The 56,365-nt window shown below is 74.3% G+C and carries 47 protein-coding genes and 3 pseudogenes (2 of these 50 only partly in view); 14 read left to right on the top strand and 36 right to left on the bottom strand.

Features of this window, described 5'->3' with window-relative positions:
* From ACH495_RS26605 to ACH495_RS26585, 5 genes are all read right to left on the bottom strand, one after another.
* Positions 1 to 560: the 5' portion of a winged helix-turn-helix domain-containing protein gene (locus ACH495_RS26605; RefSeq protein WP_396860432.1), read on the bottom strand. It extends 46 nt beyond the left edge of the window; only the first 560 of its 606 coding nucleotides appear in the window; the start codon lies at positions 558 to 560; its stop codon lies off the left edge, out of view.
* A gap of 290 nt (positions 561 to 850) precedes the next feature.
* The gene (locus tag ACH495_RS26600) at positions 851 to 1,354 is read right to left on the bottom strand and encodes a winged helix-turn-helix domain-containing protein (RefSeq protein WP_396860488.1); all 504 of its coding nucleotides are present in this window, start codon (positions 1,352 to 1,354) and stop codon (positions 851 to 853) included.
* 139 nt (positions 1,355 to 1,493) lie between these two features.
* Positions 1,494 to 1,985: a rhodanese-like domain-containing protein gene (locus ACH495_RS26595; protein ID WP_396860431.1), complete on the bottom strand. Its 492-nt coding sequence runs from the start codon at positions 1,983 to 1,985 to the stop codon at positions 1,494 to 1,496.
* A 50-nt stretch (positions 1,986 to 2,035) separates the two neighbouring features.
* Positions 2,036 to 2,488 (bottom strand): cysteine dioxygenase, encoded by a 453-nt coding sequence (locus ACH495_RS26590; RefSeq protein WP_396860430.1) that lies wholly within the window; start codon positions 2,486 to 2,488, stop codon positions 2,036 to 2,038.
* 98 nt (positions 2,489 to 2,586) lie between these two features.
* Positions 2,587 to 2,964 (bottom strand): signal peptidase I, encoded by a 378-nt coding sequence (locus ACH495_RS26585; RefSeq protein ID WP_396860429.1) that lies wholly within the window; start codon positions 2,962 to 2,964, stop codon positions 2,587 to 2,589.
* A 66-nt stretch (positions 2,965 to 3,030) separates the two neighbouring features.
* On the opposite strand from ACH495_RS26585, the gene ACH495_RS26580 reads away from it, so the two are divergent.
* Both ACH495_RS26580 and ACH495_RS26575 read left to right on the top strand, forming a co-directional pair.
* Entirely contained in the window at positions 3,031 to 3,423 is a 393-nt protein-coding gene (locus ACH495_RS26580) for an ankyrin repeat domain-containing protein (protein ID WP_396860428.1), read from the top strand.
* A 37-nt stretch (positions 3,424 to 3,460) separates the two neighbouring features.
* The gene (locus ACH495_RS26575; protein WP_396860427.1) at positions 3,461 to 4,435 is read left to right on the top strand and encodes a DUF3500 domain-containing protein; all 975 of its coding nucleotides are present in this window, start codon (positions 3,461 to 3,463) and stop codon (positions 4,433 to 4,435) included.
* Here the strand turns inward: ACH495_RS26575 and ACH495_RS26570 are convergent.
* From ACH495_RS26570 to ACH495_RS26540, 7 genes and pseudogenes are all read right to left on the bottom strand, one after another.
* Positions 4,413 to 4,857: pseudogene (locus ACH495_RS26570) on the bottom strand (hypothetical protein). The gene ACH495_RS26575 and the pseudogene ACH495_RS26570 overlap by 23 nt on opposite strands.
* 241 nt (positions 4,858 to 5,098) lie before the next feature.
* A complete protein-coding gene (locus ACH495_RS26565; protein WP_396860426.1) occupies positions 5,099 to 5,605 on the bottom strand; it encodes a DUF2231 domain-containing protein in 507 nt (168 codons plus the stop codon).
* Positions 5,606 to 5,681: 76 nt separating this feature from the next.
* Positions 5,682 to 6,422, bottom strand: a complete 741-nt coding sequence (locus tag ACH495_RS26560) for a GAF and ANTAR domain-containing protein (RefSeq protein WP_396860425.1) — start codon at positions 6,420 to 6,422, stop codon at positions 5,682 to 5,684.
* A gap of 183 nt (positions 6,423 to 6,605) precedes the next feature.
* Positions 6,606 to 8,900 carry an accessory Sec system translocase SecA2 gene (secA2, locus tag ACH495_RS26555; RefSeq protein ID WP_396860424.1) on the bottom strand — a complete coding sequence of 765 codons (2,295 nt, stop codon included), beginning with the start codon at positions 8,898 to 8,900 and terminating at the stop codon, positions 6,606 to 6,608.
* Between the two features lie 61 nt (positions 8,901 to 8,961).
* A complete protein-coding gene (locus tag ACH495_RS26550) occupies positions 8,962 to 10,707 on the bottom strand; it encodes an ABC transporter ATP-binding protein (protein ID WP_396860423.1) in 1,746 nt (581 codons plus the stop codon).
* Between the two features lie 52 nt (positions 10,708 to 10,759).
* Positions 10,760 to 11,848, bottom strand: coding sequence for a zinc-binding dehydrogenase (locus tag ACH495_RS26545; protein WP_396860422.1), 1,089 nt, complete (start codon positions 11,846 to 11,848; stop codon positions 10,760 to 10,762).
* A complete protein-coding gene (locus tag ACH495_RS26540) occupies positions 11,841 to 12,854 on the bottom strand; it encodes a Gfo/Idh/MocA family protein (protein WP_396860421.1) in 1,014 nt (337 codons plus the stop codon). The genes ACH495_RS26545 and ACH495_RS26540 overlap by 8 nt, the downstream gene beginning before the upstream one ends.
* Before the next feature lie 220 nt (positions 12,855 to 13,074).
* On the opposite strand from ACH495_RS26540, the gene ACH495_RS26535 reads away from it, so the two are divergent.
* The 5 genes from ACH495_RS26535 to ctaD all read left to right on the top strand — a co-directional run bounded on the left by ACH495_RS26535 (position 13,075) and on the right by ctaD (position 19,047).
* The gene (locus ACH495_RS26535; protein WP_396860487.1) at positions 13,075 to 14,055 is read left to right on the top strand and encodes a glucosyl-3-phosphoglycerate synthase; all 981 of its coding nucleotides are present in this window, start codon (positions 13,075 to 13,077) and stop codon (positions 14,053 to 14,055) included.
* Positions 14,056 to 14,083: 28 nt separating this feature from the next.
* Complete coding sequence (locus ACH495_RS26530; RefSeq protein WP_396860420.1) at positions 14,084 to 15,238, top strand: glycosyltransferase; 1,155 nt, start codon at positions 14,084 to 14,086, stop codon at positions 15,236 to 15,238.
* 271 nt (positions 15,239 to 15,509) lie between these two features.
* On the top strand, positions 15,510 to 15,962 hold the full coding sequence (locus tag ACH495_RS26525) for a DUF4383 domain-containing protein (RefSeq protein WP_396860486.1): 453 nt from the start codon (positions 15,510 to 15,512) through the stop codon (positions 15,960 to 15,962).
* A gap of 261 nt (positions 15,963 to 16,223) precedes the next feature.
* A complete protein-coding gene (locus ACH495_RS26520) occupies positions 16,224 to 16,955 on the top strand; it encodes an ATP-binding protein (protein WP_396860419.1) in 732 nt (243 codons plus the stop codon).
* A gap of 88 nt (positions 16,956 to 17,043) precedes the next feature.
* Positions 17,044 to 19,047, top strand: a complete 2,004-nt coding sequence (ctaD, locus tag ACH495_RS26515; RefSeq protein ID WP_396860418.1) for a cytochrome c oxidase subunit I — start codon at positions 17,044 to 17,046, stop codon at positions 19,045 to 19,047.
* An 80-nt stretch (positions 19,048 to 19,127) separates the two neighbouring features.
* Here the strand turns inward: ctaD and ACH495_RS26510 are convergent, their stop codons facing one another.
* From ACH495_RS26510 to ACH495_RS26490, 5 genes and pseudogenes are all read right to left on the bottom strand, one after another.
* Positions 19,128 to 20,261 carry a SigB/SigF/SigG family RNA polymerase sigma factor gene (locus tag ACH495_RS26510; protein ID WP_396860417.1) on the bottom strand — a complete coding sequence of 378 codons (1,134 nt, stop codon included), beginning with the start codon at positions 20,259 to 20,261 and terminating at the stop codon, positions 19,128 to 19,130.
* 257 nt (positions 20,262 to 20,518) lie between these two features.
* Positions 20,519 to 21,934 (bottom strand): hypothetical protein, encoded by a 1,416-nt coding sequence (locus ACH495_RS26505; RefSeq protein WP_396860416.1) that lies wholly within the window; start codon positions 21,932 to 21,934, stop codon positions 20,519 to 20,521.
* A gap of 252 nt (positions 21,935 to 22,186) precedes the next feature.
* Positions 22,187 to 22,602, bottom strand: a pseudogene (locus ACH495_RS26500) (iron-containing redox enzyme family protein); the annotation flags it as partial.
* Between the two features lie 7 nt (positions 22,603 to 22,609).
* Complete coding sequence (locus ACH495_RS26495; protein ID WP_396860415.1) at positions 22,610 to 24,358, bottom strand: thiamine pyrophosphate-binding protein; 1,749 nt, start codon at positions 24,356 to 24,358, stop codon at positions 22,610 to 22,612.
* A complete protein-coding gene (locus ACH495_RS26490; RefSeq protein WP_396860414.1) occupies positions 24,351 to 25,475 on the bottom strand; it encodes a Vms1/Ankzf1 family peptidyl-tRNA hydrolase in 1,125 nt (374 codons plus the stop codon). Before ACH495_RS26490 ends, ACH495_RS26495 begins: the two co-directional genes overlap by 8 nt.
* A 143-nt stretch (positions 25,476 to 25,618) precedes the next feature.
* Between ACH495_RS26490 and ACH495_RS26485 the strand changes: the two genes are divergently transcribed.
* On the top strand, positions 25,619 to 26,167 hold the full coding sequence (locus ACH495_RS26485) for a hypothetical protein (RefSeq protein WP_396860413.1): 549 nt from the start codon (positions 25,619 to 25,621) through the stop codon (positions 26,165 to 26,167).
* A 47-nt stretch (positions 26,168 to 26,214) separates the two neighbouring features.
* On the opposite strand, the gene ACH495_RS26480 is transcribed toward ACH495_RS26485, so the two are convergent.
* Complete coding sequence (locus ACH495_RS26480; RefSeq protein ID WP_396860412.1) at positions 26,215 to 26,586, bottom strand: DUF3817 domain-containing protein; 372 nt, start codon at positions 26,584 to 26,586, stop codon at positions 26,215 to 26,217.
* A 192-nt stretch (positions 26,587 to 26,778) separates the two neighbouring features.
* Between ACH495_RS26480 and ACH495_RS26475 the strand changes: the two genes are divergently transcribed.
* Entirely contained in the window at positions 26,779 to 28,257 is a 1,479-nt protein-coding gene (locus ACH495_RS26475; protein WP_396860411.1) for a glutamate--cysteine ligase, read from the top strand.
* A gap of 21 nt (positions 28,258 to 28,278) precedes the next feature.
* On the opposite strand, the gene ACH495_RS26470 is transcribed toward ACH495_RS26475, so the two are convergent.
* The 5 genes and pseudogenes from ACH495_RS26470 to ACH495_RS26450 all read right to left on the bottom strand — a co-directional run bounded on the left by ACH495_RS26470 (position 28,279) and on the right by ACH495_RS26450 (position 33,038).
* Positions 28,279 to 28,887 carry a DUF6518 family protein gene (locus tag ACH495_RS26470; RefSeq protein WP_396860410.1) on the bottom strand — a complete coding sequence of 203 codons (609 nt, stop codon included), beginning with the start codon at positions 28,885 to 28,887 and terminating at the stop codon, positions 28,279 to 28,281.
* 25 nt (positions 28,888 to 28,912) lie between these two features.
* Positions 28,913 to 29,458, bottom strand: a pseudogene (locus ACH495_RS26465) (serine hydrolase); the annotation flags it as partial.
* A gap of 22 nt (positions 29,459 to 29,480) precedes the next feature.
* A complete protein-coding gene (locus tag ACH495_RS26460; RefSeq protein ID WP_396860409.1) occupies positions 29,481 to 30,128 on the bottom strand; it encodes a maleylpyruvate isomerase family mycothiol-dependent enzyme in 648 nt (215 codons plus the stop codon).
* Positions 30,129 to 30,283: 155 nt separating this feature from the next.
* Entirely contained in the window at positions 30,284 to 31,402 is a 1,119-nt protein-coding gene (locus tag ACH495_RS26455) for a helix-turn-helix domain-containing protein (RefSeq protein ID WP_396860408.1), read from the bottom strand.
* A 316-nt stretch (positions 31,403 to 31,718) separates the two neighbouring features.
* Positions 31,719 to 33,038, bottom strand: coding sequence for a helix-turn-helix domain-containing protein (locus tag ACH495_RS26450; RefSeq protein ID WP_396860407.1), 1,320 nt, complete (start codon positions 33,036 to 33,038; stop codon positions 31,719 to 31,721).
* A gap of 271 nt (positions 33,039 to 33,309) precedes the next feature.
* Here ACH495_RS26450 and ACH495_RS26445 point away from each other — a divergent pair, with 271 nt between their 5' ends.
* Positions 33,310 to 33,840 (top strand): NUDIX domain-containing protein, encoded by a 531-nt coding sequence (locus ACH495_RS26445; protein ID WP_396860406.1) that lies wholly within the window; start codon positions 33,310 to 33,312, stop codon positions 33,838 to 33,840.
* Between the two features lie 220 nt (positions 33,841 to 34,060).
* On the opposite strand, the gene treZ is transcribed toward ACH495_RS26445, so the two are convergent.
* The 3 genes from treZ to glgX are packed head-to-tail and all read right to left on the bottom strand — an operon-like array spanning position 34,061 to position 40,214.
* Positions 34,061 to 35,794 (bottom strand): malto-oligosyltrehalose trehalohydrolase, encoded by a 1,734-nt coding sequence (gene treZ / locus ACH495_RS26440; RefSeq protein ID WP_396860405.1) that lies wholly within the window; start codon positions 35,792 to 35,794, stop codon positions 34,061 to 34,063.
* Positions 35,791 to 38,091 carry a malto-oligosyltrehalose synthase gene (treY, locus tag ACH495_RS26435; RefSeq protein WP_396860404.1) on the bottom strand — a complete coding sequence of 767 codons (2,301 nt, stop codon included), beginning with the start codon at positions 38,089 to 38,091 and terminating at the stop codon, positions 35,791 to 35,793. Before treY ends, treZ begins: the two co-directional genes overlap by 4 nt.
* Before the next feature lie 2 nt (positions 38,092 to 38,093).
* The gene (glgX, locus tag ACH495_RS26430; RefSeq protein ID WP_396860485.1) at positions 38,094 to 40,214 is read right to left on the bottom strand and encodes a glycogen debranching protein GlgX; all 2,121 of its coding nucleotides are present in this window, start codon (positions 40,212 to 40,214) and stop codon (positions 38,094 to 38,096) included.
* 292 nt (positions 40,215 to 40,506) lie between these two features.
* On the opposite strand from glgX, the gene ACH495_RS26425 reads away from it, so the two are divergent.
* Complete coding sequence (locus ACH495_RS26425; protein ID WP_396860403.1) at positions 40,507 to 41,904, top strand: glycosyltransferase family 4 protein; 1,398 nt, start codon at positions 40,507 to 40,509, stop codon at positions 41,902 to 41,904.
* A 174-nt stretch (positions 41,905 to 42,078) separates the two neighbouring features.
* On the opposite strand, the gene ACH495_RS26420 is transcribed toward ACH495_RS26425, so the two are convergent.
* The 4 genes from ACH495_RS26420 to ACH495_RS26405 all read right to left on the bottom strand — a co-directional run bounded on the left by ACH495_RS26420 (position 42,079) and on the right by ACH495_RS26405 (position 47,119).
* Positions 42,079 to 43,362 carry a citrate synthase gene (locus tag ACH495_RS26420; protein ID WP_396860402.1) on the bottom strand — a complete coding sequence of 428 codons (1,284 nt, stop codon included), beginning with the start codon at positions 43,360 to 43,362 and terminating at the stop codon, positions 42,079 to 42,081.
* A gap of 152 nt (positions 43,363 to 43,514) precedes the next feature.
* Positions 43,515 to 45,557: a sulfatase-like hydrolase/transferase gene (locus ACH495_RS26415; protein ID WP_396860401.1), complete on the bottom strand. Its 2,043-nt coding sequence runs from the start codon at positions 45,555 to 45,557 to the stop codon at positions 43,515 to 43,517.
* Positions 45,550 to 46,965, bottom strand: coding sequence for a methyltransferase domain-containing protein (locus tag ACH495_RS26410; protein WP_396860400.1), 1,416 nt, complete (start codon positions 46,963 to 46,965; stop codon positions 45,550 to 45,552). Before ACH495_RS26410 ends, ACH495_RS26415 begins: the two co-directional genes overlap by 8 nt.
* 4 nt (positions 46,966 to 46,969) lie before the next feature.
* Positions 46,970 to 47,119, bottom strand: coding sequence for a hypothetical protein (locus ACH495_RS26405; RefSeq protein ID WP_343441732.1), 150 nt, complete (start codon positions 47,117 to 47,119; stop codon positions 46,970 to 46,972).
* Positions 47,120 to 47,302: 183 nt separating this feature from the next.
* On the opposite strand from ACH495_RS26405, the gene ACH495_RS26400 reads away from it, so the two are divergent.
* Positions 47,303 to 47,701, top strand: coding sequence for a VOC family protein (locus tag ACH495_RS26400; RefSeq protein WP_396860399.1), 399 nt, complete (start codon positions 47,303 to 47,305; stop codon positions 47,699 to 47,701).
* Between the two features lie 55 nt (positions 47,702 to 47,756).
* Here ACH495_RS26400 and ACH495_RS26395 read toward each other — a convergent pair whose 3' ends face one another.
* The 5 genes from ACH495_RS26395 to ACH495_RS26375 form a co-directional block, all read right to left on the bottom strand.
* Positions 47,757 to 48,482 carry a helix-turn-helix domain-containing protein gene (locus ACH495_RS26395; protein WP_396860398.1) on the bottom strand — a complete coding sequence of 242 codons (726 nt, stop codon included), beginning with the start codon at positions 48,480 to 48,482 and terminating at the stop codon, positions 47,757 to 47,759.
* Positions 48,483 to 48,544: 62 nt separating this feature from the next.
* Complete coding sequence (locus tag ACH495_RS26390; RefSeq protein ID WP_396860397.1) at positions 48,545 to 49,765, bottom strand: glycosyltransferase; 1,221 nt, start codon at positions 49,763 to 49,765, stop codon at positions 48,545 to 48,547.
* 3 nt (positions 49,766 to 49,768) lie between these two features.
* On the bottom strand, positions 49,769 to 52,168 hold the full coding sequence (locus ACH495_RS26385) for an ArnT family glycosyltransferase (protein WP_396860396.1): 2,400 nt from the start codon (positions 52,166 to 52,168) through the stop codon (positions 49,769 to 49,771).
* Positions 52,169 to 52,213: 45 nt separating this feature from the next.
* Positions 52,214 to 53,707: an ATP-binding protein gene (locus ACH495_RS26380; protein ID WP_396860395.1), complete on the bottom strand. Its 1,494-nt coding sequence runs from the start codon at positions 53,705 to 53,707 to the stop codon at positions 52,214 to 52,216.
* Positions 53,685 to 54,425 (bottom strand): response regulator transcription factor, encoded by a 741-nt coding sequence (locus ACH495_RS26375; RefSeq protein ID WP_396860484.1) that lies wholly within the window; start codon positions 54,423 to 54,425, stop codon positions 53,685 to 53,687. Before ACH495_RS26375 ends, ACH495_RS26380 begins: the two co-directional genes overlap by 23 nt.
* Before the next feature lie 189 nt (positions 54,426 to 54,614).
* On the opposite strand from ACH495_RS26375, the gene ACH495_RS26370 reads away from it, so the two are divergent.
* Positions 54,615 to 55,427: an alpha/beta fold hydrolase gene (locus tag ACH495_RS26370; protein ID WP_396860394.1), complete on the top strand. Its 813-nt coding sequence runs from the start codon at positions 54,615 to 54,617 to the stop codon at positions 55,425 to 55,427.
* 42 nt (positions 55,428 to 55,469) lie between these two features.
* Here ACH495_RS26370 and ACH495_RS26365 read toward each other — a convergent pair whose 3' ends face one another.
* Positions 55,470 to 55,694, bottom strand: a complete 225-nt coding sequence (locus ACH495_RS26365) for a hypothetical protein (protein ID WP_396860393.1) — start codon at positions 55,692 to 55,694, stop codon at positions 55,470 to 55,472.
* A 134-nt stretch (positions 55,695 to 55,828) separates the two neighbouring features.
* Between ACH495_RS26365 and ACH495_RS26360 the strand changes: the two genes are divergently transcribed.
* On the top strand, positions 55,829 to 56,365 hold the 5' portion of the coding sequence (locus ACH495_RS26360) for a serine/threonine-protein kinase (protein ID WP_396860392.1). The gene runs 411 nt beyond the window's last position; only the first 537 of its 948 coding nucleotides appear in the window; the start codon lies at positions 55,829 to 55,831; the stop codon falls past the right edge of the window.

The raw sequence follows: 56,365 nt of genomic DNA, 5'->3' as shown, positions 1-56,365 counted from the left end.
TAGCCGACGCCGTAGACGGTGGTGACCAGTGGGACGTCCACCCCGACCTTGCCGCGCAACCGGCGGACGTGCACGTCGACGGTGCGGACGCCGGCGTGCTCGTACCCCCAGACCGCGTTGAGCAGTTGCAGCCGGGTGAAGACCCGACGCGGGTGGGCGACCAGGTGCAGCAGCAGGTCGAACTCCAGGCGGGTCAGCGGCAACGGCTCGCCGTCGCGCAGCACCGAGCGGGAGGACGCCAGGATGTGCAGGGTCGGGATGGTCGGCGCCAGCGGGCGCGGCGGGGTGCGCCCGGCCGGCACGTCGGGTCGGCGGTCCGCGGCGACGGTGCCGGTGCTGATCACCGCGTCGCCGCGTTCGAGCAGCTCGCGGGCCGCGTCGAGGAGCCGGCGGGCGGCCGGGGTGAGCGACTCCTCGCAGGACAGCGGGATGTTCAGGGTGACGGTGAGCACGGGGGTGGCGGTGTTGGCGGGGCGACGTTGGCCGCCGGGCGGACGGCCGGGGACCGCGGGTTGGGACGTATGCCATCCGGCGCGCGACGAGGCGGGGCTGACCGACATGGTCCTCCTTGGCTGGTCCGGGTATCTCCCCACGGCCCGGGACGCCGCTTCATCGATGCTTCCCGGCGCTTGTGCGAGGGTCAAGGGGCCACTGCGTTGCATGAATGTGACAATTGGCGAACACATCGGAGCCGAGTGCTCGCTCTGCGTACGAGGTCCGTTGATTACAGCAGAGCGACGACACGCCCCGGTACGGGGGGTCCCCGGCCGGTTCACAATGGCGGATGCCATGGCGACGTGAACGCGGCGCACCCGGCATCCGGGTGCGCCGCGGGTCCACCGGGACCGGCTCAGGCGTCGCGGTCCACCTCGATCGGGGCGTCGTCGGCGAGCCGGTACCCGACGCCGTACACGGTGGTCACCAGCGGTGTGTCGGGCCCGAACTTGGCCCGCAGGCGCCGGACGTGGACGTCCACGGTGCGGGCCACCGCGTGCTCGTAGCCCCAGACGTTGCTGAGCAGTTGCAGTCGGGTGAACACCCGGCGGGGATGCTCGGCGAGGAAGAGCAGCAGGTCGTACTCGATGCGGGTCAGGCCGACCTCGACGCCGTCGTGCCGGACCCGCCGGGTGCCGGTGAGGATGCGCAACCCGCCCGCACCGGCGGCCGACGTGGCCGGCGCCGGCCCGGCCGGCGGCGCGGGGAGGCGGCGCAGGTCGAGCACGGACCGGGCGGCCCGGTGCTCGTCCGGCCGGACCAGTCCCTCGCCGGAGGCGGCCAACTCGTCCAGCAGGTCGGCCAGCCGGGCCAGGCCGGGCGTGAGCGGGCCGGCGCTCAGGTCCAGCGTGATGGTCAGGGTCGGTGCGGTACGCGGCCGGGGCGCCGGCGCCCGGTCGGGGCGGCCGGAGCGGGCCGGACGGGTGTTGAGGGCGACGACGGACATGGGAGCCTCCTGTGCGGGCGGTCGCCCCGCCCCGCCGGGTGCGGCGGGACGGTCAGCGGAGCGCCCGGCCGGCGGTGACCGGGGGCGCGGTGGACGAGGGTCGGGGCGGCGGGGTGGGGCCGAGGGTGGGCAGGCCGGCGATGCGCCAGGCCGCGAAGCCACCGGCCACGTCGGTGGCGCGGTGCAGGCCGAGGTCCTGGAGGGCGGCGGCGGCCAGCGACGAGGTGTAGCCCTCCTGGCAGAGGACCACCACCGGCACGTCGTAGCCGACCGCCTGCGGCAGGCGGGCCGCGCACCGCGGGTCGAAGCGCCACTCCAGGACGTTGCGCTCGACGGTGAGCGCGCCGGGCACGGTGCCGTGCGCGGCCCGCTGGCCGGCCGGACGGATGTCGACCAGCAGCGCGCCGCCGCGGTGGGCGAGGTGCGCCTGCTCGGGGTCGAGGCGGCGCAGCCGGGCGCGGGCGGCGGCGAGGATCTCGTCGATGCCGCGCGAGCCGGGCGGGGGGACCGGACAGCTCTCGACGGGGGTGCGGGTCTGCGCCATGGTGGCGTCCTTCCGTTCGGCGGGGTTCGGTGGCGGGGTCGCCGGGCGGTTCACCAGGCGACGCCGGCCTCGGCCACCTCGGCGACCCGCAGGCGCCCGGCGTCGAGGTGGTAGCGGGTCATCCGGCGCAGCGCGGGGCGGTAGACGTGCACGCTGACCGCGGGTTGGTCGCCGCGGTTGGTGACCTGGTGCACGTGCCGGGCGCCGAAGCGCCGGCCGGCGCCGGCGGCGAGCCGGTGCGGGCGCAGCCGGCCACCGCTGACCGTCTCCTCGGTGAGCAGGCCGGCGACGACCAGGAAGGCGCCGGACGAGCCGCCGTGGTCGTGCAGGTCGGTGCCCTGCCCGGGCAACCAGCTCAGCGCCCACACCTCGTACGTGGCGTCGGCGTGCAGGCGCGCGTACCACCGTTCGGACCGGTCGAAGCGCAACGACACCGGCCAGCCGGTCGGGTCGGCCCACCGGGCGGCGACGGTGAGCAGGTCGGTGCGGTCGGAGCTGGTCATCGGCGGGTCGTCCTCACGGTGCGGAGCGGAGCGTGCCTCCACACTTTAGACGGCAAACCCTATAGGTTTAGTAGGTAATACCACATGGCGGGACGCGGTCAGCGGAGCACCGGCGGCTCCACCCGGTAGCCGGGCACCGAGGGCCAGCGCACGGTGAGCACGGTGGACGCGCGCTCGGCGTACCAGGAGTGGTCCACGCCCCGGCCCCAGACCACGTAGTCCCCCGGCGCGCGCAGCACCACGGTACGGTCCGGCAGCTCGACCCGGAACGCGCCGCTGATCAGCACCAGCAGCGCGGTACGCCGCTCGCCGGTGGCCCACCGGGACCGGGTCTCCCCCGCCGGGTGCACGCCCCACTTCACCTCGACCTCGGCGCTGTGCCGGACGTCGCCGGCCGGCTTGAAGTGGCCCAGCAGCCAACCCGCGTCGGTCGCCCCGTCCACCGTCGCGTTGCCCACGTACACCCGATCGTCCATCTCGCCTCCCGTGCCGGCTGCGCAAGCTACCAGGCGGCGCCGGCCGCGACGCCCTAACCTGGGCGGGTGCCCGACGACCTGGACGCCGAGACCATCGCCTTCGCCCACCGGATGTTCGACCTGGCCCGCGCCGGCGAGACGGCGGGCCTGGCGGGCAACGTGGACGCGGGACTGCCGGTCAACCTGACCAACGCCAAGGGCGACACGCTGCTGATCCTGGCCGCCTACCATGCCCACCCGGAGACCGTGGCCGCGTTGCTCGCCCGCGGCGCCGACCCGGACCGGGTCAACGACCGGGGGCAGACCGCGCTGGCCGCGGCCGTGTTCCGGCAGAACGTGGCAGCGGTCCGGGCGCTGCTCGACGCCGGCGCCGACCCGGACCGCGGCGCCCCCTCGGCGGTGGAGACCGCCCGGTTCTTCACGCTGCCCGAGATGCTGACGCTGCTCGGGCGCGACTGAGCACACCGGCCCGCCCGGCGAGGCGTATACAGGTGCGGTGGAGGATCCCGTACCCGAGCAGATGCGCACCGCGGCCACGACGCTGCTGGCGGCGCTGGACGAGCCGGCCCGGCGACGCGCCCGGCACGAGTTCGACGACGAGCCCGCCCGCCGGTGGCTGGAGTACCGGCCCCGGCCCCGCCCCGGCGTCCCGGTCGCCGACCTCGACGTCACCGCCCGCAAGGCCGCCCACCGGCTGCTCGCCACCGCGCTCAGCCCGGCCGCGTACGCGCAGGCGATGGCCGTGGTGGCGCTCGAGGAGGTGCTGGACCGGGCGGAGGGCTGGCGACGCGGGCGGCACAGCGGCGACTACTGGGTGGCGATCTTCGGCGACCCGGCCCGCGACGACCGCTGGGCGTGGCGGTTCGAGGGGCACCACCTGTCGGTCAGCATGACCGTCGCCGACGACCAGGTCTCCCCCGCCCCGATCTTCCTCGGCGCGAACCCGGCCACCGTGCGGCACGCCGGCCGCCCGGTGTCCCGGCCGCTGGGCCCGGAGGAGGACCTGGCCCGCGAACTGCTCGACGCGCTCGGCCCGGGTGGACGGGCCGCCGCGGTGATCGCCGAGGAGGCGCCGGCCGACATCATCAGCGCCACCCGGGCCACCGCGCCCGGCCGGCTCGACCCGCTCGGTGTGCCCCGGGGCCGGCTCGGGCCCACCGGCCGCGCGCTGCTCGACCGGTTGGTCGCGCTCTACCTCGACCGGCTCCCGGCCGAGCTGGCCGCCCGGGAGGCCACCCGGCTCGACGGCGGCGAGCTGCACTTCGCCTGGGCCGGGCCGGTGCAACCGGGCCGGCGGCACTACTACCGGGTGCAGGGCGAGGACCTGCTGATCGAGTACGACAACACCGCCGACGACGGCAACCACGCGCACACCGTGCTGCGCCGCCCGGCCGGTGACTTCGGCGCCGACGTGCTGGCCGCGCACCACGCCGCCGCGCACCGCCCGGTCACCGGCGACGCGCCTCGATGAGGAACCGACGGGCGTGGGCCACGAACGGACCCTCGGCCCGGATCCGCTCGTCGAGCCGGCGCAGCTCGGGCCGGTAGCGGTCGACAGTGAAGCCGGGCACGGTCCACACCACCTTGCGCAGGAACCAGACCACCGCGCCGATGTCGTGGAAGACGGTCCGCAGCGTGGCCGTGCGCAGGTCCACCACGGTCAGCCCGGCGTGCTCGGCGGCGGCGACCGCGTGCTCCGGGTGGCGGTGCTCCGGTGGTGGCAGCGGCCCGAGCATCGCCTCGCTCAGCTCCCGGACCGCGGTCGCCGACCAGGCGGGCGTAGCCCCAGGGCGGACGCTCCTCGGTGGCGCGGCCGGCCAGCCAGGAGAAGCCCCATCCCTCGACCGACGCGCTCGCCGCCTCGGCGACCAGCTCGTCGAACCCCCGCTCGATGACCATGGCCCGAGCCTGCCGCCGGGCGGCGGCGGCCGGCAACGCGTTTTCCGCGCCCGGCTCGGCGCTCCAGCTCGATCACGCAGCGTCATGACCCGGGGCAACACACCGCCTGACGGCGACATACCTCCTGGTCATAAATATGACCAGGAGGTATATCGGTTCCACCTCGTCCACCCGGCCCGAGCCGACACGCCCGACGCCCTCGCCGGGCGTGCTCGGCGGTGGTCGGAACGGCCGCTCAGAACGGCCGGGGGCGGGCGATCTCCACGGTGGCGCCGGGGATCTCGGCGAGTGTCTCCAGCCCGGTCGGCTCCGCGGTGCGGTCCCGGTCGGACTGCTGCATCAGCCGGGCCCCGAGCCCCACCCCGACCGCGCCCACCGCCAGCGCGACCAGCTCGGTGGCGAGCTGGCCGCCGGTGGCGCCCCGCTGCGGCGCGTGCGCCCGGATCAGGCAGGTGAGCAGGAACATCGCCGCCATGACGGCGTTGACCAGGTGGAACGTGATGGCGGTCCGGTTGGCGCGGCCGATCCGCACGTCCCACAGGTCGACCAGCCCGGCGACCGTGGCGAGCGCGGCGGCGACCAGCGCGGCGACCGCCGTCCAGTAGCCCACCTCACCCAGGAAGGCCGGCCCGCCGGCGACGTCGGCCAGGTCGAACACGGCGGCGCTGACGAAGAGCCCGAACGGGAACGTCACCAGCATCGGTTGGATCGGGTGCCCCTGCACCCGAAGTCGGCTCTCCATCGCGTCCTCCCCACGTCGGCGCAGATCACCAGTCCAGGGTGCTACCCGACCCCCGGTGGGACGAAACGACTGTCGGTCAGTTGTCCCGGGGCCGGGAGACCGTGAGCACCAGCCGCTCCGCCACCTCGCGCAGCGGGATGTCCAACGAGGAGGCGGCGCTGCGGAGCACGTCGAGCGCCTCCACGGCGGGACACCCCCGCTGCGTCATGATCACGCCGACCGCCTGCCCGACCACGCCCTCGGCCAGCAACGCGCCGTCGAGCTGGCCGGCCCGGGCGGTCGCCCGCTCCCGGTCGCGGACCGCGGCGAGCAGCAGACCGGCGTGCTCCGCCAGCAGCATCGCGGTGAGCTGGTGGCTCGGCGTGAGCGCGCCGGGCGACGACGCGTACAGGTTGATCGCGCCGATGACCTGCTCGTCCACGTCGACCGGCGCGGAGATCACGCCGTGCACGCCGAGCGCGCGGGCGCGCGTGCTCCAGGTGGGCCAGCGCGACTCCTCCGCCAGCCCGCCCGCGATGATCATCTCGCGGCGGCGGATGGCGGTCAGGGCCGGCGTGTCCGGGCCGTGCCGCAGGTCGTCCAGCTCGGCGCGGTCCGGGTCGGAGGCGGCCACCCCGGCCGGCTCGCCGGCACGCAGCGCGGTGAAGCCGCAGCAGTCCACGCCGGGCACCGCGTCGCGGGCGATCCGGACCAGGCGGTCCAGCGCCTCGTCGAAGTCGGCGACGGCGATCAGGCCGGCGGTCAGCTCGCGCAGCAGCGCGGCGGTCTCCAGCACGCCCAGGTCGTCGATCATCGGTTGGCGGGTGTCGAGGTTCACCGGGCCACGGCCCCCACCGCCCCCGCGTCCGTTCGCGCGGTGTCCCGATCCGGCGCCGTTGCCTGTCCCATGGTCGTCCTCTCTCTGACCGAGCCTCGGCCTACTACCCGCACCGGCCGGCGTCGAAACCGCGCAAAAGGGCCCCTTCCGGCCGTAGCGACCGGAGGGGCCCTGCGATCCGGGTCAGCGGGACCCGGAGATGAGCCGCCGGCCCACCGAGGCGATCAGCCGGTCCAGCTCCGAGCCGAACGGGTTGTCGTGCACGAGGTACGTCCAGGTGGCGCTCGGCCGCACCAGCTTCGACGCGTCCGGCTCCCACCCCTCGTCGAACTCGGTCTCCTCGAAGGTGGCGATGGTGCGCGTCTCGATCTCGGGCATCAGCGCGTTGAACGCCGGCACCGCGCTGCGGTGGAACTCGTCCAGCGGGTCGAGCCGGCCCAGCGCCCGCAGGTGCACGCCCTCGCGCACCTCGGACAACTCGGCCAGGTGCTCGGCCCAGAGCCGGTCCAGGTGGTAGAGCGCGATCGAGCGGGAGACGTCGGCGAGCAGGTCCTCGTCCATCTCGGCGGCCTTCTCCGGCACCCGCTCCAGCAGCATCAGCGCGGCGATGTCGGTGGTCAGCAGCCGCTCCCGCCGCTCGGCGAGCGCCTTGCGCTGCTGCTCGATGACGTGGCTGTAGCGCCAGGTGTTGCGGTGGATCTCGTGGTTGACGCCCTCGGCGACCCGCTGGGCGTGCTCCACCGCGTAGTCCACCTGCGGATCGGTGACCAGGCCGTCGGCGTTCATCCGGGGCGACGCCGGCACGGTGTCGCCGGCGTGCCGGACGACCAGGTCGTCCTCCAGGCTGACGAAGAAGACCGACCCGCCCGGGTCGCCCTGCCGGCCGGCCCGACCACGCAGCTGGTCGTCCACCCGGCGGCTGTCGTGCCGCCCGCTGCCGATCACGTAGAGGCCGCCCAGCTCGGCGACCCGCTCCCGGTCCGACTGGTCGCTGCCACCGAGCCGGATGTCGACGCCCCGGCCGGCCATCTGGGTGGAGACCGTCACCGCGCCGTACGCGCCGGCCTCGGCGATGATGCCGGCCTCCTCGTCGTCGTTCTTGGCGTTGAGCACCACGCACGACACGCCCGCGGCGTGCAGCGCGGCGGCCAGCCCCTCGGACTCCTTCACGTCGAGCGTGCCGACCAGCACCGGACGCCCCGCCTGGTGGCAGCGCGTGATCTCGTCGACCAGCGCCTCCTCCTTCTCGGCGCGGGTGGCGTAGATCCGGTCCGGCTCGTCCTCCCGGACGCACGGGGTGTTCGGCGGGATCACCGCCACCTCGAGGCCGAAGAACTCCCGGAGCTGGTCGCCGACGAGCACCGCGGTCGCGGTCATCCCGCAGACCGTCGGGTAGAGCGCGATGTACGCCTGCACGGTGACCGTGCCCAGCACCTCGCCCTCGGCGCTGGCGTCCAGGCCCTCCTTCGCCTCGACCGCGGCCTGGAGCCCGTCCGGCCAGCGGCGGCGCTGCGCGACCCGGCCGCGCATCTCGTCGATCAGCTCGACCGAGTCGTCCCGCACGATGTAGTCGACGTCGCGGTGCAGCAGCGCGTGCGCGTGCAGCGCCACGTTCACCGCGGAGAGCTGCCCGACGTGCTCCTCGTCGTACAGGTCGATGCCGCCGAGCTTCGCCTCGACCGTGGCCAGGCCGACCGAGGTGAAGGCGACACTGCGCCCGTCCTCGGCGACCGTGTAGTGCTTGCCCTTGCGCAGGCCCCGCACCAGCGCGGCGGCGGCGTGCACCGGGTCCTGCTCGCCGGGGACCGCGCCGGCGAGCACCATCGGCACCCGCGCCTCGTCGATGAGGATCGAGTCGGCCTCGTCCACGATCGCGGTCTTCAGCGGCGGCTGCACCCGGTCGGCCACGTCGGTGACGAGCTGGTCGCGCAGGTAGTCGAAGCCGGCCTCGCTGACCGAGACGTAGGTGACGTCGCAGCGGTAGGCGGCGCGGCGCTCCTCGGGGGTGGACGCCTCGTTGACCCACCCGACGGTGAGCCCGAGCAGCGTGTAGACCGGCTGCATCCACTCGGCGTCCCGGCGGGCCAGGTAGTCGTTGACGGTGAGCACGTGCACCGGGCCGTTGCCGAGCCGGACGTGCCCGTACGCGGCGACGGTCGCGGTGAGCGTCTTGCCCTCACCGGTGGCCATCTCGGCGACCTTGCCGGAGAGCAGCGCCATGGCGCCGAGCAGCTGCACGTCGTAGGGGCGCTGGTCGAGCCCGCGGCGGGCCGCCTCGCGACCGATCGCGCAGATCTCCTCGTACTTCTCGGCCCGGCCGGCGGCCTCGGTCAGCTCGGCGTCGGTGAGCTGCTCCAGCTCGGCCTCGCGGGACTCGATCGCCGGCAGCAGCTTCTCCAGCGGAGCCAGGTCGACAGTCGTCCCCGGGCGCTGGAGGAACCGACGGAACCTGGTCTTGAACCGTTGCGACACACCCATGAGCCGCAACGGTACGCGAACCGCAGCCGATTGTGACCCCCGCCCGCCGCGTCCGGGCGAATCAGGCCACGAGCAGTTGGTGGGCGGCCAGCTCCCGGTAGAGCGGACTGGTGGTGGTCAGCTCGTCGTGGGTGCCGACCGCCACCACCCGACCGCCGTCGAGCACCACGATCTGGTCGGCGTCCACCACCGTGGAGAGCCGGTGCGCCACGATCAGCAGGGTGCGGCGCACCGCCACCGCGTCGATCGCCCGCCGCAACGCCGCCTCGTTGCGGGCGTCGAGGTTGCTGGTCGGCTCGTCGAGCAGCAGCACCGGCGGCCCGGCCAGCAGCGCCCGGGCGATGGCCAGCCGCTGTCGCTCCCCGCCGGAGAGCAGCACACCACCCTCCCCCACCTGCACGTCCAGCCCGTCGGCGGTCCGGTCGGCCAGGTGCCCCAGGTTGACCTCGTCGAGCACCGCCCGCAGCCGGTCGTCGGTGGCCTCGGGCGCGGTGATCAGCAGGTTGTCCCGCAGCGTGCCGGCGAGCACCGGCGCCTCCTGCTCGACGTAGCCGAGCCGGCCGCGCAGCGCGTCCCGGGGCAGCTCCCGCACGTCCACGCCGTCCAGGCGCACCGCGCCCTCGCCCGCCTCGTAGAAGCGTTCGACGAGCGCCAGCAGGGTGGACTTGCCGGCGCCGGACGGACCCACCAGGGCGGTCCGGGTGCCGGCCGGCACCGTGAAGCTCACCTCGTGCAGCACCGGCGGGCCACCGGGATAGCCGAAGCCGACCCGGTCGAACTCCACCCGTGCCGGGGCGCCGGCGGGCGGCGCGGCCACCGGGCCGGGACGGTCACCGGCGCCCTCGTCCGGCACGGTGAGGACCTCCTCGATCCGGGCCAGCGCGCCCAGCCCGCTCTGCAACTGGGTGTACGCGTGCACCGCCTGGCCCAGCGGCAGCACCAGGAAGAACAGGAACATCACGAACGCGACCAGGTCGCCGACGCTGATCGCCCCGGCCGCCACCCGCGCCCCGCCCACGGCCAGCACCAGCAGGAACGCGCCCTGCACGGTGACCGTGCTGGCCGGCCCCACCACCGCCTGGGCGCGGGCCACCCGCAGCCCGGCGTCGTACGCCGCGGTCGCGCTCGCCACCACGGTGCCGGTCTCCCGCTCCTCGGCGCGGCTGGCCCGGATGGTCCGGGCCGCGGAGATGGCCCGCTCGACGGCGGAGGTCATCTCGCCGACCCGTTCCTGGGCGCGGCGGGCCAGCCCGCGTACCCGGCGGGCGACGGTGACGGCGAAGCCCACGCCGACCGCGACCGACGCCAGCGTCACCCCGAACAGCAGCGGGTCCAGCAGCAGCATGGCGGTGCCGGCCCCGACCACCATCACCGCCCCCGTGACGGTCTCGAAGAGGCCGGACGTGACCACCGCCCGCAGCAACGTGGTGTCGGCGCCCACCCGGGACAGCAGGTCGCCGGTGCGGCGCCGGTCGTACTCGACGATCGGCAGGCGCAGCAGGTGGCCGGCGAGCCGCCGCCGGACGCCCAGCACGAGCCCTTCGGCGGTGCGTTGCAGCAGGTAGTCGCGGAGCCCGCCGAGCAGCGCGCCGGCCACCACCAGCGCGACCAGCGTCACCACCAGCGTGGTGGCCGGGCGGTCGGCGGTGATCCGGTCCAGCACGGAACGGGTGAGCAGCGGTTGGGCGAGCGCGGCGGCGGCCCCGGTGAGCGACAACGCGCCCACCGCGGCCAGGGTGCCGCGGTGGGCGCGCAGGTAGGGCAGCAGAGCGGCGAGCCCCGGCGTCGGGCCGGCTTCGGCGGTCATGACCGAACGGTAGCCGGGTGCCGCACCGGGTCGGCCGGGCGGCGTCCCCCGGTCAGCCGGTCAGCACCACCTGCAACTCCGAGCGGCGACGCTCGGCCAGGTCGGTGAGCAGCGCCGGCGCCTCGTCCAGCGGCACCACGGCGGAGACGAGGTGCTTGCGGATCTGGTCGCCGTACTGGCGCAGCAGCTCGATCGTCTCCGCGGAGAGCCGCTCCCGGTCCCAGGTCGGGGCCAGCCCGCGCGGCACCCGACCGATCTGCGCGCAGCGCAGCGACAGCCCGTTGTGGTGGAACTCCTCGCCGAGCCGGACCGCGTCCGCACCGCCCTGGTAGAAAGCCAGGTCGATGACCGTGCCCTGGGGCCGCAGCAGCCGCAGCGCGAGCTGCAACGCCCAGTCCTGGCCGCGGCACTGGAAGACCACGTCCGCGCCGCGGTCCCCGGCGGCGTGGTTCCAGCGGGTCTTGAGCACCGTGGCCGGGTCGTCCGCCTCCGGGTCGAGCGTCTCCAGGCCGAGCGCCTCGGCCACCTGCCGGCGGGCCGGGGTGGGGTCCACCACGACCACCGAGGCGGCGCCGTGGCGGCGGGCGAACAGCGCAGTGAGCAGCGCGACCACGCCGCTGCCGACCACCGCCACCCGGCGGCCGCGGACCCCGTCGCCGAGCGTCCGGACGTCGGTGCCGCACAGGTCGGCGGCGGCGTGCAGCAGCCCGTTGGCGCAGATCGGTCCCATGTGCGCCACGTAGACGCCGAGCAGCGGGTCGAGGTCGTCGGGCAGCGGCACGAACCGCTCGGCGACCGGGTCGGCCACCCAGCCGCTGCGGTGGCCGTACGTCATCGCGCCGACCGTGCCCACCGCGATCGCCGGGGTCCGGCTCTCCACCACGCGCCCGACCTGCATGTAGCCGAGCCGGGTCACCGGGTAGGGCGTGCTCGCCTCGCCCGGCTGGAACAGCCCGAGGCCGGCGTCCCAGGTGACGTGCAGGTACGGGTTGGTGCCCTTGACGTAGCTCAGCTCGGTGCCGGCGGAGACGCCGCTGAAGAGCGTCTCCACCCGGAACGTGCCGTCGCGCAGCTCGGGCGCGTCCTGCTCGACCAGCTCGACCCGACCGGGGCCGCTGACCACCACCACCCGGTCACGCATCGACTGTCACCCCCGCGTCGGCCACCGGGGCGGCGGGCCGGGCCGCCGGGCCGGTCGGCAGCGCCACCGGCCGGCCGGTACGCGCCGACTCGGCCACCGCGAGCGCCAGCCGCTGGGTGCGCAGCGCCTCGGCGTACGGGACGCGCACGTCGTCGCCGACGCCGCGGACCGCGTCGACGAACGCCCGGTCGACGGCGACCCGCGCGTCGTCCGGGTCGGCGGGCAGGTGCCGCTCGCCGTCGGCGTCCCGGATCGTCAGGCCGTCCTCGGCCAGTGACAGGGCCAGCCCGTCGGCGAGGATCTCCAGGCCGGCCCGGTGCTTCCAGGTGAGCACGCAGGCCGCGGCGAGCGTGCCGACCGCACCGGAGTCGAACCGCAGCGTGGCCGCGGTCACCGAGTCGATGTCGGCGCCGTCGACCGGCGGCGGGGTGCCGTCGCCGTACGCGGTCACCTCGGTGACCTCGCCGACCAGCAGCCGGATCAGGTCGAGCACGTGCGCGGCCTGCTCCACCACCGGGCCGCCGGACCGGTCCCGCCGCGCCCACCAGGCCACCGGCGGCACCTTGTCCAGCCAGGCCCCGTTGACCATCCGCACCGGACGGTCGGCGAGCAGCCGCCGGGCCTCCTCGACCACGCGCAGGTAGCGCCAGTGGTGGCCGACGCCGGTGCGCAGCCCGCGCTGCTCCACCAGCGCGGCGACCCGCTCGGCCGTCTCCAGGTCGACCGCGACCGGCTTCTCCACGAACATCGGCACGCCGGCGGCGATCACCGCCTCCTCGGCCGGGCCGTGCGCGAACGGCGGCACGCAGACGTACACCGCGTCCGGGCCGGCGGCGAGCAGCTCGTCGACATCGGCGAAGACCCGCCCGCCGTACGTGCCGGCGAGCGCCTCGGCCGCCTCCGGTGCGACGTCCGTCACGCCGAGTAGTTCCACGTCCTCGAAGCCCGTGAGCACGCGGGCGTGGCGTTGCGCCACCCCGCCGGCCCCGACCAGTCCTACCCGCATCCTGCCGCCCTCTCGACGTGACTGAAAGACTGCGGACAGCACTCCCCCCGCCGGTGACGCGGCAAACGCGACCTCGCGCGCAACGTGACGTTCATCCCCGTGATCACACCGTTGGGCAGGATCGGTTAGCGCGGGTTCGGAACTGGGAAACACATACTTGCGATTCCGCAACTAATGGGGGGTGCCCGTGCGGGAATCAGATTCGATCGTCTCACCGGTGGTGGAGGCGTGGGCCACGTACCGGACCAGTGCGGCCGACGACTGGCCGGCCGACCGGCTGGTGCGGGCCAAGGGAACCAGCCGGGTCAGCGTGGTGCTGCCGGCGCGCAACGAGGAGGCCACGGTCGGCGCGATCGTGTCGACCATCCGGGAACACCTGATGGACCGCGTGCCGTTGGTCGACGAGCTGATCGTGGTGGACTCCCGGTCCACCGACCGGACCGCCCAGGTCGCCCGCGCGGCCGGCGCCGAGGTGGTCGGCCAGGACGCGATGACGCGCGGGCTGCCGCGGCTGACCGGCAAGGGGGACGCGCTGTGGGCCGGGCTGGCCGCGGCCGAGGGGGACGTGGTCGCGTTCGTCGACGCCGACCTGCGCGAGTTCCGGCCGCACTTCGTCACCGGGCTGCTCGGGCCGCTGCTCACCGACGCGAGCGTGGAGTTCGTCAAGGGCTTCTACCACCGGCCGCTGGTCGGCGCGACAGGCGTCGAGCCCGACGGCGGCGGCCGGGTGACGGAGCTGATGGCCCGGCCGCTGCTCAACCTGTTCTGGCCGGAGCTGGCCGGCTTCGTGCAGCCGTTGGCCGGCGAGTACGCGGGCCGCCGGACGGTGCTGGAGCGGGTGCCGTTCGTGACCGGGTACGGCGTCGAGACGGCGATGCTCATCGACCTGCTGGAGCTGGTCGGGCTGGACGCGCTCGCGCAGGTAGACCTGGGCGAGCGCAAGCACCGGCACCAGGACACCGCCGCGCTGGGCCGGATGTCGGCGCAGATCATGCTGACCGCCTGGTCCCGGCTGCAGCGACGCGGCTGGGCGGCGCCCGGGACGATGCCGACCCCGCTGCTGACCCAGTTCCGCCGGGGTGGCTCGGAGGCGCTGCCCAACCTCGACCGGGAGATCGTGGTCAACGACGTCTCGGTCGAGGAACGCCCGCCGCTGGCCCACCTGCGTCACCGCGTCCCGCGCCGCCGGGTCGCCGCGTGACCCCCACCACCGAGAGAAGAGGCAGCGCATGACGCTCACCGTGCTGATGAACGCCGGGCCGTGGCTGTCCGTGCCGCCGCCCGGTTACGGCGGGATCGAGAACGTGGTGGCCACGCTGGTGCCGGAGCTGCGCCGGCTCGGCGTACGGGTGGTGCTCGCCTCGGTGGAGAGCAGCACGCTGCCGGTCGACGAGCGGATCGCGGTCTTCCCGGACGGGCAGTTCCACGCGTTGCAGCGTCCCTACAACCAGGTCTGCGGCGTGTCCCAGGCGCACCTGGCGCACGTGGTGCGGGCGCTGCACGCCCGCGACGACATCGACCTGGTGCACGACCACGTGGAGGCGGTCGGGCTGGCCACCCTGGCCGCGATGGGCCCGGACGCGCCGCCAGTGCTGCACACGCTGCACTGGGACCTGGCCAAGCACCCGGAGCTGTACGGCAACCTCGACGGCGGCGACCGGGTGCGGGTCAACGGGGTGTCCGCCTCGCAGCTCGCCCGTGCTCCGCGCGCGCTGCGGGAGCACTCGGTCGGCCACGTGCACCTGTCCACCCCGCTGGCGGTCGACGCGGACCGCCGCCCGGCGGCCCCGAAGGGTGACCACGTGGTGATCCTCGGCCGGATCAACCCGGGCAAGGGGCAGGACCTGGGCGCCCGGCTGGCCCGGGAGGTCGGCTTCCCGCTGGTGCTGGCCGGCCCGGTCGGCCCGTACCACCGGCCGGAGGACCTGGCCGCGGCCGGCGACGAGGCCCGGCAGAACCCGGACGTGCGGTTCTTCCACGACCACGTCGCCCCGTACGTCGACGGCGACCTGGTGCGCTGGGTGGGCACGGTGGCCGGGCAGGAGCGCGACGGCCTGGTCGCCTCGGCGCGCGCGTCGTTGTTCCCGCTGCGCTGGGAGGAGCCGGGCGGCACGGCGGTGGTCGAGTCGTTGTCGCTGGGCACGCCGGTGGTGGCCACCGCCCGGGGCTGCCTGCCGGAGCTGATCGCGCACGGCCGCACCGGCCTGCTCACCACCGACGAGGAGGAGCTGGGCGACCTGGTGCTCGCCGCCGGCCGGTTGGACACCGACGAGTGCCGGCGCGAGGCGGCCGACCGGTTCACCCCGGCCCGGATGGCCGAGCGTTACGTCGAGCTCTACGACCGGGTCCGCCAGGGCGCCGCGCGGCCGTTGCAACCCGCCTGATCGACGGCACCAACGCCGGCCCGGCCGCCCCTCCCGCGGCCGGGCCGGCGTGCGTCACGGGTGACCCGGCGTTCGTCGCCAGCGTGGGCCGATGTTCGTCGCCGGAGGGCCGACGTGGCCCGGCGTTCGTCGCCAGCGTGGGCCGACATGGGCCGGCGTTCGTCGCGGGTGGCCCGCGTGTCGCCGACATGGGCCGGCCGGCGTTTGCCGCCGGTGGGCCGGGGAAACCGGCGGCTCCCGCGGTGGCGAGGAGGCCGGCGTGACGAACTCGATGGCGCACTCCCGGGCGCGTCGCAACCCGGCCGACGGCCGGGCGCCGGTGCGCCGGGCCGCCTCGGGTTTCGCGGTGCTCCTGCTGCTGCTCGGTGTGCTGGGCTTCGTGCCCGGGATCACCAGTTCCTTCGCCGACCTGCGGTTCGCCGGACCGGCGTCCGGCGCCCGGCTGTTCGGCGTGTTCCAGGTATCGGTGCTGCACAACGTCGTCCACCTGGCGCTCGGCGTCGCCGGCCTGCTGCTGGCCCGCACCGTGGCCGGCGCCCGCGCGTTCCTGCTCGGCGGCGGCGCGGTCTACCTGGTGCTCTGGCTGTACGGCCTGGCCGTCGACCGGCGTACCGAGGCGAACGTGCTGGCGGTGAACCGCGCCGACACCTGGCTGCACCTGCTGCTGGGCGCCGCCATGCTGGCGCTGGGTCTGCTCGCCGGCCGCCGCGACCACCGCCGCTGACCCCCGCGCCCGTCCCGGCCCCCGAGGCGAGAGATCTTGGTGCGGAACGGCCCCCCTGGAAGGGCCGGTTCGTACCAAGATCTACGCGAAGCGGGAAGGCCGCAGGTCAGCGGCCGGGCTGACGGGCCGACCCGGGGCGTTCGGCGCGGGCCGGGTCGCGCCACCACGTGACCTGCGACGGGACGCGCCGGATGGTCGGTTTCGGTGGCTCGGGGGGCGGGTAGGTCGATAGCCTCCCGACGAGTTGGAAACGAGGGCCCGATGTCGACCCGGATCAGGTGCGAGGTCCGCGACGAGTCACCGGTCACCGTCGTACGGTTGGCCGGCGCGCTCGACCTGGGCACGATGCGTGCGGTGCACGAGGTGCTGGACCGGTGCCTGGCCGCGCAGCCGGACGCCCTCGTGGTCGACCTCGAGGAGATCGACGTCACCGAGCCGCTGGCGCTCTCCGTGTTCGCCGCCGCGGCCCGGCGGGCGGCCGACTGGCCGGCGGTGCCGATGGTGCTCTCCGCCCCGCCCCGGGAGACCGCCGCCTGGCTGAGCGAGACGACCGCCTGCCGGGTGGTGCCGGTACGCCGGGACTGCGCGGAGGCGACGGCGCTGGCCGGCAGCGCGGCGTCACCCCGGCTGCGGGCCCGGCTGGAACCGGTCGCCGGGGCCTGCCGGCGGGCGCGGGAGCTGGTCACCGAGGCGTGTGGCAGGTGGAACGTGCCGGAGCTGGCCGGTCCGGCCTCGCTGGTGCTCAGTGAGCTGGTGGGCAACGTGGTCCGGCACGCCGGCACGCCCATGCACGTCACGCTGACGCTGCGTCGGCCGTACCTGCGGGTGGCGGTGATGGACGGCAGCCCGGCGGAGGCGTACGCCGCGACCGGCCGTGATCCCCGCGCGGAGGGTGGCCGGGGGCTGATGCTGGTGCGGGAGCTGACCCAGCGCTGGGGCAGCACGCCGGTCGGCGCCGGCAAGGTCGTCTGGGCCATGCTCCCGGCGAACTGACCGAATTCTCCGCTCTCGCCTGGTTACATGGGCAGAGGGGACGGGTACGCGCGCCTGTCCTGTCTGTCGTCACACGGGGTGAGATGCCATGCCCAAGCGGGTAGTCACGGATCCGGCACACGACCGGGGGCCCGCGATCCTCGCGCCGGCCCGGTTCGGAGGGTATCCCGGCCCGGTCCGGGAGGCGGTGAAGGGCAACTCGCTGTGGCGGTTGTTGCGGAGCACCGACGCCAAGCTGATCGGCCTGCTCTACCTGGCCACGTCGTTCGCGTACTTCATCATCGGCGGCTTCATGGCGATGCTGATCCGGGCCGAGCTGGCCCGGCCGGGGATGCAGTTCCTCTCCCCCGAGCAGTACAACCAGATGTTCACCATGCACGGCACGATCATGCTGCTGCTGTTCGCGACGCCGATGGTGTTCGGGTTCGGCAACTACCTGGTGCCGTTGCAGATCGGCGCGCCGGACGTGGCGTTCCCCCGGCTGAACGCGTTCGCGTACTGGCTCTACTTCTTCGGCGCGGCCATCACGGTGGGCGGGTTCTTCACGCCGCAGGGCTCGGCGGACTTCGGCTGGACCGCGTACACGCCGCTGAGCACCGCGCAGCACTCCCCCGGCGTCGGGGCGAACATGTGGGTGGTCGGGCTGGTCATCTCCGGTCTGGGCACCATCCTCGGCGCGGTCAACATGATCACGACGATCCTGACCCTGCGCGCACCCGGCATGACGCTCTTCCGGATGCCGATCTTCACCTGGAACCTGCTGCTCACCAGCGTCCTGGTGATCTTCGTGTTCCCGCTGCTGGCCGCCGCGTTGCTCGCGCTCGCCGCGGACCGGATCCTGCACTCGCACGTCTACGACCCGACCACCGGCGGCCCGATGCTGTGGCAGCACCTGTTCTGGTTCTTCGGGCATCCCGAGGTCTACATCATCGCGTTGCCGTTCTTCGGCATCATCACCGAGATCATCCCGGTCTTCGCCCGCAAGCCGATCTTCGGCTACACCGGTCTGGTGCTCGCCACGCTGGCCATCACGGTGCTGTCGATGGCGGTCTGGGCGCACCACATGTTCGCCACCGGCCAGGTGCTGCTGCCGTTCTTCAGCATCCTGAGCTACCTGATCGCGGTGCCGACCGGGGTGAAGTTCTTCAACTGGCTCGGCACCATGTGGAAGGGGCAGCTCACGTTCGAGACGCCGATGCTGTTCGCCATCGGCTTCCTGGTCACGTTCCTGCTCGGCGGCCTGACCGGCGTGCTGCTGGCCAGCCCGCCGGTCGACTTCCACGTGACCGACTCGTACTTCGTGGTGGCGCATTTCCACTACGTGCTCTTCGGCACCATCGTGTTCGCCGCGTTCGGCGGCATCTACTTCTGGTTCCCGAAGATGACCGGCCGGCTGCTCGACGAGCGGCTGGGCAAGATGCACTTCTGGACCATGTTCATCGGCTTCCACGCCACGTTCCTGGTGCAGCACTGGCTCGGTGCCGAGGGCATGCCCCGCCGGTACGCCGACTACCTGCCCAGCGACGGCTTCACCGGGCTGAACGAGATCTCCAGCATCGGGTCGTTCGTGCTCGGCGCGTCCACGCTGTTCTTCATCTACAACGTCTGGAAGTCCTGGCGGTACGGTGCGATGGTCACCGTGGACGACCCCTGGGGGTTCGGCAACTCCCTGGAGTGGGCCACCACCTGCCCGCCGCCGCTGCGCAACTTCGACCGGATGCCGCGGATCCGCTCCGAGCGGCCGGCCTTCGACGCCAAGTACGGCCCGCTCGTCTCCAACCTCGGCCGCGACCTGCCGCAGCGCACCACCAAGCCGCCGCAGAGCCTGGCCGAGGAGTTCCACCACGTGCGGTACCCGAAGGAGTCGCCGGCCGCCGAGGGCGCGCACGGCGCCCGCGAGGCCGTCGAGTACCAGCCCGCGCCGCAGTCCGGCGCCCGGCCGGTGGACGTGCCGGAACCCGAGGACGTGCGCCGACCCAGCTTCGAGGAGACCGACGAGCCGGAGGAGACGATCCTCGGCGCGCAGCGCGAGGACCAGCCGAACGACAGGTGGCGGCACCCGCGCGGCCACGGCGACACCCCGGAGAACTGAAAGGCGGGGCCCCCGCTTAACGCATTCTGCATAGGCGGGGGCCCCTTTTAACGTCTGCGTACAGCGCCGGCCGGCGTTGCTCAGTCGGCGGCGGGCAGACCGGCGGCGGTGAGCGAGCGGCGCACCGCGGGCTGCACCCGGGTCAGCCGCAGCGGCACACCGGTCCGCGCGGCGGCGTCCCGACCGGCCATCAGCGCGGCGATCCCACCGGCGTCGAAACCGCCCGCGCCCACCAGGTCGACCACCACCTCCCGGGGTTGCCCGGTGACCGCCTCCAGCATTGCCCGGCGCAACTGGTCCGCGCCGGCCCGGTCGACCTCGCCGCCGACCTCGACGACCACCCGGTCGCCGTTGTGCCGGACCGAGATCCGGGACCGGGCCGGCTCCGCCTCGGCCGTGCCGTTCTGCCAGGGCGCCGGGGCGTCGGCGAGCATCGCCTGGCGCAGCCAGGTCAGCGCCCGGGACAGCAGCCGGGACACGTGCATCTGGGAGATGCCGAACCGGGCCGCGATCTCCGCCTGGGTCTGGTTGCCGTAGAAGCGCATGGCCAGGATCCGCCGCTCCCGCCAGGGCAGCCGGTGCAGCAGGCCGCTGACCGTGACCCGGTCGTCGACCGACTCCAACGCGTTGTCGGACTCGCCCACCAGGTCACCGAACTCGGCCGAGCTCTCGCCGCCCACCGGCGCGTTGAGCGAGGCCGGGCTGTAGCCGGCGGCCGACTCCAGCGCGGCGAGGATCTCCTCCTCCGGCGTCTCCAGCCGCGCGGCCAGCTCGGCTACCGACGGGGCCCGGGACAACTCGCTGGTCAGCGTCGCGGTCGCCTGCCCCACCTCGAGGATCAGGTCACGCAGCCGGCGCGGCACGTGCACGCCCCAGGTGCGGTCACGGAAGTGCCGTTTGATCTCACCGACGATGGTGATCGCCGCGTACGCGGTGAACGAGCCGCGCTCCGGGTCGTACCGGTCGACGGCGTTGACCAGGCCGAGGCGGGCGACCTGTTCCAGGTCCTCCAACGGCTCCCCGCGACCCCGGTACCGGCGGGCCAGCCGGCCGGCGAACGGCAACGCGAAGCGGACCAGGTCGTCCCGTGCCTCCTGCCGCCGCTCGGGTGGCAGCCCCTCGATCCGGGCCGCGTACGCGAGCGCCGCCGCGTCGAGGTCCTCCAGACCCCGGTCGGTGGTCGGTGGGGTGGGTGTGGTGGTCTGTCCGAACATCCGCGCCTCCCTCGCCGAAGATCCCCCGCCCGGCCGGAACCGGTTGCGCGCGTGGTCGGGCCACGCTCCGGGTGAGGAAGTTGGTTACGTGACGGATACGTCGGAAGCGGTGGCTGCCCGCCGCGCGGCGTCGTGAGCCGGGTTGCGGCGAGCGGTCTTCCCGCTCCGTAGGTACTCAATCACGGACCGTCGGGTCGCGAGGATGTTTCGCCAGGTTGGCCGGCCGGGCCGGGCCCGCCGGCGTTGGTGCCCGCCGGTTAGCAGACCAGCAGGCCCTGGTAGGCGCCGGCGTCCCGGAGCGCGGCGAGGGCCTCCGCCATCCGCAGCGGCGGCGGCGCGGGCAGGTCGCAGGGCTGGTTGCGCAACACCTCCGTGGCACGTCGGGTCGGCACCGAGGTGACCGGGTAGCCGCGGGCCGCGCCCCGGTCCAGGGCCCGCCGCCGGCGCCCGAAGCCAGCCACCGCCAGCCACTGGGACAGGCCGGCGAGCGCCGGCGAGCGCAGTCCGGGCGGTTCCGGCAGCACGTCCACCGAGCTGAACGGCTCACTGCCGGCGAGCCACCACTCGGCGCCCTGGACGCGACGCCGGGTGGCGTTCTCGCACCAGTAGGGCACCAGGCCGGCGCGCAGCACCTGCCCCGGGTCGAGCAGCCGGCCGCACTCCACCACCAGCCGGTCCCCGGTCTTGCCGGCCCGGCGCAACCAGCGTCGGTAGAGGTCCGCGGTGGCCGCGCTCAACGCGTCCGGCTGCGGCACGACCACCCGGTGCAGCGGGTGACCGCGCGTGTCGCCCCACGTCCGGGCGCCGTGCTCGAAACCGGACTCCACGCCGTGTTCGGCGAACGCCGCCGACACCGTGGCCTCGGGGGCGCGCCAGCGCGTCTCGTCACCGCCGGCGGCGCGCAGCACGTGGCGCAGCGCCGGGGCGTCCGGGTGGAAGTCGACCGGGTCGAGGCCGCTGGCCGGGCAGCCGGCCTGGAAGCTGTGCCCGCCGCCGTCGTCCCGCACCGGCCACGTACGCGCGTCGTGCAGCAGCAGCACCGGCGCCGCCGGCTCCAGCCGGTCGGCCAGGAACCGTGCGTACGCCTCGGGCAGCGCGCGCCACCGCGCCGCGAGCGTCACCGTGGCGCCGGCCGCCACGCCCCGGCTGGCCGGGCAGTGCACCTGCCGTACGTGCAGCCGGGGGTTGCCGGCGAGCAGCCGGCCGGCCAGCGCGGCGCCGTGGTCGAGCGCGGCGTCCGGGCGGTCCACCGCGCCCCGACCCCACTGCCCGGCGAGTTCGAAGCCGGCGGGCAGCCAGGGCATGCCGAGCGCCACCGCGAGGTGGGCCGCCGCGCCGTGCGGCGAGCCGAGCACCGCCCCGGGCCAGCGCCGGTCCGGATACTGGGCGACGAACCAGCCGGCCACCCGCTCGGCGTCGACGCGGGCGACCTGGGCGGCGGTGAGCGCCGCTCGGCCGGCCGCCCGGCCGGCGGCGACGCGGCGTACCGGCTCCGGCGCCCCGGCCAGCCGGGACAGCGAGCCGGGGTGACCGAGGTCGCCGCAGTCGTCGCCGCGCAGCGCCCGGGCCGTCGCGGCGACCAGGATCCGGGCCGCGCTGCCCGCCGCGACCACCCGGTCACCGGGCAGCGCGGTCCCGGCCGCCCGTCCTCGCTCGACTCGTTCGCTCACCACGCGGCCCGGCTTCCCGTCCCTCTGGGGTCTAAACGGGGCATCTCCCCACGCGCCGGACCAACCCCCGGTCGGGTGCCGTCGCGCCGCTCCCCCGCCGCCACGGGCGCAACGGCACGCCGGGTGCGGCTTTGGGCAGCGCCGGACGGGCACTGCACCACGCATACCCGACCACCAGAGCGACCCGGCGGCGACCATCACCCCGGCCGGGCCAGGTGAGGCGTGGGTGGGGCGGGTGGGGTCAGATGGCGGCCAGGGCGGGGGCGGGGACGAGCGGCCGGCGGCCCACGCGGACAGCAGGTGGGTGGCGAAGAGACGGTCCAGCGCCGGCGCGGCGGCGGTCCCGAACAGCACGTCCCCGGCGAGCGCCGGCTCCGCACGGACCAGCCCGCCGCACAGGTCGTACGCCACGATCTGCTCGCGCACCGCGTCCGCCTCGACGTGCTCGTCGTAGCAGCGGGTGGCGACCGCGTCGAAGCCCAGCCGGCCAACCCGGTGCCGTACCGGCGGTTCGGCAACGACGACGTCATCTCGTCGGCGGCCAGGCGGCCGAGCAACGCCCCGCGCAGCGGCCGGTGCAGCCCGAACAGCGACATCAGGTGGTGGAGCGCCAGCGTCACCGCCGGCACCCGGTCCAGGTGGGCGGCGTAGCCGGTGTCCAGGCCGAGCCGGGTCCGGCTAAACGAGGTCCTCGGCCGCGATGGCCTCGGTCTGGATCACCCGGTCCCGCACCCGCCGGGCCGCGTCGCCGTCCGTCATCAGGCCGCGCAGGTCGGCCAGCGCCGGCTCGGGCACGTCCAGCGGCACGGCTGGGTCCACCACCGCCTCCAGGACGCTGGGCCGGTCCGCGGCGAGCAACTCGTCCCAGGCCGGCCCGACCAGGTCCGGCCGGTCCACCCGGACGCCGTGCAACCCGAGCAGCCGGGCCCATCCGGCGTACGGCACGTCGGGTCGCCGGTCGCCCGGCGTACGCCCGCCGCCCACGCCGGACTGGTCGCGGTTGTTCAGCACCAGCACGACCAGCCGGGGATCGGGCCACTGCGTCCAGTGGTGCGCCACGGTGATCAGCTCGGCCAGGCCGTTGAGCTGCATCGCCCCGTCGCCGAGCAGCGCCAGCACCGGCTGGTCCGGGTGGGCCAGCTTGGCGGCCACCGCGTACGGCAGCGCGCAGCCCATCGAGCCGAGCGTGCCGCAGAGCCGGGCCTGCACCCCGGGTGGCAGTTCCAGGTGCCGGGCGTACCAGTAGATGATCGAGCCGACGTCGACGGCGACCGCCGCGCGCCGCGGCAGCCGGGCGGACAGCTCGCGGAGCACGAGTTGCGGGTTCAGCGGCTCGGCCGGGGCGGCGGCGCGCTCGGCGGCGAGTGTCCGCCAGCGGTCCACCGCGCTCTCCACCACGCCCCGCCACTGCGCGTGGGGCCGTTCCGGCACCCGGGCCAGCAGCGCCCGCAGCGTCTCGGCGGCGTCACCGACCAGCGGCACGTCGACCGGGTAGCGGGCGCCGATCCGCCGGCCGTCGATGTCGATCTGGATGGTGCGCACCTGGCCGGGCAGCGGGAACCAGTCGGTCCACGGGTCGTTCGTGCCGACCAGCAGCAGCGTGTCGCAGCCGCCCATGAGCTGGGCGGCGGCGGTGGTGCCGACCTCGCCGAGCACGCCGGTGTGGAACGGCAGCCGCTCGTCCAGCACCGGCTTGCCGAGCAGCGAGGTGGCCACGCCCGCGCCGAGGCGGTCGGCGAGCGCGACGACCTCCCCGGCCGCGCCGTGTGCGCCCTGACCGACCAGCACCGCCACCCGCTGCCCGGTGCTGAGCAGCGAGGCGGCGGCGTCCAGGTCGGCATCGTGCGGGAGCACCCGGGCCAGCGGCTCGCCGGGCGTCGCGGTGATGACGCCGGCGGTCGGCGCCAGCCGGTCCGGCACGGGCATCACCTGCAACGCCCGGGGCAGCACCACGCAGGTCGGGCTGCGGGTCGCCGCCGCGGTCCGGAACGCCTGGTCCAGCAGCGCCGGCACCTGCTCCGGGGTGCGGCCGTACCGGACGAACTGGTGGCACACGTCGCCGAAGAGCCGGCTCAGCCCGATCTCCTCGTGCGCCCCGCCGAGCGGGCCGCTGACGTCCTCGCCGATGATCGCCACCACCGGCTTGCTGTCCAGCTTGGCGTCGTAGAGGCCGTTGAGCAGGTGTACCGCGCTGGGCCCCTGGGTGGCCAGGCACACCCCGATCCCGCCGGTGAACTTGGCGTGCCCGGTGGCCATGTAGGCGGCGGTCTCCTCGTGCCGCGCCGGCACGAACGCCGGGTCGCCGCCGGCGTCGTCGAGCGCGGCCACCAGCGGGGCGAGCGCCGCCCCGGGATAGCCGAAGGCCCGCGGCACCCGCCAGGCCCGCAGGCGCTCGACCACCAGATCAGCGACGGTACGGTCAGCCATCGCCCCGCCCCGGGGTGCCGGCGTCGACGTAGCGCAGCACCGCGCCGACCCCGTCGGTCAGTTCCGGCGCCTCCTCCGGCGCGAGCACGGTCAGCTCCGCGTCGGTGCCGATCAGGGCGCGCAGCAGCGCGGCGTCGGCGCGTACCTTCTGCGGGTCGGCCACCGACATGTCCGCCAGCTGCGCGGGGTCGGTGGCGATCTCGGTCGGCTCCGGGCCGACCCACAGCTCGCCGTCGGCGGACGCGTCGTCGACGATCAGCATGGTGTCGACCTGGTTGCGTTGCAGCGCCGCGACCACCGCGTCGAGCCCGGCTCCGACGTCCTCCTGCACGCCGAACCGGTCCAGCGCGGCGGCGATCCGCCGGTCGGCGACCTCCGCGACGGTCTGCACCGTGAGGTCGTCCATCAGCGTGTCCTCCGCGCCGCCGGCGCGCGAGCCGGCGTCGGTGCGGACCAGCACGTCCTGCCAGCGTTCCGGGAGCTGGGCGGCGATCATGCCGGTGGCCCGGATGTCGCCGGCCACCACGACCACGTCGGCGCCGACGCGTTCGGCCAGGTCGGCGGTGGCCGCGGCGGCGTCGCCGGCGTTGTGGTGCCACGCCTCCATGGCGGCGCGCTGGTAGCGGGACTGCGACCAGCCACCCGGCTGCACCCGGCGCAGCTGCCGGCTCTCCCGGCCCGTCACCTGGGCCCGCCGGGGCACCCCGCCGGCGCTGACCGCCATCGCGTCCGCGCCGGTGCGGTCGGCCAGCACCCGCACCCAGGCGACCTGCTCGCCGCGCTGGGCGACCAGCGGCATGGTGTGCGGCAGCGCGGCCCAGGTGGCCAGGTCGCGCAGCGGCGGCGCGGAGAGGTACTCGGTGAGGACCACCCGGCCCCGGCTGGCGAAGACCGCGATGCCGTAGTCGCCGGGCATCGGCTCGTGCCGGCGGACCACCTCCTCCACCGCCTCGACGGTGACCTGGTCGGCGCCCTGGGCCAGCAGGTCGCCCTTGAGGGCCCGCCAGCGCAGGTCGACCTGTGGACGCGAGTCGTGGGTGTCCCGGGAGGCGTCCAGGTAGACCGAGCACCAGGGCCCGGGACGGTCGTAGAGCGGGCGCAGGAAGGACAGCTGCATGCTCGACCCCTTTCCAGCTCGGCCGCACGCATACCCGCGCCCCGGCCGATGTCACCTTCCGGTCCGCCGGGCGTGACCGTTCGTTCATTCACGTCGTTCAACCTGAATGACCGATACCATCTGTGCACGGAACGGAACTCTCGGTGGTGAACATGGACACGGAGCTACACACCCGACGCGTCGTCCGCCCGACGGAACGCATCGTCACCGGGCGGCTGGTCCGGCTGATGGAGGGTTACGCCCGCGAGGTGCGGGTGGGGCAGCCGGTACTGGTCACGGTCCTGACCGCGGCGGGTGTGGTGGGGCTGCTGCTGCGGGTGGTCCGCGCGTTGCTCAGCAGCGGCGGCGGCGGTGCCAAGCGCAGCTTCAAGGACCTGAAGAAGGGTCCCGAGTTCCTGGTCACCCCGGTGCGGGTGCGCGACGCCGCCGACCGACTGGTCGAGGTCGAACTGCACGGCCACCTGCCGCAGAGCGCGCTGCACCCCGGCGACCACGTGCAGCTCACGCTGCGGCCGCAGCGCGACGCCGACCTGCCGCCCCGGATCGAGCGGATCGTCAACCTGACCACCGGGCAGCTGCTCACCCCGCGTACCGCGACGCTCTGGTCGCACCTGGGCCCGGCGCTGCTGCTCCAGGCGACGCTCGGCGTCGTCCTGGTGCTCGGCATCGCCGCCTGCTCCGCGCTGACCTGAAAGGCGGGGGCCCCGCTTAACGCCTGCGGTAGAGGCGGGGGCCCCGCTTAACCACCGACACCCGCGAGCGGACGCTCAGCGGGAGCGGGAGCGGCGAGGAGGCCGCGGCGGCGGGCCCAGCGCTCGAACAGCACGGTGGCGAACGGCGGCACGGCGCTGGCCAGCGCCAGCCCGGTCTGCACCAGCGACCAGCGGCAGCGCCGGGCCACCACGAGAGCCAGCAGCCCGTACGCGACGAAGAGCGCGCCGTGGATCGGGCCGAACACCTGCACGCCGATCTCGTTGCGCGGCGGCCCGTACTTCACCGCCATGCCGGCCAGCAGCGCCGCCCAGGAGCACGCCTCGGCGATCGCCGCCCACACGAACGCCCGGATCCACCCGTCGCGCATCAACCACTCCTTCTCCGTCGCGGCGGCCATGGTAGCCGGCCCACCTGGCGGCGAACTGTTAAGCGGGGCCCCCGCCTATGCAGAAGGCGTTAAAAGGGGGCCCGGCCTTACCTCCGCAGGATGAGCGGGGCCGGTTCGGGGTACAGAAAAGGTTCCTTAGACCTTTCCTGACCCGTCGCTCCGTGCCAGGTTGGGAAGACCAACGGTGACAAGGCGGTGACCATGGGCGAGGACGTCGGCGCGCGCACCTTCAGCCGGGAGGATCGGGCCCGCTATCGGGAGAAGGTCCGGCGCTGCCTGGACGTCTTCGCCGAGATGCTGCGCGAGTCCCGGTTCGACGTGGAGCGGCCGATGACCGGCCTGGAGATCGAGCTGAACCTGGTCGACGAGCGCTTCGACCCGGCCATGCGCAACGCCGACGTGCTGGCGGCGATCGCCGACGAGGCGTTCCAGACCGAGCTGGGCCAGTTCAACGTGGAGATCAACGTGGCGCCGCGCCGGCTCGCCGGCACCGGCACCGCCCAGTTCGAGGAGCACGTCCGGGCCAGCCTCAACGCCGCCGAGGAGAAGGCCCGCACGGTCGGGGCGCACATGGTGATGATCGGCGTCCTGCCGACGCTGCGCCCGGAGCACCTGACCGCCGACTCGCTCTCCGCCAATCCCCGGTACGCGCTGCTCAACGAGCAGATCTTCGCCGCCCGTGGGGAGGACCTGCCGATCGCGATCAGCGGGGTGGAGCGGCTGGCCACCACCGCCGACACCATCACGCCGGAGGCGGCCTGCACCAGCACGCAGTTCCACCTCCAGGTCAGCCCGGCGCAGTTCGCCGACTACTGGAACGCGGCCCAGGCGATCGCCGGCATCCAGGTGGCACTCGGCGCGAACTCCCCGCTGTTCTTCGGCCGGGAGCTGTGGCGGGAGACCCGCATCCCGCTGTTCCAGCAGGCCACCGACACCCGGGCGGAAGAGATAAAGGCCCAGGGGGTACGCCCGCGGGTGTGGTTCGGGGAGCGCTGGATCACCTCGGTGTTCGACCTGTTCGAGGAGAACGTCCGCTACTTCCCGGCACTGCTGCCGGTGTGCGACCCGGAGGATCCGGCGTCGACGCTGGCCAGCGGCGGCGTGCCGAAGCTCGCCGAGTTGCGCCTGCACAACGGCACCATCTACCGCTGGAACCGGCCGGTCTACGACGTGCTGCGCGGTCGCCCGCACCTGCGGGTGGAGAACCGGGTGCTGCCGGCCGGCCCGACCGTGCTGGACACGGTGGCCAACGGCGCGTTCTACTTCGGCCTGGTCCGGGCGCTGGCCGAGTCGGACCGTCCGCTCTGGTCGCAGATGTCGTTCAGCGCCGCCGAGGAGAACTTCAACGCCTGCGCCCGGCATGGCATCGACGCCCAGGTGTTCTGGCCCGGCCTGGGCTACCTGCCGGTGACCGAGCTGGTGCTGCGCCGACTGCTGCCGATGGCCCACCAGGGGCTCGACCGGTGGGGCCTGGATCCGGCCGAGCGGGACCGGCTGCTCGGCATCATCGAGCAGCGCTGCCTGACCGGCCGCAACGGCGCGACCTGGCAGGTGGAGACGCTGCACCGGCTGGAGTCCGCCGACCACCTGGACCGGCCGGCCGCGTTGCGCGAGGTGGTCCGCCACTACGTCGACCTGATGCACAGCAACCGCCCCGTGCACGAGTGGCCGATCCCCTAGCGGGCCGCGCGCCACGACCTGTCATCCGCCGACGACAGCGAACACGAACGTGCCGGCGACGGCCAGCGGGAGCGCCACGGCCGCGGCGAGCAGCCGTACCCGCAGCGTGCGGCCGACCAACTCCAGCAGCAGCGCGGCGAGCCCGAGGTCGATGAGCACGTTCCACCACGCGCCGGGATAGCCGGTACGGGCCCTCGCGACGAAGCGCAGCGCCTCCTCGACGAACACGGCCACCGGCAACGCGGTCGCCACCACTCGCCGCCACCCGGTCGTCCGCGCCCAGACGCCGGCGACGCCGAACACCACGCCGGCGAGCACGCCGGACGCCATCCAGAGCAGCGAGGTGGGCGCGACGATCACGGCCAGGTCGTCGCCCTGGAGCAGCGCCGCCGCCAGGTAGTAGCTGGGCACGGCGACGACCAGCAGCACGACGGCGGCCACGGCGGCCCGCAGCGCGCCCGCCCGGACCCACCAGCCGAGCGCGAACGCGGCGACCGCCCAGGTGGCGGTGGAGTTGCCGAGCTCGGCGAGCGGGTAGGGCACCCATTTGATCCAGACGAAGTCGAGGAAGCCGAGCAGGAAGCCGGCGACGGGGGCGACGAGCGCCAGGGTGCGATGTTCGGGTGGCATGGCGGCGAGCATACTCAGTATGCGGTCACCGGAGCGCCGTGCGGGTCACCTCCGCCGCGCGGGCGACCAGCACGTCGTCCGGCTTCGCGTCCCGACCGGCGCGGGTGGACAGCACGGCCAGCACGATCGGCGCGGCGCCCGGGGGCCACACCACGGCGATTCCGTTGCGGGCGCCGTACCCGCCGGTGCCGCTCTTGTCCGCGACCTGCCAGCCGGCCGGGGCGCCGACCCGGATCAGGCCCGTCCCGGTCGTGCTGCTCCGCATCCACGCGACAAGCGCCGCCCGGTCGGCCGGCGTCAGCGCGTCGCCGACGGCGTACGCCCGCAGGGAGCCGGCCAGCGCGCGAGGGCTGCTGGTGTCGCGGACGTCGCCCGGCGCGGCCTCGTTGAGGTCGGGCTCGACGCGGGCGGGCTCGGCGGTCCGGTCGCCGACGCCCCGCAGCGCCCGCTCGAAGCCGGCCGGGCCGCCCGGTTCGGCGAAGAGCAGGTTGCCGGCGGTGTTGTCGCTCTGCCGCACCGCCGCCTCGGCGACCGCCCGCAGCGTCATCCCGGACCCGACGTGCCGCGGGGTGGATGTGCGGCGTCGACCGTCGTCAGGCGGGGGCGCACCGCTGAAGCAGCGTGGGCACGCCGGGCCCGGTGAGGTCGTCGCAGTATGCCGCCCGGCCGGCCATCGCCATGGTCAGCGCCAGCGTGGTGCCGCTGACCAGTGGGCCGGCGCCGGCGGTGAACGGCCCGTCGGTGGCCGCCACCCGCAGCCCCCGGATGGCGCTGCGCCCGTTGACGGTGAAGTCCCGCCCGGCGAAGAAACGGGCGACTGGCGCGACGGCCGCGACCGGCGGCGTACGGCCGAGGCCGAGCGGACGCCGGATGTCCTGGGCGTGCACGACCACCTCACCGAGCCACGCCTCGGTCGGGCCGAACGTGGACGTGGTGCTGCGGATGATCCGACGGAACCGGTCGAGCGTCTCCCCCGGGTCGGCGCCCCGGTGCTCGGCCAGGCGACGGTCGTTGTGCTTGTCGAAGTCGAAGCGTGCGCCCAGCACGCTGGCCACCCAGCGGGCCCGACCGACGCTCGCCGCCGCGGTGAGGTGCGCGACCACCTCCTCCACCGTCCACCGGCCGCACAGCGAACGCTGCGCCCACCGCGCCGCGTCCAGCCCGGCCAGATCCTCGGCGAGCGCGCCCCGCTCGGCGTGCGCGAGCGCCCACAACTCGTCCCGGCTCAGCGTGTCGGACATGGAAAACCCCCAGTTGTCGGCCCCGTCCCCGCTCAGACCGCCCCCACGCTCCGAACTCATCGCCCCGCTCGTCGATCTTGGAGTTGTGGTGCCAGGGAAAGCGCCGGATGTCGGCTTTGCGAGCCACCACAACTCCAAGATCGGCGCGAACCCGCTCACCGGGTCAGGCCGAGCAGGGTCGCCAGGCGGGCCACGCCGGGTGGCGCCGGGTGGGCACGGGCGATCTCCGCGGCGACGGTACGCGCCACCGGCCGCAGCCGAACCTCGGCCGGCGCGATTCCGTCCGCCTCCACCAGCGCCCGGCCGGCTCCGCGAAGATTGCCCATCCCGAGGTACGCGCGCGCGGCGTCCAGCAGGTAGGCGGCCCGGAACTCGGTCGGCAGGCGTCGCCACGCTTCCCGCCGGAGCACCCGCTCATGCCGGTACACCGCTTTCCCGGCGTCACCCGACTCCACCGCCGCCACCACGCGGGCCAACTCGACGGCGACCGGCCCGAACCCGCACCGCTGTGCTTCGTCCCCGGAGGGACGTCGCCCGGCCATCTCGGCGGCCCGGTCCAGCAACTCGTCCGAGCGGCCGACCTCGCCACAGCCGGCGGCGGCGAGAGCGGCCTGAATCAGTAAGGGTCCGTGCGAGTCGCCCGCCGGTTCGGCAGAGGCCGTCACGGTGAGGGCCAGCCGGTTCCGGCCCAACGCCCGGAGCGCCTCCCCCACGGACGCGACGGCCCGGACCGACAGCGCCGGGTCGTCAGCCACCCCGGCCATCGCACGATCGGCGGCCAGCCAGCCAAGATCCGCCTCTCCCAGCTTGACCAGCACAGACGAGGCGAGCCGGTACACCTGCCCGCACAGCTCCGGCGCGGCCCGGTGCAGCCCTCGGGCGGCGTCGAGCAGCCCCGGCAGCAGACGCAGCGTCTGCGCGTAGTGGGCGTGCTGGTAGGTCAGCCAGGCGTACGTCACCTGCCGCCGCAGCTCCGCAGGCGACAGGGTGGGCGGACCGCCGTGGTAGGTGGCGAGCGCCGCGCGGACCGCGTCCACCCCGACCGGCGCACCCGTCGGCGGCGGCCCGGGCGTGCCGAGCAGAACCGACGGCTCGACCCGCAGCACGTCGGCGATCTCCTGGATCACCGAGTACCGGTCCAGCCGGCGCACACCCCGCTCGACCTTGTCCACCCAGCTCTTCGACTTGCCGAGCCGATCGGCGAGCATCTGCTGGGTCAACCGGCGGCGCACCCGCCACCGGGCGACCTGCCGGCCGATCGGCTCACCGGTCACGCCGCCACCGCCGGTCCGGCACCGCGCGCGTGGTGTCCTCCACGGGTACGCGCTCCGCCTCGGCCTGCGCCAGCAGCCGCCGCTTCGCGGCCTCCCGCTCGGCCGCCTGAATCTGCTCACCCCGGCTTGGCTGTGGCTTTCCGCCAGCACCGGACTTTCTACCGCCCATCGCCACCTCCGGAGATCGGGGTGCGGCACGGCCTTGGGAAGGCAGGATCCGCACCCGGCTCACGGCACCCGCGACCGCAGCAGGTCACAGATGCTCCTGTGACAGCGTGTGACGGTGGATCGACGTTATCCCGGCAGACAGGCCCGGTTACTGTCCGCTGGGCTGTCCGCCGGACGTGGCGGACAGGTGGGCGGACAACTCCAGGAACTCATCGACCGCCCGAGAGCCACCGGCAACCGAGACCAGTGCCTCACGCAGGTCCGTCACTCGGTCGACGGCCCGCTGCGACCGCGCCCGACGCGCGAAGCCCAGTGCCCTGCCGGCCGTGAGCGCCGCCTGCTCTGCCTCGCCGGCCTGAAGCAATGCCTTGGCCAGCCACGTCGTGTACAGCGCCGTCTCTCGCGGCGAATCGTCCCCGTAACGGACGATCACCCGTTCCAGGATCGGCACCGCCCGCAGCGGGCGGCCCAGCTCCGTCCAGACCCGACCCGCCATGATCTCGACCTCGTCCCGGGTCAGCCAGTACGCCCAGGGCTGCGCCTCCACGGGTCCGTGATCCGGATAGATCTCCTCAACCGATCCGAGTGCCCGCTCGGCGAGGCTCGCCTCCCCGACACGGGCGTACGCCCACGCGACCCGCTCCAGGAGCAGCGCCCGCCCGGTGGCCTCGGCGGCGTGCCGGCCTCCGGCATACGCCGATCGGGCCAGCGTGACAGCCGCACGCCGGTCACCGACATTGGCCTCGAGATAGGACAGGCTGCTGAGGCAGTTCGCGGCACCTGCGGTGTCACCGCCCGCGTGAGCGGCGCGCATCCCCGCCAAGTGGTAATGACGGGCCTCGGCGATGCGGCCCGAGTCCTCGGCGACGAAGCCCGCGAGTTGACACAGATCCGCGATGACGACCAGCAGGTCACAGCCCACCGACTCGGAGTGGCTTCCCTGCCGCAGCAACGCGACCGTCTCGCCCAGCTCGACGGTGACCAGCGCGTACGTCTCGGCACCGCCGAGATGATCGTCCAGGCGGCGGAGCTGACGAACCCTTTGCCGCACCCGCTCCACGGTGCTGTCACCGACGCGGCGGCCGGCGTCCAGTTCGAGGCGCTGCGGTGGGTCGGCGATCAACCATTGGTGCGCCAGCTCGATGGCGTTCTCCTCGGTGGGGGTCTCCGTCACGAGCAGGTCGGCCAACCGCTCGACGTCGGGCCGCCTCCCGTGCGCGTCGAAGGCGCCCGTCGACTGTGCACCCTTGGCGGACGTCCCGACGAGCGCGACCAAAGCGCCGCCAGCCTCCAATGCCGAATCCAGCCGTTGGGCCGCCGCCAAATTCGGCGACTTACGCCCGCAAGCGAGGTCGTGCAGGTAGCTCTTGCTGTAGTAGGTGCGCGCGGCGAGTGTGCGGTAGCTGATCCCTCGCTCGCTCAGCAGAGTCTTGAGGCGAACAGCGAAGGGCGAGGCGCTCGCGAGCATCACGACTCCCAGAGCAAACAGACTCAAGATTCCCGATACTCACAGTACATCGACGGCCACCGACTGCGCCCCTGCACTTTGTCAGCAGACTCGGGGAATGGATCGATACCAGAATGGCCACGTCGCCGGTCGTCGACAGCGGCGCTGCCGGCAACCGCCTCTTTCCCTCCAGTGCTTCTTCCCTGGACGCCGAGCGTCATGATCGTTGGCTTTTACACCGGCAAGATCGATGCGACTTCCCCGCACCACTGCATGATCTACCGTCATCGATATGACCTGGACGGACCCCGCCACCTGGTACGCCGCTCTGCCCGCCTTCCACGCCGCCGCAGCCGCCCTCATCACCGACCCGGCCGGCCGGGTCCTGCTCGTCAAGCCCACCTACCGCGACCACTGGGCGTTCCCCGGCGGATATGTGGAGGAGGGCGAGTACCCGCACGATGCGTGCGGTCGTGAGGTGCGGGAAGAGTTGGGTCTTGCCGTACCGGTGGGGAATCTCCTCGTCGTGGAGTGGGCACCTCCCAGCGGAAGCAGACCACGGGCGATCATCAGCTTCACGTTCGACGGCGGTGAGATGGCCAGCACGGACGGCATCTCGCTGCCCGGACAGGAACTGGAAGACGTCGCCTTCCTCTCGCCCGGGGAGGCCGAGCAGCGACTTCCCGCCAACGTCGCTCCGCGAGTCCGAGCGGCGGTGCGCGCCCGTGCCCTCCGTGCCGCCACATACCTCGCCAACGGCTTGCCGCAGCAGACCGCACAGACGCGAGTCGATTCTGATATCAGCTCGAAAGGCGGCGAGTGAGGAAGAGTTCCCCTCTCCGGCTGCCTGCCAACGTGATGGCGTGGACGGGTCGGGCCGGGCATGAGTCGTCCACGCCATCAACCTTGTAGGTACGGTGGTGACACCTTTGACCGGCCCGACCGCCGGGCCCGCCAGACGCCCGGCCAGGCTCACCGACACGCCTGAACCCGGCGGGCGACCGGCGCACCCGAACCGGCAAGGCAAGCGCCGCAGCGAGGCGTCAGAGCGCGACGATCGCCGCGCTCTCCGCCGGCAGCTCGATGCCGCCGCGCATCACCGTGGCGCCCTCGGAGGTGGCCAGGAGCACCCGGCGTACCGTCCCGGGCAGGTTCACCCGCTGCGGCCGCTCCGCCAGGTTGGCCACCACCAGCGTGTCGCCGCGTTGCACCACCAGGAACTGGTCGCCGTGGCGCACCTCGACCCGGTGCAGCCGCGGGTCGGACAGGTCGGGGCAGGACTTGCGCAGCGCGATCAGCCGCCGATGGAACTCGTACATCTCGCGGTGGTCGGGCTTGTCCAGCTCGGCCCAGTCCAGCCGGGACCGCAGGAACGTCTGCGGGTCCTGCGGGTCGGGCACGTCGTCGGTGGCCCATCCGTGGTCGGCGAACTCCCGCCGGCGGCCGGTGGCGACCGCGACCGCCAGCTCCGGCTCGGGGTGGCTGGTGAAGAACTGCCACGGCGTGGTCGCGGCCCACTCCTCGCCCATGAACAGCATCGGGGTGAACGGCGCGGTCATCAGCAGCGTGGCGCCGACCCGCAGCATCCCGGTCGAGAGCGTGGCGGAGATCCGGTCGCCGGTGGCCCGGTTGCCGATCTGGTCGTGGTTCTGCAGGTAGGCGACGAACCGGTGACCGGGCGTGCGCTGCCGGTCGACCGGCCGGCCGTGGCTGCGGTTGCGGAAGCTGGACCAGGTGCCGGCGTGGAAGAACGCGCCGGTCAGCACGTCGGTGAGGCACTCCAGCGAGCCGAAGTCGCCGTAGTAGCCCTGCCGCTCACCGGTGAGCAGGGTGTGCAGCGCGTGGTGGGCGTCGTCGTTCCACTGGGCGTGCAGGCCGTAGCCGCCGGCCTCGCGCGGCGTGATCAGCGTCGGGTCGTTCAGGTCGGACTCGGCGATCAGCGACAGCGGCCGGCCCAGCGCGGTCGACAGCGACTCGACCTCGGTGGCCACCTCCGCCAGCCAGTGGGTGGCGCGGCCGTCGGGCATCGCGTGCACGGCGTCCAGCCGCAGCCCGTCGACGTGGTAGTCGCGCAACCACATCCGCACGCTGTCGACGATGTAGCGGCGGACGCCGTCGGAGTGCGGGCCGTCCAGGTTGACGGTGCGACCCCAGGTGTTGCTCTGCTCGGTGAGGTACGGCGCGAAGCGCGGCGCGTAGGCCCCGGAGGGCCCGAAATGGTTGTAGACGACGTCGAGGATCACCCCCAGCCCTCGGGCGTGGGCGGCGTCCACGAAGCGTTTCAGCCCGTCCGGCCCGCCGTAGGGCTCGTGCGGCGCATACCAGCAGACGCCGTCGTAACCCCAGTTGTGCTCGCCGTTGAACGCGTTGACCGGCAGCAGCTCGACCAGGTCGACGCCGAGCTCCACCAGGTGGTCGAGCTTGGCGATGGCGCCGTCGAACGTGCCCTCCGGGGTGAACGTGCCGATGTGCAGCTCGTACAGCACGCTGCCGGGCAACTGCCGGCCGGTCCAGCCGGCGTCGGTCCAGGCGAACGCCGCGTGGTCGTACACCCGGCTGGGGCCGTGCACGCCGGCCGGCTGCCAGGCCGACCGGGGGTCCGGCAGCGCCTGCTCGTCGTCGTCGAGCAGGAACGCGTAGTCGGTGCCCGGCCCGGCGTCGGGCGCCTCGACCCGCCACCAGCCGTCCCGCCCGGGACGCAGGTCGTGGTCGGCCACCCCGGGCAGGCGCAGCCGCACCCGGGCGGCCTCGGGCGCCCACACCGTGAACTCGGTCATGCGGCGGCCTCCACTGGGTCGGTGGGTGCGAGGAGGGCGACGGGATAGGTGCTCAGCAGATCATCCAGGAGCAGCTCCCCACCACTGTAGACCCGACCGGTGAACACGTCGGTCACCTGATGAACGGGAAGTGACAACGTCGTGCCCCGCCAGCCGCCGTCGCGGGCCAGCCGCACCGGCAGCCGGGTCGCCACCGCGATCGCGCCGCCCCGGTCGAACGCCACCGCGTGCGCGCCCGCCGGCCCCCGCGTGGGCACCGGCCGGTAGCCGGTGAACAGCTCCGGGCGGTCGCGGCGCAGCCGCAACGTGTGGGAGACCACGAGCAGCTTGGCCGCGCCGTCCGCGGCCACCGTCGGCTGCCAGCCGGCGTCGAGCCGGGCCAGCACGTCCCGGCGTACGGCGAAGTCGACCGGGCGGCGGTTGTCCGGGTCGACCAGGGAGTTCTCCCACAGCTCGGTGCCCTGGTAGGTGTCCGGCACGCCGGGCATGGCGAGCTGCACCAGCTTCTGCCCGAGCGCGTTCGACCAACCGGCCGGCGTGATCTCGTCGACGAACGCGGTGAGCTGGGCGTGCAGCTCCGGGTCGTCGTACATCCGGTCGACCAGGGCGTGCATCTCGTGCTCGAAGGCGGTGTCCGGGTCGGCCCAGCTCGTGCTGACCGACGCCTCCCGGGCGGCCTTCTCGGCGTACCCGTGCAGTCGGTCCCGGTCGAGCGGCCAGGCCCCGACGGCGGTCTGCCAGAGCAGGTGGGCCAACGCCGGGTCGGCCAGCGGCGCCCGGGACATCCAGTCGGTGACCCGCTCGGCCCACCGGCCGGGCAGCTCGCTCAGCACCGCGAGCCGGGCGCGGACGTCCTCGCCGCGCTTGGTGTCGTGGGTGGAGAGCGCGGTCATGCTCGCCGGCCAGCGCACCTGGCGGGCGGTGGCGAACCGGTGCAGCTCGGCCGGCGGCACGCCGAAGTGGGCCGGGCTGCCGCCCACCTCGTTGAGCGCCACGAACCGGCTCCACCGGTAGTAGGCGGTGTCCTCCACGCCCTTGGCCATCACCGCGCCGGTCAACTGCGGGAACCGGGCGGCCAGCTCGTGACCGGGGTCCCGGAGCCGGGCGGTGACCTGGTCCAGCACGGCGGTCAGGTCGGGCCGGCGACGGCCGGCCTCGCTGCGGGCGGCGGCCAGGTGCCGGGCCCCCTCCGGCGGGTAGCCGCGGTAGACCGGGAAGCAGGCGGCCAGCTCGGCCAGCGCGTCCCGGACCTGCGCGGCGGGCAGTTCGGGCACGAGCGCGGCCAGGCGGGTCAGCTCGGCGGCGAGCAGCCGGGTGGCGGCCTCGAGCTTGGTGCCGTGGGTCAGGTCCTCCCAGGAGGTGTGCCGGCCGGTGAGCCGCCCGTCGAGCGCGGTGAAGTCCGGCTCGGCGTCCGGGTCGACGAAGAGGCCGGACACGGCGGCCAGCGCGTCGTAGCCGGTGGTGCCGTCGACCGGCCAGTCCGGCAGGTCCTCGCCGTACTCGAGGATCTTCTCCACCACGAGCCAGCGCTCGGGGGCGGCGGCGCGCAACCGGGCCAGGTAGCCGGCCGGGTCGCGCAGCCCGTCCGGGTGGTCCACCCGGATGCCGTCGACGTCCCCGGCGTCGGACCAGCGCAGGATCTCCGCGTGGGTCGCGTCGAAGACCGCCGGGTCCTCCACCCGCAGGCCGGCCAGGTCGGAGACGGCGAAGAACCGGCGGTACGTCAGCTCGGTGTCGCCGCGCCGCCAGTCGACCAGCTCGTAGTGCTGCCGGTCGTGCACCTCGCGGGGCGTGCCGTCGCCGGTGCCGTCCGCGATCGGGAAGCGGTGCTCGTGGTAGCGCAGCTCCCCGTCGACCAGCTTCAGGTCGTCGAGCGCGTCGGGGGCGTCGGCGAGCACCGGCAGCAGCAGCCGACCGCGGTCCCAGTCGATGTCGAACCAGGTCGCGTACGCCGAGTCGCGCCCGGCCCGCAGCACGTCCCACCAGGCCGGGTTGGCCGCCGGCCGGGCCACCCCGGCGTGGTTGGGCACGATGTCCACGACCAGGCCCAGCCCGGCCGCGCGCAGCGCCCGGACCAGGCGTTGCCGGCCGGCCTCGCCGCCCAGTTCCGGGTTGACCGCGCGGTGGTCGACCACGTCGTAGCCGTGCTGCGAGCCGGGGGTGGCGGTGAGCAGCGGCGCGGTGTAGAGGTGGGTGACGCCCAGCGCGGCCAGGTAGTCGGCCAGCTCCGCGGTGGCGTCCAGGTCGAAGCCGGGGCGCACCTGCACCCGGTAGGTGGAGCGGGGGGTGTCGGGCATGCTCAGGGCATCCTCTCCAGGACCAGCAGCGAGCGGTCCGGCACGCAGACCGTGCCGCCCGCCTCGACCACTGTCGTCTTCTCCGGATCCGGTTCCGCGGTGCTGATCACCAGCTCCCACCGGGGCCCGAACTCCTCCCCGGGCAGCGTGAAGTCCAACGCCGCGTCGTGCGCGTTGAACAGCAGCAGGAAGGAGCTGTCCCGGTGGCGCTGGCCGTACTGGCCGCGTTCCGGGATGCCGTCGCCGTTGACGAACAGGGCCACCGAGCGGCCGAAGTCGTTGCCCCAGTCCTCGCCGGTCATCTCCCGGCCGTCCGGGGTGTACCAGGCCAGGTCGGGCAGGCCGGAGCCGGCGGCCCGACCGCCGACCGGCAGCCCGGTGAAGAACCGCCGGCGGCGGAACACCTGGTGCCGGTTGCGGAACTCGGTGAGCCGGCGCACGAACGCGAGCAACTCGTCGTCGGCCCGCTCCCAGTCCACCCAGGCCAGCTCGCTGTCCTGGCAGTAGGCGTTGTTGTTGCCGTGCTGGGTGCGGCCCAGCTCGTCGCCGTGGCCGAGCATCGGCACGCCCTGGGACAGGATCAGCGTGGCCAGGAAGTTGCGCCGCTGCCGCTCCCGCAGCGCGCGTACGCCCGGGTCGTCGGTGTCGCCCTCGACGCCGCAGTTCCAGGAGCGGTTGTGGCTCTCCCCGTCCCGGTTGTCCTCGCCGTTGGCCTCGTTGTGCTTGTCGTTGTACGACACCAGGTCGGTGAGCGTGAAACCGTCGTGGCAGGTGACGAAGTTGATGCTGTGGAACGGGCGGCGGCCGTCGTCCTGGTAGAGGTCGGCGGAGCCGGAGATGCGGGACGCGAACTCGGCGAGCGTGGCCGGCTCGCCGCGCCAGAAGTCGCGGACCGTGTCGCGGTATTTTCCGTTCCACTCGGTCCACTGCGGCGGGAAGTTGCCCACCTGATAGCCGCCGGGGCCGATGTCCCACGGCTCGGCGATCAGCTTGACCCGGCCGACCACCGGGTCCTGCTGCACCACCTCGAAGAACGTGGAGAGGCGGTCCACCTCGTAGAACTCGCGGGCCAGCGTGGCGGCCAGGTCGAACCGGAAGCCGTCGACGTGCATCTCGGTGACCCAGTAGCGCAGCGAATCCATGATCAGTTGGAGCGAGTGCGGGCTGCGCACGTTGAGGCTGTTGCCGGTGCCGGTGTAGTCGACGAAGTAGCGCCGGTCCTCCTCCGAGAGCCGGTAGTAGCTCGGTGTGTCGATGCCCTTGAAGCTCAGCGACGGCCCGAGGTGGTTGCCCTCGGCGGTGTGGTTGTAGACCACGTCGAGGATGACCTCGATGCCGGCGGCGTGCAGCGCCTTGACCATGCCGCGGAACTCCTGCACCTGCTGGCCGAGCCGGCCCAGCGCGGAGTAGCCGTGGTGCGGGGCGAAGAAGCCGATGGTGTTGTAGCCCCAGTAGTTGCGCAGCCCCAGGTCGGACAGGCGGTGGTCGTGCACGAACTCGTGCACCGGCATCAGCTCGACAGCGGTCACCCCGAGCCGCTGGAAGTGCTCGATCATCACCGGCGAGGCGATCGCCGCGTACGTGCCGCGCAACTCCTCCGGGATGTCCGGGTGCCGCATGGTCAGCCCGCGCACGTGCGCCTCGTAGATCACCGAGTGGTGGTACGGCGTGCGCGGCGGCTTGTCGTTGCCCCAGTCGAAGTACGGGTTCACCACCACCGACTTCGGCATGTGCGGCGCCGAGTCGGCGGTGTTCATCCGGTCCGGGTCGCCGCCGACCTCGTAGTCGTAGACCGCCGGGTCCCAGGAGACCTCACCGTCGACCGCCTTCGCGTACGGGTCGAGCAGCAGCTTGTGCGGGTTGCACCGGACCCCGTTGGCCGGGTCCCACCGGCCGTGCACCCGGAAGCCGTACCGCTGGCCCGGCTCGACGCCGGGAATGTAGGCGTGCCAGACGTACGCGTCGACCTCGCGCAACTCGACCCGGCGCTCGGTGCCGATGTCCCACTCGTCGAACAGGCAGAGCTCGACCCGCTCCGCCACCTCGGAGAAGATCGCGAAGTTGGTGCCCATCCCGTCGTAGGTGGCGCCGAGGGGGTAGCTCTCGCCCGGCCAGACCTGCATGTCGCTCCTTCGGCCCATGATCGTCAGCGCGCCGGACGGGCGGCCGGCGCGCACGCCGTTCATGCCCCGCCGTACCCGCCGCCAATCCACCCGTTCGGACGGTAACCGAAAGGTTCGGGTGTCGTCCGTCACGATTGGCCGTTTCAAGGTGCGGGTTCGCGCCGGATGCACTTTCCTTGACCGCGGACACGCGCCCGCGCGTCTCCGCCCGGCCGTTCGGCCACTCCCACCACCCGCCCACCGCCGCCACCGATGCCGGCGTGTCCCACCCTGCATGGACGGAGATCGACACGTGACCACGCTGCGGGTCGGCGCGCAGACCGCCACCGCGACGGACCGGCTCCACCGGCCCACCCTCACCTCCCGCCCGACCGCGCCGCCGCAGCCCGGCGTCGCGCCCCGGAAGCGGCGCATCCTGATGCTGTCGTGGGAGTACCCGCCGGTGCTCGTCGGTGGCCTCGGCCGCCACGTGCACGCGCTCTCCGTCGCCCTGGCCGCCGCCGGGCACGAGGTCACCGTGGTCACCCGGCACGTTGAGGGCGCGCCGCTGGAGGAGTACGCCGACGGCGTGCGCGTGCTGCGCGCCGCCGAGGACCCGGTCCGTTTCCCGCTCGCCACCGGATCGCTGCTGGCCTGGACCATGGCGTTCAACCACACGCTCACCCGGGCCGCCCTGCGCGCCACCGAGTCCGGCGCGTACGACGTGATCCACGCCCACGACTGGCTGGTCGCACACACCGCCATGACGCTGCGCGAGCACCTGGACGTGCCGCTGGTGACCACCATCCACGCCACCGAGGCCGGCCGGCACCAGGGCTGGCTGCCCGAGGAGATGAACCGCACCATCCACGGCGTCGAGCAGTGGCTGGCCAGCGAGTCCGGCCGGGTGATCGTCTGCTCCGGCTACATGCGCGACGAGGTCGGCGCGCTGTTCGGCGTGGACGCGGCCCGGGTCGACGTGGTCCCCAACGGCGTCGAGCCGCACCGCTGGCGGGTGCCCGCCTCGGCGGTCGCCGCCGCCCGGGCCCGCTTCGCCGCCGACGGGCCGCTTGTCACGTTCGCCGGTCGGCTGGTCTACGAGAAGGGCGTGCAGCACCTGCTGGCCGGGCTGCCCCGGCTGCGGGACCGGCACCCCGGGCTGCGCGCGGTGATCGTCGGCGACGGGCCGTACAAGGCGGAGCTGGAGTCCGAGGTGCACCGGCTCGGCTTGGGCGACACGGTCAGCATGCCCGGGTTCCTCGGCGGCACCGACCTGCCCGCGGTGATGGCCGCCTCGGACTGCTTCGCGGTGCCCAGCATCTACGAGCCGTTCGGCATGGTCGCGCTGGAGGGCGCCGCCGCGGGCGCGCCGCTGGCGGTGTCGCGTACCGGCGGGCTGGCCGAGATCGTCGAGCCGGGCGTCACCGGGATGACGTTCGCCCCGCAGGACCCGGACGGGCTGGCCGAGGCGGTGCACGCGCTGCTCTCCGACACCGACCGGGCCCGCGCGCTGGCCCGCCGGGCCCGCGCCATGGTGCACGAGCAGTACGGCTGGGCCGCCATCGCGTCCCGCACGGCCGCCGCGTACGCCGCCGCCATCGCCGGCGACCCGGCCTTCACCGCGGCCCGCACCGAGCAGCGGATGGCCGCCGGCCGTACCCTCCCCACTCTCCCCTCCGGCAACCTCCTCGCCGCCGCCGGCCTGCGGTGAAAGGCGGGGCCCCCTATTAACGCCTGCGGTATAGGAAGGGGCCCCGCTTAACGCCCCGCACCCGATGCGCACGAAAAGGCCGCCGACCCGAGCAGGGTCGGCGGCCTTTCGTCACGTGTTAAGAAGGGGCCCCGCCTCTACCGAATGCGTTAACAGGGGGCCCCTCCTTACACCTCAGCGGTCGGCGGCGGGGAGGTACGTCCGCTCGGGGGCGCCGGTGTAGATCTGCCGCGGACGGCCGATCTTGGTCTCCGGGTCGTTGATCATCTCGCGCCACTGGGCGATCCAGCCCGGGAGCCGGCCCAGCGCGAACAGCACCGTGAACATCTTGGTCGGGAAGCCCATGGCCTTGTAGATCAGGCCGGTGTAGAAGTCCACGTTCGGGTAGAGCCGGCGGGAGACGAAGAAGTCGTCGGCGAGCGCGATCTCCTCCAACTGCACCGCGAGGTCCAGCAGCGGGTCCGGCTTGGCCATCCGGCCGAGCACGTCCTGGGCGGCCTTCTTCACGATGGCGGCGCGCGGGTCGTAGTTCTTGTAGACCCGGTGGCCGAAGCCCATCAGCTTCACGCCGTCCTGCTTGTCCTTCACCTTCTGCACGAAGGAACGGACGTCGCCGCCGTCGGCCTGGATCTTCTGGAGCATCTCCAGCACGGCCTGGTTGGCGCCGCCGTGCAGCGGGCCGAACAGCGCGTTCACGCCGGCCGAGACCGAGGCGAACAGGTTGGCGTTGCTGGAGCCGACCAGCCGTACGGTCGACGTGGAGCAGTTCTGCTCGTGGTCGGCGTGCAGGATGAACAGCATGTCCAGCACGCGGGCGACCACCGGGTCGACCTCGTACTCCTCGGCCGGCACCCCGAACGTCATCCGCAGGAAGTTCTCGACGTAGCCGAGCGAGTTGTCCGGGTACAGCAGCGGCTGGCCGATCGACTTCTTGTACGCGTACGACGCGATGGTCGGGACCTTCGCCATCAGCCGCACCATGGACATCTCGACGTGCTCGGAGTCGAACGGGTCCAGGCTGTCCTGGTAGAACGTCGAGATGGCGCTGACGGCCGAGGAGAGCACGGCCATCGGGTGCGCGTCGCGGGGGAAACCGTCGAAGAAGCGACGCATCTCCTCGTGCAGCAGCGAGTGCCGCCGGATCCGCTCGCTGAACTCGGTGAGCTCCGTCTGGGACGGCAGCTCGCCGTAGATCAGCAGGTAGGAGACCTCCAGGAAGGAGGACTTCTCGGCCAGTTGGTCGATCGGGTAGCCGCGGTACCGCAGGATGCCCGCGTCACCGTCGATGTAGGTGATCGCGGACGAGCAGGACGCGGTGTTGACGAAACCGGGGTCGTACGTGGTCATGCCGGTTTCCTTGAGCAGCTTGCTCACCCCGATCCCGGCGGGGCCCTCGACCGCGGGCTGCACCGGCATCGACAGTTGCCCACCGGGGTGGTCGAGCTTGACTTCCGTCATCTGTTCCTCGCTTCGCCGGCAAGATCTTCGTTGAATTGCCTTCGCTTCTACCGTAATCACGGCATGGGGGACAACGTTCGGCATGGTTTCGCAGGTGAGGTATGCGTCACCTGATTCCCGACTTGCCGGGGCGGAAACCGGTGGGAGCGCGCTCAGGACAGGGCGAGCCGCCGCAGCTTCCCACCGGGGTCGACCCGGTAGAGGTCGAGCCGGTTGGCGCCGGCGGCGAAGAGCCGGTCGTCGGGGAGGAACGCGGCGAACCGCCGGCCGCCGGCGTCCGGCGACACCACCGGCACCACGGCGCCGACCGTGCCGTTGACCGCCACCGCGAGCCGGGCGCCGTTCGGCACGGTGGCGGGCACGGTGCCCCAGACCAGCGCCGGCAGCCCTCGCGACGGGTCGACCGCGTCGAACGCGGCCCGGTTCGCCACCGTGGCCGTGCCGCCGGGGGGTGCATCACCGACCCGGGTGCCCACCAGCGGGTCGACGGCGGGCAACGGCACCGGGGCGGGCACCCCGCCGGCGATCGTCACCGGCTGACCGGGCCGGTCGTAGAAGCGCTTGTCGGCCCGCTGGCGCGGGGCGGCCTTCGCCGGGACGCCGTCCATCCGCCAGGGCACCCGGACGTGGGTCTCGTCGGCGATGGTGGGCAGCAGGTCGACGTGCTCCCAGTTGCGGTCGTCGACCCGGCCGGCGCGCTGTCCGGGCTCCTTGACGAACATCGGCACCCAGGCCACCTCGTTCGCGGCGTGGGTGATGGCGTCCATCCCCCGGCCCTGCCAGTCCCGGCGGAAGCTCACCCCGTGGTCCGCGGTGACCAGCACCAGCGCCTGGTCGTAGAGGCCGGTGGCGCGCAGCGTGCGCAGCGTCTCGCCGATCAGCCGGTCGGTGTAGCCGAGCTGGGCCAGGTGCCGGGCACGGGCCAGGTCCACCCAGCCGGCGCCGTCGTTGGGCAGGTCCTCCGGCGCGTCGTAGCGCGCGCCCGACGGCAGGTACGCCCACGGCGAGTGCGGCATCAGCAGGTGCAGGAAGTGCAGCGTGGGGCGGGCGGCGGGGCGCAGCCCGGCGAGGAACGAGGTGAACCGGGCCGGCTGGTTGTCGTCGAGCGTGTCCCAGCGGAACTTCGGATCGGCGGGCACCGGCTCGGCGGCGTCCAGCCCGGCCTCGGCCGCGGTCTGCTCCCGGTAGGAGTCCTCCGGGTCGACCCGGCTGTCCACCGGCGCGGTGAGCTGGCGCAGTAGCTTGCCGCTCTCCCGGGTCAGCACGCCGAGCCCCTGCTGCGGGCTGGTCGCCTGCTCGCAGCGGCTGGGCGGGCAGAGCCGGGTGATGCTCTCCTGCGCCTTGATCTGGTAGAGACCGCCGAGCGCGGTGAACAGGTTGTCCGGGTACTGCGAGTAGTGCGGCGCCAGCGCCTGCTGCGGGTAGCGGCCGGTGAGCATCGCCGGCAGCGCGTAGGGCGTCCAGCCGCTGACGCCGGTGGCGTTGCGGTACCAGGTGGAGCCGCCGGCCAGCGCGGCGAAGTTCGGGTAGCGGGCGGCGTCGATCCGCCCGTCCGGGCCGAGCAGCGACACCAGCGGCAACTCGTCCAGCACGATCATGACCACCGGCGGGTGGGCGCCGGCGCCGGCCGTGCCGGCCGCGCCGCCGTCGCCCCGGGGCAGCACCACCGCCGAGGCCGGCGACGCGAACAGGAACAACCCGACGAAGACCACCGGGCCGGCCGCGGCCACCCGCAGCACCCGGCGCAGCGCCCGCCACCGCCGGTGCGCGGCCGCCGCGAGCACCCCGGCCGCGCCGGCCACCAGCAGCAGCGGTACGCCCCGAAGCGGCGTCAGGTGGCGGCCGACCTGGACCGCGAGCGCGGCGAGCAGCAACCCGACCAGCACGGTGTGCACCGCCGCCCGGGTGACCCGACCGCCGAGCAGCGCCAGCGCGCCGAGCGCCGCGAACGGCAGCGTCGGCGCCAGCGCGATGAGGGCGACCAGGAGCAGCACGTCGGTCCGGGAGGCGCGGTGGAAGAGGAAGAAGTCGGGGCTGCGCCCGAGCACGTCCAGCAGGGGCTGGGTGACCACGAGGCCGACCAGCGCCACCACCTCGGCCAGCCGCGCCGCCTCGGCCCGCCACGGGCCCCGCCGCCGGGACGCGTCGGTGTCGGCCGGACGTACCCGCGGTGGCGCGAGGGTGTCCTCAACCACCCACCACCACCTGGTAGAGCGTGCGGGTGCCGGACGGCAGCTCGGCGCGCGCCACCACCCGGCCGCGCCGGGCCAGCAGCGCCTCGAACGCGTCCCGCCGGTAGTCGGGGAAGAGGCCGTCCGGTTTGTTGGCGAGCAGCCGGCGGGCCATCGGGTCGTCCGGGTGGACGAACTCCACCACCAGGCTGCCGCCGGGCTCGGTGAGCGCGGCGAGCTGGTCGAGCACGTCGGGCAGCGGCACGTTCCGGCCGATCGCCAGGTGGTGCACCACGGCCAGGGCGAGCACCAGGTCGGCGCGCGCCCGGTCGGCGAACGCGGCCCGCTCGACGCCGCGCCAGCCGCCGCCCGGCGACGGGTCGGCGAGGTCCATCACCAGCGGCAGGATCCGCCCCTCGCCCTCGTCGCGCAGCGCGCGGTAGAGCGCGTCGACCACGGCCGGGTCCTGCTCGACGGCGACGACGTGTGCGGCGTGCCGGGCCGCGATGCGGGCGTACCGGCCGTCGTTGGCGCCCAGGTCCAACGCGGCGTGCGGCGCGGTGGCGGCCGCCGCCCGGTCGACGAAGGTCTCCTTGGCCTGCCGGTCCGGCACGGAGTACGCGCAGGTGCGCTGGTAGTCCGACCAGTGGCTGTCGCCGGGCCGGTGGTCGAGCCGGCGGACCAGCCGGGTCAGCCCGCGTACGGTGGCCAGGGCCAGCTCGCGGGAGAACCCGGCGGCCCGGAGCTGGGCGCGGACGTCGCTGCTGCTGGCGTCCGCGTGGCGGGCCTGCATCGCGCCGTGCAGGTGCACGTGGGTGGGCACCCCGGCCCGCCAGCGGCGGGTGCCGGCGAACAGGCGGCGCATCTGGTCCGGCTCGACGCCGTCGATCCGGGCCCGCAGGAACGGCTGGAAGTCCAGCCCGAGGTGGGCCTGGATCAGCAGCGGGTAGAGCAGCGTCTGGCAGAACTGCCGGTAGCCGGCCCAGGGTTCGCCGTCGCGCAGCGCCTCGAACGAGCCGACGTCGATGAAGACCGGTCGGGCGCCGCGCCACTGCACGTTGTAGGCGGAGCCGTCCTTGGTGGTGAAGCCGGCTTCCAGGGCGGCGCGCAGCACGTCCAGGTGCAGCAGCGCCGCGTCGCGCAGCATCGCGTACGACCACTCGTAGGGGTGCGAGACGAACGGGATGCGGTCGTGCCGCAGCACCGCGGCCCAGGGCACGTCGACCGGGGTGGGCACGAGTTCCTCGGTGCCGACCAGGTGGCCGGCGGCGGTGAGGTCGCGGAAGAGGTCGGTGGCGGACAGCGCCCGCCAGTCGCGGGCGGACCGCTCGTCGAGCCCGCGCAGCACCTCCCCGCCCCGGTGGAAGACCCGGTTGCCCGGGTCGCGGAAGGAGCCGGGTTCGACGCGGACGCCGGTGTCGGGAACCGTCATGCCCTCAGCCCTGGTCGGTGGGCTGGCGACGGAACCGGGTCACCAGTCGACGCCAGTAGAGCTTGGCGGCCACGGCCACTCCGGCCACCCCGCCGACCACCGCCTGCACGATGAGACTGCCGGATCCCGCGTCCAGGTAGGCCAGGTGCGTCACGGCTGCTCTTCCTTCCCTCGCCGGTCATCGGAGCTCGGCCCGAGATGCGAGCTTTGTTGCTCAAAGGCGGACTTGTCCCCTACGGTACGCTGCCGACCGGACACGTGCGGCCACACCCGGTCACTCGTCCCCCGTCCGATCCGTTCAAGACGACCCGACCCGGAGGCACCTACCGTGGCCGCCATGACACCGCAGTTCGATCTCGTCGGGACCGTCGTCACCGACATGGCTCGCACCCTCGACTTCTACCGCCGGCTGGGGCTGCCGATCCCGGCCGGCGCCGACACGGAACCGCACGTGGAGGTCACCCTGCCGGGCGGGGTACGGCTGGCCTGGGACACCGTCGAGACCATCCGCGGCTTCCATCCCGGCTTCACGCCGCCCGCCGGCAGCCCGCGGATGAGCCTGGCCTTCCGCTGCGCCGACCCGGCCGAGGTGGACCGGTGGTACGCCGAACTGACCGCCGCCGGCCACCACGGCGAGCTGCCGCCGTGGGACGCCGTCTGGGGCCAGCGGTACGCGGTCCTGCACGACCCGGACGGCAACGGCGTGGACCTGTTCGCGCCCCTGCCGGCCGACTGACCGACGCGCGCACGCCGACACCCGGGCGACCGAGGGCCACGCGACGGGCCGCCGGTCAGTCGGTGGGCGGGGCGAGCAGCCGGGTCGGTGGGACGCCGGCCAGTTCCCGCACGTCGCGGGTGAGGTGGGCCTGGTCGGCGTACCCGGATCGCACGGCGACCTCGGCGAGCGGCACGCCGCCGCGGGCCAGGTCCAGCGCGCGACGCAGGCGCAGGATGCGGGCCAGCGTCTTCGGGCCGTACCCGAAGAGGGCCCGGCTGCGCCGGTGCAGGGCGCGCACGCCCAGGCCGACCTCGGCGGCGGTCGCGGCGACGGTGGCCCCGGCGGCCAGCCGGGCGGCCACGTGCGCGCCGAGCGGGTCGGGCCCGCCGGCCGCCCGCAGCCGCGCCCGCGCCACCTCCTCCAGGATCGTGGCGCCGGCGGCCGCCCAGCGCGACCCGGGCGGATCGGTCGCCACCCCGAAACGTTCGGCCAGCTCCACGGCGGCGCGGCCCCACAGGTCGGCGAGCGGGACGCGACGGTCCCGCAGTTCCTCGGCGGGCACCCCGAACACGGCCGGGCCGACGCCCGGGGGCAGGCGCAGCCCGATCCACCGCTCCCCCGGCGCCGACCACGACACCTGCGCCACCCGGTCCGGCCCGGCCACCAGCAGCCCGGCCCGACTGGACCAGAGCAGGTCCAGACACCCGTCCGGCAACACCCGCACCGGCCCCCCGCCGGACGTAACGCTCGCCCACCGCACCGCCGCCCGAATCCCCACCGCCGCCCGTTCCCGGTACATCCGTCCACCCTGCCACCCCCCGTCGATCATGAGGTTGGCGGCAGGCTCCGCGGCGTGTCGGGTCACGGGCGGTGGTGCAGGGCCAGCCGGAGCAGGAGGAACCGCAGCGCGGTGGCGGCCAGGTTGGCCGCCACCAGGACGGCCAGCTCGACGGCGCGCGGCGGGACCGTGACGGCGTGTAGGACGGCCAGCGAACCGCTGGTCAGGGCCAGGCCGAGCGCGAACGCGAGCAGCCCCTGGAGGTGGTGCCGGCCGACGTGGCGACGGCCGGTGACGCCGAACGTGAGCCGCCGGTTGGCCGCCGTGTTCGCCACCGCGGTCAGCAGCAGCGCCAGCAGGTTCGCCGGTTGCGCGCCGAGCGGGCCGCGGGCCGTCAGGAAGAGCAGCAGGTACGCGAGCGTGCTGGCCACCCCCACCGCGGCGAAGCGGACGAGCTGGCGGGGCAACCCGACCGGCACCGGCGTCGGCGGCGACAGCGGCGCCCGGCCGAGTTGGGCGCGCAGCCGGGCGAGCGGCAACGCGCCGGTGACCAGCGACCGGGCCAGCCGCCCGATGCCGCGCAGGTCGGCCAGGGCGGTGGCGACGATGTCGACCCGACTGTCCGGGTCGTCCACCCAGTCCACCGGCACCTCGTGGATCCGCAGCCCGGCCCGCTGGGCCAGCACCAGCAGCTCGGTGTCGAAGAACCAGCCGGTGTCCTGGACCAGCGGCAGCAGCTCCGCCGCCACGTCGGCGCGGATCGCCTTGAACCCGCACTGCGCGTCGGAGAAGCGCACCGCGAGCGTGCCGCGCAGCAGCAGGTTGTAGCCCCGGGAGATCACCTCCCGCTTGGTGCCCCGCACCACCCGGCTGGTGCGCGCCAGCCGAGTGCCGATGGCCAGGTCGGAGTGGCCGGACAGGAGCGGTGCGACCAGCGGCAGCAGCGCCGCCAGGTCGGTGGAGAGGTCCACGTCCAGGTACGCCAGCACCGGCGCCGGCGACGCCGACCAGGCGGCCCGCAGCGCGCGCCCCCGACCCTTCTCCGCCAGGTGCAGCACGCCGACCTCGGGCAACTCGGCGGCGAGCGCCTCGGCCACCGCCCGGGTGCCGTCGGAGCTGGCGTTGTCGGCCACCGTGATCCGGAACGGGTACGGGAAGTGCGTGGTCAGGTGCGCGTGCAGTCGCCGGACGCAGGGGCCGAGGTCGACCTCCTCGTTGTAGACCGGGACCACCACGTCCAGCACCGCGCCCTCGGCGGTGGGTCGGGCCCGCACGGCGGCCCGTGGCTCGGGCGTGACGATCATGGCTCAGCCCTGCTTCCCGCTGCTCAGGTCGTACACGGTCACTCCGTCGACGGTGGTGGCGGTGAAGTTCTCGGCGACCCAGGCGCTGATCTCGGCCGACGCGCTGCTGCCGCCGTTGGCCCGGAACCCGCCGCCGCCGAGGAACCAGTGGATCTCGCCGTCGGCCACGTACCGCTGGAACTGGGCGAGCGTCGGCGACGGGTCGCTGCCGTTGAAGCCGCCGATCGGCATCACCGGCTCACCGGTGGCGAGCTGGTAGCCGGAGGCGTTGTTCGAGCCGATCGTGGCGGCCACCCAGGTGTAGTCCGCCGCGTCGGCCGTCAGCAGCGCGGTCATCTCGGCGCTCGGCTCGCGGGCGTCGAGCAGCCCACCCATGCCGCCGCCGCGTTGGCCACGCCCGCCGTCGCCGTTCTGGTTGCCGGGAGTGCCGGGCGCCTGGCCGCCGCCCGGGAACCCCGGGAACGCGCCGTTCTGACCGCCCGGGAACCGACCGTTGCCGCCGCCCGGGAAGCCGGGGAACGCGCCGCCGGGAAACTCCCCGCCGCCCGGCATCCGCCCGCCGGGGAAGCCGCCCCGGCCACCCGGCCCGAAGCCACCCACCACGCCGGGGCCGGCGCTCGGGATCGAGCCGGTGTGCGGCGTCGCCGCGGTCTGCAGCGCGTACGCCGCAGGCCCGGCCACGCCCACCGCCATCCCCAGCGCCGCGACCCCCGTCACCATGCCGCGCGCCCACCACCGGCCCGCCCGGCCCGCCCGATCCGAGGTGACCAAGGAGTTCGGGTCGCCGTGCGACGCCCTGGCCGACCCGAACTCCTTGATCACCGGGAGGTCGAGGAGGGCCAGGAGGACGGCGGCGGTCAGGCCGGTCGCCAGCACCGTGGGGCGCAGCCAGGGCTGCCAGTCGGGGCTGCGACCGAGCAGGCGCCAGGACCACCAGGCGGTGACCGCCAACGTGCCGGCCAGGACCAGCGTGACGGCGGGTCCGCGCCACCGGCTCCGCGTCGGGGTCCGCTCGGCCGCGCCGGGACCGGCCGACGCGTCGCGGGACCCGACGGGGTCGGACGGGGCCGGCACCAGGCCGGGCGGCGGGGCCGGGGCGGAGGCGGTCGCCGGTGCGGTGGCCGTCGCCGGGGCGTACCGGACATCGGACCTGGTGGGCGCGGTCCGGGCCCGCCAGAGCTGGGTGACCCCGATGCCGACCAGGGCGCCGACGGCGGGCGCCAGGGCGACCGTGTAGTAGGCGTGGAAGATGCCGGACATGAAGCTGAAGATCAGCCCGGTGACCAGCAGCCAGCCGCCCCAGAGCAGCAGGCCGGCCCGCCTCCGGTCGGTGCGCGCCGCGCGCCCGGCCAGCCACAGGCCGGCCACCAGCAGGATCAGCGCGGCCGGCAGCAGCCAGGAGATCTGCCCGCCGACCTCGGTGTCGAACATCCGCAGCAGGCCGGCCTGACCGGAGAACGGCCCACCGCCCCCGCCGCCGGGCCGGCCGCCCCCGCCGACGCTGCCCACCTCGTCACCGGTGATCCGACCCAGGCCGTTGTAGCCGAGGGTCAGCTCCAGGACGCTGTTGTGCTGCGAGCCGCCGATGTACGGGCGGGCGCTCGCCGGCACCAGCTCCACGATCGCCACCCACCAGCCGGCGGAGACCACCACGGCCAGCCCGGCCAGCAGCAGTTGCCCCATCCGCCGCCGGAGACCGGTCGGCGCGGCCAGCAGGTAGACCCCGGCGAACACCGGGACCACCAGGAACGCCTGGAGCATCTTGGTGAGGAAGCCGAAGCCGACCAGCACGCCGGCCAGCGCGAGCCACCGGGTGCTCGCCGTCTCGACCGCGCGCACCGTCGCGTACGCGGCGGCCACCAGCAGCAGCACCAGCAGCGCGTCGGGGTTGTTGAAGCGGAACATGAGCGTGGCCACCGGGGTGAGCGCGAGCACCGCGCCGGCGATCAGGCCGGCGCCCGGGCCGTACCAGCGGCGGACGGTCGCGTACAGCACGCCGACCGCTGCCACGCCGAGCAGCGCCTGCGGCACCAGGACCGACCAGCTGCTCAGCCCGAAGACGCGCACCGAGAGCGCCATCAGCCAGAGCGAGGCCGGTGTCTTGTCCACGGTGATCGAGTTGGCCGCGTCCGAGGAGCCGTAGAAGAACGCCGTCCAGTTCTCCGACCCGGCCTGCACGGCGGCGGAGTAGAACGCGTTGCCCCAGCCGGACGCGCCCAGCCCCCACAGGTAGAGCAGCCCGGTGGCGACCAGCAGGCCGAGCAGGGCCGGCCGGGCCCAGCGCGGGTCGCGGCCCGGCGGGACCGCCGCGGTGCGGGTCGACTCCGGTACGGGGGCGGGGGCCGGCCCGGTGGCGGGCGGGCCACCCGTCGGCGCGGTCAGCAGGCTCTCGGTTCTGTCCATGCCGGCAAGCCTCGGAGGGCCCGCTGACCCGCCCCCGTGAACGGCCTATGCGTCCGCTGTGGATCCCGGCAGCCAGACGGTGAACGCGGTGCGGCCGGGACGGCTGGCCACCCCGACCCGGCCGTGGTGGGCCTCCACCACGGCGGCGACGATGGCCAGCCCCAGGCCGGTGCTGCCGTGGGCGCGGGAGCGGGAGCTGTCGCCGCGGGCGAACCGCTCGAACACCTCCGGTTGCAGCTCGGGCGGAATGCCCGGCCCGTCGTCGGTGACCTGGAGTTCGACGCCGTCCGGCGCGGGCGCCAGCCGGGTGGTCACGGTGGTGCCGGCCGGGGTGTGCACGCGCGCGTTGGCGAGCAGGTTCGTCAGCACCTGGTGCAGGCGGTGGGCGTCGCCGGTGACGGCGAGCGGCTCGTCCGGCAGCTCGAGCTGCCAGCGGTGCTCCGGGCCGGCCACGTGCGCGTCACTGACCGCGTTCACCGTCATGGCGGTCAGGTCGACCGGCTCGGCGCCGAGTGGGCGGCCGGAGTCCAGCCGGGCGAGCAGCAGCAGGTCGTCCACGAGGCTGGTCATCCGGGTGCTCTCCGACTCGACCCGGCGCAGCGCGTGCGCCACGTCCGGCGGCACCTCCTGCCGGCCGCGCCGGGCCACCTCGGCGTACCCCCGGATGGCGGCCAGCGGCGTACGCAGCTCGTGGCTGGCGTCGGCGACGAACTGGCGTACCCGGGTCTCGCTGGCCTGCCGGGCGGCGAGCGCGGCGGCGACGTGGCCGAGCATCCGGTTGAGCGCGCCGCCGACCTGACCGACCTCGGTGCGCGGGTCGGTGTCGGCGGCCGGCACCCGGACCGACAGGGCCACCTCGCCCCGGTCCAGCGGCAGCTCGGTGACCCGGGCGGCGGTGGCGGCGACCCGGTTCAGCGGCCGCAGCGTGCCCCGGACGATGAGCGCGCCGAGGCCGCCGGCGATGACCAGGCCGGCGCCGATCACCCCGGCCTGGGCGACGAGCATCCACATGACCGTCTCGTCGACCTCGGACAGCGGGATGGCGAAGACGAGGACGTCGCCGTCGGGCATCTGCCGGGCCGCAGCCCGGTAGTCGCCGCGCCCGGCGAGCCCGACCGTGCGCGGCGCCTCGTCGGGACGGAGCCGGGCCAGCGGCGCCACCTCGCCCACCGGCACCGCGGTCGGCTGCGTGGCCGCCTGCCGGAACGCCAGGTCGACCTTCCCGTCGACGACCCGCGCCGCCACGGACTCGGCCGGGTAGCCGGGTGGGAACCCCGGGCGGAAGGCGTTCGGCCGGTCCTGCGGCAACTCGAAGGGCGAGGGCTGCCGCACGTGCCGGCGGGATTCACCCCCGGTGAGCTGGTCGTCGATCCGCCCGATCAGGAAGTGGCGCAGCGCGACAGTGGTCAGGCCGCCGATGCCGAGGCTGACCAGTGCCAGCAGCGCCACCACGGAGAGCACCAGGCGGCGGCGCAGCGACCAGCCGGCCAGCCGGCGGCGCAGCCGCCCGCCCCGGTCACTCCGCGGGCTTGAGGACATAGCCCGCGCCACGCAGCGTGTGGATCATCGGCGCGCGGCCCGCGTCGATCTTCTTGCGCAGGTACGAGATGTACAGCTCGACCACGTTGGCCTGGCCGCCGAAGTCGTAGTTCCAGACCCGGTCGAGGATCTGCGCCTTGCTGAGCACCCGGCGCGGGTTGCGCATCAGATAGCGCAGCAGCTCGAACTCGGTGGCGGTGAGCGTGATCAGGGCGTCGCCGCGGCGTACCTCGTGGCTGTCCTCGTCGAGACTGAGGTCGCCGACGGTCAGCACCGCCTCCTCCCGGGCGGCGACCGCGAACCCGGAGCGGCGCAGCAGGGCACGCAGCCGGGCGATCACCTCTTCCAGGCTGAACGGCTTGGTGACGTAGTCGTCGCCGCCGACGGTGAGCCCGGCGACGCGCTCCTCGACCGCGTCGCGGGCGGTCAGGAACAGCACCGGCACGCTGGGCGACTGCTCGCGCAGGCGGCGCAGCACCTGGAAGCCGTCCAGGTCGGGCAGCATCACGTCGAGCACCACGGCGTCCGGCCGGAACTGGCGGGCCGTGCTGATCGCCGCCATCCCGTTGCCGGCGGTGGCGACCTGCCAGCCCTCGTAGCGCAGGGCCATCGACAGCAGGTCGGTGAGCGTCGGCTCGTCGTCCACCACCAGCACCCGCACCGGTTCGCCGTCCGGTCGACGCAGTTCGATCCGGCCCTGCGCGGCCTGCCCGTTCATGACCATGCTCCCCATCGTGGGCGCACCGGCTGTACCGGCGCTGTCCCGATCCTGTGTACCAGCTGTATCGGCCGGGCGCGGAGATCCGGCGGACCGACCGGTCCTTCCCCGGCTGGCTACCCGGTGGTAACTTGCCGGCATGTCCATCGACGGTCGTCCCGCCCGGCCGGATGCGCCGGGGACCGCGCCGTGACCACGCCGGCCTCCCGTCCCGGCGTGGAGGTGGTCTTCGAGCGGCGCGGCGCCGGGCCCGCGCTGGTGCTGCTGCACGGCATCGGTCACCACGGCGGCGCCTGGCTGCCGGTGCTGGACCGGCTCGCCGGGACGCACGACGTGATCGCGGTCGACCTGCCCGGCTTCGGCCGGTCCCCGGTGCCCGCCGCCGGCCTGCCGGCCGACATGCCCGGGCTGGTGGCCGGCATGGCCCAGCTCTTCGCCGCGCTCGGGCTGGACCGGCCGCACGTGGCCGGCAACAGCCTCGGCGGGGCGATCGCGCTGGAGCTGGCCGCCGCCGGCGCGGTCGCCTCGGCCACCGCGCTGTCGCCGGCCGGGTTCTGCACCGCACGCGAGCTGCGCTGGGCGCTCACCGTGCTCACCCTGCACCGCAACGCGGCCCGGCTGCCCGAGCCGGTGCTGCGTCACCTGTTCGCCGCGCCGGCGCTGCGGGCCCTGGCGATGGGCATGATCCTGGCCCGACCGGACCGGCTGACGCCGGACGTGGCGCTCGCGGACGCCCGCGCGCTGCGCCGGGCACGGGCGTTCCGCGCCGTCGCCCGGGCCGGCCGCGGGTACGCCTTCGCCGGGCGGCCCACCGTCCCGGTGACGGTGGCCTGGGGCACCCGGGACCGCATCCTGCCCCACCGGCAGGCCGCGCTGGCCCGCGCCCGGCTGCCCACCGCCCGCCACCTGGACCTGCCCGGCTGCGGGCACGTGCCGATGCACGACGACCCGGAGCTGGTCGCCTCGGTCATCCTCGGCACCACCGGCCTCCGGCCGGCCTGAGCCGTCCCCGCCGCGCCGGTCGACGCGCCGCCATGCCGGGCCCTACTCGGTGGCGCCGAACGGATCGGTGCGCACGTACCGCATCGTCCAGCCGTCCGGCCCGGCCCGGTCGCCCCGCTCGTAGAGGTGGTCCGCCACGTCGACGGCCGGCTGCTCGGGGTGGCGCAGGATCCACCGGCGCGGCGGTGCGCCGTCCGGTTCCGCCGGCAGGTCCCGGGCCACGTCGTCGGCCGGACCGCCGACGAACCGTACGCGCACCAGCGCCACCGCTCACCCTCCGTTCCGACGTCGACACCCCCGCTCGCGAAGCTACCCCGGCAGCCGGCCCGTCCCACGCGGTTTGCACAGCTCGGAGCCCGGGTAGCGGGTCCGGGGGGACCGGACGAGACAGGGAGTGGTCGATGAGGACGCTGGGCGGGCGGTACGAGCTCGAACAGCGCGCCGCCGTGGGTGGCATGTCGGAGGTGTGGCGGGCACACGACCGGGTGCTGGACCGGACCGTCGCGATCAAGCTGATCTCGCCGGGGCTGGACGGCGACGCCGGTTCGGTGGAACGGATCCGGGCCGAGGCCCGCTCGGCGGCGCAACTCGTGCACCCGAACGTGGCCAGCGTGCACGACTTCGGCACCGCCACGCTGCCGGACGGACGGCCGGTGCCCTACATCGTGATGGAGCTGGCCGAGGGCGAGACGCTCGCCGCGCACCTGCGCGCCGGCCCGCTGGACTGGCGCATCGCGGTGCGGGTCTGTGCCGAGGTGTGCGCCGCGCTGGCCGCCGCGCACGGGCACGGCATCGTGCACCGGGACGTGAAGCCGGCGAACGTGATCCTCACCCCGTCCGGCGTGAAGGTGCTCGACTTCGGCATCGCCACCCCGGCCGGCGCGCCGGACCACACCCCGGAGGGGGTCGTGGTGGGCACCCCGGCGTACCTCGCCCCG

Source organism: Micromonospora sp. NPDC018662 (genome assembly GCF_044391475.1).
Classification (GTDB): Bacteria; Actinomycetota; Actinomycetes; order Mycobacteriales; family Micromonosporaceae; genus Micromonospora.
The sequence above is the reverse complement of the archived record's forward strand: the minus strand, read 5'-3'. Positions and strand labels throughout refer to the sequence as shown.

What these genes read in the sequence shown, in the direction of transcription:
- ACH495_RS26545 (WP_396860422.1), bottom strand. Translation starts at nt 11,848, where the DNA reads ATGCGTGACCGGGTGGTGGTGGTCAGCGGCCCCGGTCGGGTCGAGCTG.
- ACH495_RS26585 (WP_396860429.1), bottom strand. Translation starts at nt 2,964, where the DNA reads ATGGACGATCGGGTGTACGTGGGCAACGCGACGGTGGACGGGGCGACC.
- ACH495_RS26380 (WP_396860395.1), bottom strand. Translation starts at nt 53,707, where the DNA reads ATGTCCTCAAGCCCGCGGAGTGACCGGGGCGGGCGGCTGCGCCGCCGG.
- ACH495_RS26595 (WP_396860431.1), bottom strand. Translation starts at nt 1,985, where the DNA reads ATGGCGCAGACCCGCACCCCCGTCGAGAGCTGTCCGGTCCCCCCGCCC.
- ACH495_RS26460 (WP_396860409.1), bottom strand. Translation starts at nt 30,128, where the DNA reads ATGTCCGACACGCTGAGCCGGGACGAGTTGTGGGCGCTCGCGCACGCC.
- ACH495_RS26480 (WP_396860412.1), bottom strand. Translation starts at nt 26,586, where the DNA reads ATGGCCGCCGCGACGGAGAAGGAGTGGTTGATGCGCGACGGGTGGATC.
- ACH495_RS26490 (WP_396860414.1), bottom strand. Translation starts at nt 25,475, where the DNA reads ATGCAGCTGTCCTTCCTGCGCCCGCTCTACGACCGTCCCGGGCCCTGG.
- ACH495_RS26410 (WP_396860400.1), bottom strand. Translation starts at nt 46,965, where the DNA reads ATGACGGTTCCCGACACCGGCGTCCGCGTCGAACCCGGCTCCTTCCGC.
- ACH495_RS26400 (WP_396860399.1), top strand. Translation starts at nt 47,303, where the DNA reads ATGACACCGCAGTTCGATCTCGTCGGGACCGTCGTCACCGACATGGCT.
- ACH495_RS26590 (WP_396860430.1), bottom strand. Translation starts at nt 2,488, where the DNA reads ATGACCAGCTCCGACCGCACCGACCTGCTCACCGTCGCCGCCCGGTGG.
- ACH495_RS26420 (WP_396860402.1), bottom strand. Translation starts at nt 43,362, where the DNA reads ATGACGGAAGTCAAGCTCGACCACCCCGGTGGGCAACTGTCGATGCCG.
- treZ (WP_396860405.1), bottom strand. Translation starts at nt 35,794, where the DNA reads ATGACCGAGTTCACGGTGTGGGCGCCCGAGGCCGCCCGGGTGCGGCTG.
- ACH495_RS26445 (WP_396860406.1), top strand. Translation starts at nt 33,310, where the DNA reads ATGACCTGGACGGACCCCGCCACCTGGTACGCCGCTCTGCCCGCCTTC.
- ACH495_RS26520 (WP_396860419.1), top strand. Translation starts at nt 16,224, where the DNA reads ATGTCGACCCGGATCAGGTGCGAGGTCCGCGACGAGTCACCGGTCACC.
- ACH495_RS26375 (WP_396860484.1), bottom strand. Translation starts at nt 54,425, where the DNA reads ATGAACGGGCAGGCCGCGCAGGGCCGGATCGAACTGCGTCGACCGGAC.
- ACH495_RS26530 (WP_396860420.1), top strand. Translation starts at nt 14,084, where the DNA reads ATGACGCTCACCGTGCTGATGAACGCCGGGCCGTGGCTGTCCGTGCCG.
- ctaD (WP_396860418.1), top strand. Translation starts at nt 17,044, where the DNA reads ATGCCCAAGCGGGTAGTCACGGATCCGGCACACGACCGGGGGCCCGCG.
- ACH495_RS26510 (WP_396860417.1), bottom strand. Translation starts at nt 20,261, where the DNA reads ATGTTCGGACAGACCACCACACCCACCCCACCGACCACCGACCGGGGT.
- ACH495_RS26550 (WP_396860423.1), bottom strand. Translation starts at nt 10,707, where the DNA reads ATGACCGCCGAAGCCGGCCCGACGCCGGGGCTCGCCGCTCTGCTGCCC.
- glgX (WP_396860485.1), bottom strand. Translation starts at nt 40,214, where the DNA reads ATGCAGGTCTGGCCGGGCGAGAGCTACCCCCTCGGCGCCACCTACGAC.
- secA2 (WP_396860424.1), bottom strand. Translation starts at nt 8,900, where the DNA reads ATGGGTGTGTCGCAACGGTTCAAGACCAGGTTCCGTCGGTTCCTCCAG.
- ACH495_RS26540 (WP_396860421.1), bottom strand. Translation starts at nt 12,854, where the DNA reads ATGCGGGTAGGACTGGTCGGGGCCGGCGGGGTGGCGCAACGCCACGCC.
- ACH495_RS26470 (WP_396860410.1), bottom strand. Translation starts at nt 28,887, where the DNA reads ATGCCACCCGAACATCGCACCCTGGCGCTCGTCGCCCCCGTCGCCGGC.
- ACH495_RS26450 (WP_396860407.1), bottom strand. Translation starts at nt 33,038, where the DNA reads ATGCTCGCGAGCGCCTCGCCCTTCGCTGTTCGCCTCAAGACTCTGCTG.
- ACH495_RS26565 (WP_396860426.1), bottom strand. Translation starts at nt 5,605, where the DNA reads ATGGAGAGCCGACTTCGGGTGCAGGGGCACCCGATCCAACCGATGCTG.
- ACH495_RS26395 (WP_396860398.1), bottom strand. Translation starts at nt 48,482, where the DNA reads ATGTACCGGGAACGGGCGGCGGTGGGGATTCGGGCGGCGGTGCGGTGG.
- ACH495_RS26390 (WP_396860397.1), bottom strand. Translation starts at nt 49,765, where the DNA reads ATGATCGTCACGCCCGAGCCACGGGCCGCCGTGCGGGCCCGACCCACC.
- treY (WP_396860404.1), bottom strand. Translation starts at nt 38,091, where the DNA reads ATGCCCGACACCCCCCGCTCCACCTACCGGGTGCAGGTGCGCCCCGGC.
- ACH495_RS26495 (WP_396860415.1), bottom strand. Translation starts at nt 24,358, where the DNA reads ATGGCTGACCGTACCGTCGCTGATCTGGTGGTCGAGCGCCTGCGGGCC.
- ACH495_RS26385 (WP_396860396.1), bottom strand. Translation starts at nt 52,168, where the DNA reads ATGGACAGAACCGAGAGCCTGCTGACCGCGCCGACGGGTGGCCCGCCC.
- ACH495_RS26525 (WP_396860486.1), top strand. Translation starts at nt 15,510, where the DNA reads ATGGCGCACTCCCGGGCGCGTCGCAACCCGGCCGACGGCCGGGCGCCG.
- ACH495_RS26475 (WP_396860411.1), top strand. Translation starts at nt 26,779, where the DNA reads ATGGGCGAGGACGTCGGCGCGCGCACCTTCAGCCGGGAGGATCGGGCC.